35 protein-coding genes (1 of these 35 cut by a window edge) are annotated in these 41,934 nt (G+C 67.4%); 16 read left to right on the forward strand and 19 right to left on the reverse strand.

Going from position 1 to position 41,934, the window contains the following annotated elements; all coding sequences use genetic code 11:
* On the forward strand, positions 1-550 hold the 3' portion of the coding sequence (locus tag G4D86_RS02115) for a helix-turn-helix domain-containing protein (protein WP_163988814.1). It extends 233 nt beyond the left edge of the window; 550 of the gene's 783 nt are visible here — the last part of the coding sequence; the start codon falls outside the window, past its left edge; the stop codon is at positions 548-550.
* A gap of 243 nt (positions 551-793) precedes the next feature.
* On the opposite strand, the gene G4D86_RS02120 is transcribed toward G4D86_RS02115, so the two are convergent.
* Positions 794-1,222, reverse strand: a complete 429-nt coding sequence (locus G4D86_RS02120) for a 2TM domain-containing protein (protein ID WP_163988816.1) — start codon at positions 1,220-1,222, stop codon at positions 794-796.
* 161 nt (positions 1,223-1,383) lie between these two features.
* Between G4D86_RS02120 and G4D86_RS02125 the strand changes: the two genes are divergently transcribed.
* From G4D86_RS02125 to G4D86_RS02135, 3 genes are read left to right on the forward strand one after another with little or no spacing between them, the layout of a single operon-like run.
* Complete coding sequence (locus G4D86_RS02125; protein WP_163988819.1) at positions 1,384-1,833, forward strand: hypothetical protein; 450 nt, start codon at positions 1,384-1,386, stop codon at positions 1,831-1,833.
* A complete protein-coding gene (locus G4D86_RS02130; RefSeq protein ID WP_163988821.1) occupies positions 1,830-2,354 on the forward strand; it encodes a hypothetical protein in 525 nt (174 codons plus the stop codon). Before G4D86_RS02125 ends, G4D86_RS02130 begins: the two co-directional genes overlap by 4 nt.
* A gap of 16 nt (positions 2,355-2,370) precedes the next feature.
* Entirely contained in the window at positions 2,371-2,811 is a 441-nt protein-coding gene (locus G4D86_RS02135) for a hypothetical protein (RefSeq protein WP_163988823.1), read from the forward strand.
* Between the two features lie 192 nt (positions 2,812-3,003).
* Here G4D86_RS02135 and G4D86_RS02140 read toward each other — a convergent pair whose 3' ends face one another.
* The 3 genes from G4D86_RS02140 to G4D86_RS02150 form a co-directional block, all read right to left on the reverse strand.
* A complete protein-coding gene (locus tag G4D86_RS02140; RefSeq protein WP_163988825.1) occupies positions 3,004-3,429 on the reverse strand; it encodes a hypothetical protein in 426 nt (141 codons plus the stop codon).
* A 52-nt stretch (positions 3,430-3,481) separates the two neighbouring features.
* A complete protein-coding gene (locus tag G4D86_RS02145) occupies positions 3,482-3,994 on the reverse strand; it encodes a hypothetical protein (protein WP_163988827.1) in 513 nt (170 codons plus the stop codon).
* Between the two features lie 66 nt (positions 3,995-4,060).
* The gene (locus G4D86_RS02150; RefSeq protein ID WP_163988830.1) at positions 4,061-4,459 is read right to left on the reverse strand and encodes a hypothetical protein; all 399 of its coding nucleotides are present in this window, start codon (positions 4,457-4,459) and stop codon (positions 4,061-4,063) included.
* Between the two features lie 159 nt (positions 4,460-4,618).
* Here G4D86_RS02150 and G4D86_RS02155 point away from each other — a divergent pair, with 159 nt between their 5' ends.
* On the forward strand, positions 4,619-7,861 hold the full coding sequence (locus tag G4D86_RS02155; RefSeq protein WP_163988832.1) for a carboxypeptidase-like regulatory domain-containing protein: 3,243 nt from the start codon (positions 4,619-4,621) through the stop codon (positions 7,859-7,861).
* 109 nt (positions 7,862-7,970) lie between these two features.
* On the opposite strand, the gene G4D86_RS02160 is transcribed toward G4D86_RS02155, so the two are convergent.
* The 3 genes from G4D86_RS02160 to G4D86_RS02170 all read right to left on the reverse strand — a co-directional run bounded on the left by G4D86_RS02160 (position 7,971) and on the right by G4D86_RS02170 (position 10,928).
* The gene (locus G4D86_RS02160) at positions 7,971-9,401 is read right to left on the reverse strand and encodes a serine hydrolase domain-containing protein (RefSeq protein ID WP_163988834.1); all 1,431 of its coding nucleotides are present in this window, start codon (positions 9,399-9,401) and stop codon (positions 7,971-7,973) included.
* A gap of 240 nt (positions 9,402-9,641) precedes the next feature.
* Positions 9,642-10,049, reverse strand: a complete 408-nt coding sequence (locus tag G4D86_RS02165) for a hypothetical protein (protein ID WP_163988836.1) — start codon at positions 10,047-10,049, stop codon at positions 9,642-9,644.
* 285 nt (positions 10,050-10,334) lie between these two features.
* A complete protein-coding gene (locus tag G4D86_RS02170) occupies positions 10,335-10,928 on the reverse strand; it encodes a TetR/AcrR family transcriptional regulator (protein ID WP_163988838.1) in 594 nt (197 codons plus the stop codon).
* Positions 10,929-11,020: 92 nt separating this feature from the next.
* Between G4D86_RS02170 and G4D86_RS02175 the strand changes: the two genes are divergently transcribed.
* Positions 11,021-11,398: a DUF1304 domain-containing protein gene (locus G4D86_RS02175; protein ID WP_163988840.1), complete on the forward strand. Its 378-nt coding sequence runs from the start codon at positions 11,021-11,023 to the stop codon at positions 11,396-11,398.
* A gap of 17 nt (positions 11,399-11,415) precedes the next feature.
* On the opposite strand, the gene G4D86_RS02180 is transcribed toward G4D86_RS02175, so the two are convergent.
* Complete coding sequence (locus G4D86_RS02180) at positions 11,416-13,035, reverse strand: LVIVD repeat-containing protein (RefSeq protein ID WP_163988842.1); 1,620 nt, start codon at positions 13,033-13,035, stop codon at positions 11,416-11,418.
* A 355-nt stretch (positions 13,036-13,390) separates the two neighbouring features.
* Here G4D86_RS02180 and G4D86_RS02185 point away from each other — a divergent pair, with 355 nt between their 5' ends.
* The 3 genes from G4D86_RS02185 to G4D86_RS02195 all read left to right on the forward strand — a co-directional run bounded on the left by G4D86_RS02185 (position 13,391) and on the right by G4D86_RS02195 (position 15,904).
* Positions 13,391-13,804 (forward strand): hypothetical protein, encoded by a 414-nt coding sequence (locus G4D86_RS02185; protein WP_163988844.1) that lies wholly within the window; start codon positions 13,391-13,393, stop codon positions 13,802-13,804.
* Between the two features lie 213 nt (positions 13,805-14,017).
* Positions 14,018-15,163: a hypothetical protein gene (locus G4D86_RS02190; RefSeq protein ID WP_163988846.1), complete on the forward strand. Its 1,146-nt coding sequence runs from the start codon at positions 14,018-14,020 to the stop codon at positions 15,161-15,163.
* Positions 15,164-15,295: 132 nt separating this feature from the next.
* Positions 15,296-15,904 (forward strand): cysteine hydrolase family protein, encoded by a 609-nt coding sequence (locus G4D86_RS02195; RefSeq protein ID WP_163988848.1) that lies wholly within the window; start codon positions 15,296-15,298, stop codon positions 15,902-15,904.
* A 94-nt stretch (positions 15,905-15,998) separates the two neighbouring features.
* Here the strand turns inward: G4D86_RS02195 and G4D86_RS02200 are convergent, their stop codons facing one another.
* A complete protein-coding gene (locus tag G4D86_RS02200) occupies positions 15,999-17,600 on the reverse strand; it encodes an SAM-dependent methyltransferase (RefSeq protein ID WP_163988850.1) in 1,602 nt (533 codons plus the stop codon).
* A 44-nt stretch (positions 17,601-17,644) separates the two neighbouring features.
* On the opposite strand from G4D86_RS02200, the gene G4D86_RS02205 reads away from it, so the two are divergent.
* Positions 17,645-18,277 (forward strand): 2OG-Fe(II) oxygenase, encoded by a 633-nt coding sequence (locus tag G4D86_RS02205; RefSeq protein ID WP_163988852.1) that lies wholly within the window; start codon positions 17,645-17,647, stop codon positions 18,275-18,277.
* Positions 18,278-18,318: 41 nt separating this feature from the next.
* Here G4D86_RS02205 and G4D86_RS02210 read toward each other — a convergent pair whose 3' ends face one another.
* Both G4D86_RS02210 and G4D86_RS02215 read right to left on the reverse strand, forming a co-directional pair.
* On the reverse strand, positions 18,319-26,319 hold the full coding sequence (locus tag G4D86_RS02210) for a LamG-like jellyroll fold domain-containing protein (protein ID WP_163988854.1): 8,001 nt from the start codon (positions 26,317-26,319) through the stop codon (positions 18,319-18,321).
* 51 nt (positions 26,320-26,370) lie between these two features.
* Entirely contained in the window at positions 26,371-28,089 is a 1,719-nt protein-coding gene (locus G4D86_RS02215; protein WP_163988856.1) for an eCIS core domain-containing protein, read from the reverse strand.
* A gap of 183 nt (positions 28,090-28,272) precedes the next feature.
* Here G4D86_RS02215 and G4D86_RS02220 point away from each other — a divergent pair, with 183 nt between their 5' ends.
* Positions 28,273-31,386 (forward strand): tetratricopeptide repeat protein, encoded by a 3,114-nt coding sequence (locus tag G4D86_RS02220; protein ID WP_163988858.1) that lies wholly within the window; start codon positions 28,273-28,275, stop codon positions 31,384-31,386.
* 39 nt (positions 31,387-31,425) lie between these two features.
* On the opposite strand, the gene G4D86_RS02225 is transcribed toward G4D86_RS02220, so the two are convergent.
* Both G4D86_RS02225 and G4D86_RS02230 read right to left on the reverse strand, forming a co-directional pair.
* Entirely contained in the window at positions 31,426-32,055 is a 630-nt protein-coding gene (locus G4D86_RS02225) for a hypothetical protein (RefSeq protein ID WP_163988860.1), read from the reverse strand.
* The gene (locus G4D86_RS02230) at positions 32,052-32,471 is read right to left on the reverse strand and encodes a DUF4189 domain-containing protein (RefSeq protein ID WP_163988862.1); all 420 of its coding nucleotides are present in this window, start codon (positions 32,469-32,471) and stop codon (positions 32,052-32,054) included. The genes G4D86_RS02225 and G4D86_RS02230 overlap by 4 nt, the downstream gene beginning before the upstream one ends.
* A 145-nt stretch (positions 32,472-32,616) precedes the next feature.
* Here G4D86_RS02230 and G4D86_RS52530 point away from each other — a divergent pair, with 145 nt between their 5' ends.
* Together G4D86_RS52530 and G4D86_RS02240 are read left to right on the forward strand one after the other, a co-directional pair.
* A complete protein-coding gene (locus G4D86_RS52530; protein WP_163988864.1) occupies positions 32,617-32,772 on the forward strand; it encodes a hypothetical protein in 156 nt (51 codons plus the stop codon).
* 6 nt (positions 32,773-32,778) lie between these two features.
* Entirely contained in the window at positions 32,779-33,198 is a 420-nt protein-coding gene (locus tag G4D86_RS02240) for an FAD-dependent monooxygenase (protein ID WP_240359992.1), read from the forward strand.
* On the opposite strand, the gene G4D86_RS02245 is transcribed toward G4D86_RS02240, so the two are convergent.
* From G4D86_RS02245 to G4D86_RS02260, 4 genes are all read right to left on the reverse strand, one after another.
* The gene (locus G4D86_RS02245) at positions 33,168-34,475 is read right to left on the reverse strand and encodes a toll/interleukin-1 receptor domain-containing protein (RefSeq protein ID WP_163988867.1); all 1,308 of its coding nucleotides are present in this window, start codon (positions 34,473-34,475) and stop codon (positions 33,168-33,170) included. The genes G4D86_RS02240 and G4D86_RS02245 overlap by 31 nt on opposite strands.
* 110 nt (positions 34,476-34,585) lie before the next feature.
* The gene (locus G4D86_RS02250) at positions 34,586-34,879 is read right to left on the reverse strand and encodes a pirin-like C-terminal cupin domain-containing protein (RefSeq protein WP_338050582.1); all 294 of its coding nucleotides are present in this window, start codon (positions 34,877-34,879) and stop codon (positions 34,586-34,588) included.
* Between the two features lie 419 nt (positions 34,880-35,298).
* A complete protein-coding gene (locus G4D86_RS02255) occupies positions 35,299-36,750 on the reverse strand; it encodes a DUF4062 domain-containing protein (protein WP_338050583.1) in 1,452 nt (483 codons plus the stop codon).
* Between the two features lie 181 nt (positions 36,751-36,931).
* Positions 36,932-37,651, reverse strand: coding sequence for a hypothetical protein (locus G4D86_RS02260; RefSeq protein WP_163988871.1), 720 nt, complete (start codon positions 37,649-37,651; stop codon positions 36,932-36,934).
* 256 nt (positions 37,652-37,907) lie between these two features.
* Between G4D86_RS02260 and G4D86_RS02265 the strand changes: the two genes are divergently transcribed.
* From G4D86_RS02265 to G4D86_RS02275, 3 genes are all read left to right on the forward strand, one after another.
* Positions 37,908-39,257: a hypothetical protein gene (locus G4D86_RS02265; protein WP_163988873.1), complete on the forward strand. Its 1,350-nt coding sequence runs from the start codon at positions 37,908-37,910 to the stop codon at positions 39,255-39,257.
* Between the two features lie 162 nt (positions 39,258-39,419).
* Positions 39,420-39,881, forward strand: coding sequence for a carboxymuconolactone decarboxylase family protein (locus G4D86_RS02270; protein ID WP_163988876.1), 462 nt, complete (start codon positions 39,420-39,422; stop codon positions 39,879-39,881).
* Position 39,882: 1 nt separating this feature from the next.
* Positions 39,883-40,749, forward strand: a complete 867-nt coding sequence (locus G4D86_RS02275; RefSeq protein ID WP_163989375.1) for a sigma-70 family RNA polymerase sigma factor — start codon at positions 39,883-39,885, stop codon at positions 40,747-40,749.
* Between the two features lie 119 nt (positions 40,750-40,868).
* On the opposite strand, the gene G4D86_RS02280 is transcribed toward G4D86_RS02275, so the two are convergent.
* Positions 40,869-41,498: a hypothetical protein gene (locus G4D86_RS02280; protein WP_163988860.1), complete on the reverse strand. Its 630-nt coding sequence runs from the start codon at positions 41,496-41,498 to the stop codon at positions 40,869-40,871.
* On the reverse strand, positions 41,495-41,914 hold the full coding sequence (locus G4D86_RS02285) for a DUF4189 domain-containing protein (protein ID WP_163988862.1): 420 nt from the start codon (positions 41,912-41,914) through the stop codon (positions 41,495-41,497). Before G4D86_RS02285 ends, G4D86_RS02280 begins: the two co-directional genes overlap by 4 nt.
* Positions 41,915-41,934 lie beyond the last annotated feature (20 nt).

Genomic DNA, 41,934 nt, shown 5'->3' on the forward strand with positions numbered 1-41,934 from the left:
CACGGCCGTCACGCTCCCAACGCACGAAGTCGCTCAGGTCCAGGGCGAAGGCAAGGTGGTGGCAATCGCGCAGCTCGAAGCCAACGACCAGCGCGCCGCGCCGTTTCACCGCCTCATCAATGCCGCGTGCGCAGGGGTTGACCGCCTCTCGCTCGAGGTGGCCGTCGCGGAAGCTGTGAGTGCGCTTGCGGTCATCAGCAACGCGCACCCTGACTATTCGCGTCCCGTCCGACGCGCGATGGAATACATCCGCGGGCGACTCGGCGACTCGATCACGCTCGACGACCTCGCGGACTACTCAGACCTTGACAAGTTCCACCTGTGCCGCGCTTTTCGTACGCAGATTGGAATGCCGCCGCATACCTATCTGACGCATCTCCGCGTCGCACGGGCGAAGGAGTTGCTCCATCGCGGCGTGCGGGCGTCCGATGTGGCGCCCCAAGTTGGCTTCTACGATCAAGCGCAGCTGACGCACCATTTCAGGCGGCTCGTCGGAACGACGCCAGCGCGCTACGGGAAATCTCGAAGTGTTCGCCGTGCTCCGTCGTGACGGGCTCCAGCCGTCCGTGAGAGCATGTGTTGGAAAGAAGAGGGGCCCTGGGATGCGGTGCCACTGCGTCCTCAACGGCATTCCCAATCAACAAGAAGTGAGAGCATGGGTCCTGCCGGTCAATGTGCGAAACTGCTCTCGGGACCATGTGCAAAGGAATCAGGGCGCATCAACCGCGCTTCTTGTGTGTTCCGGGGCAAGCCGAGCACCGATTCCGGTGAAGCCGACGGCTGTTCGCGCGAGCTAATCCTCGTCCGTCACCTTCAGCGCGCGTTTGGCCATGCCCATCGTCACGCCCATGGTGTGGAACGCCAGGCCAATGCCCCAACCCAGCGCGGGCCAGTGCACCCACCACTCGGCCCCCGCGAAGATGTTGATGAGGGTGAGCCCGCCCATGACGATGGTGTAGCTGCAGCCGTGCGCCGCCAGCCCCAGCAATTCCTTGCGCAGCTTCTGGCGGTCCTCGTCCTTCTGGCCACGGGCCGCCAGCGCGACCTCCACCGACGCCTCGCTCAGGCCCATCTCGCGCGCCATGGAGAGCACCTCCTCGCGCGTCAGGGTCCGCTCGCGAGACTGGCTCCTGAGGGCGTGCGCGCTCGCCTCGCGGATGATGTCCGAGGCCTCCGCCTCGGTGAAGTGCGTGGGAGGCGCCTTGGGTCGTGTATCCGTCATGACCCGGAGACGTTAGTGCGTCACCCGGGCCCGCGTCGAGATGCGGCCGCCGCACCCTCCTCGCACCTTGCGCCAGATGGGGCGCCATGCGGCGCGCTCGTCGGAGGTAGACTGCTTGAGCTCCTTGAGTTCGAATCCCACGCGCTTCGAAGGACGAGTCCATGGACAGGCCCTTGCCAGTGCTACCGCCGCACCCAGCGCTGTACATCGCGGACCCTGGCGCGCTCGCAAGCTACCTGCGCGCGCGAGAGGTCCGTCATCGAGTGCGGCAGGACCGCGTCTCCATCTCGCTCGATATCGGAGAGTTCTCTGACTCCACGCTCAACGTCGATTGGCTCGTCGATCAGGTGCGGTTCAGCGCGATCGCGGCGCTCGACGTCTCCTCCGCGAACCTCGCGGAGGTCGCCCTCGCGGTCGAACGGGTGAACTCGGAGATCGGGTTTCCGGTGTGGCGGGTGCTGCCGACGCTCTCCGCGACGTTCACGGTCACCCTCGATCACGAGGGGAGGCTCTCGAGCCGAGTGCTCGAGTACGCGATCGCGCTGCTGCGCGATGCGCTCGTGCGCGATCAGCCCGTGTTCCGTGCGCAGCCCGGGGTGGTCCCACCATGATCGCGCGATCGAGCCGTGAGTGCCTGCTGTACATGCAGTTCCACCCATGTGTCTGCGGTGCGAAGAACCCGGCGGCGAGCCAGGGCGTGCACTCGACGGCGGACGGGCTCGTCGCGCGGTATGCGGGCACGTGTCCGCGCTGCGGGCACGTGCACACGTTCGAGTTCGTGCTCGATGCCGAGACACCACCCTTCGACGCCTATGGCGGTGCACGGCCGTCACAGCTCATCTGCCCGGGCCAGTTCGCGCTGCACTCCGACCAGCTCGCCGCGCGCTGGCCGGCGGATGCCGCGGCGATCCCCGTCAGCAAGCGCGGCGCCGCCCGCGAGGATTTGTCGTGGGCGATTCGCGACCTCGAGGAAGTGGCGAAGTTCTTCCGCGATGGCGCGGTCCCCGAGGATGCGTTCACCTCCGAGGCGGGGCGCGTGCTCTACCGTGCGCAGCCCGGTCGGTTCCGCAGCGCGCGCATGGGGGCGCGCATCGAGGCCTATCGCCGGCTGGTTGCAGCGCTCGGCGGTTGACGGGAGACTTGCCAATATGCCCGGGAACGATTCGAAGCAGAACGAGGACGACGCGCTCGAGCGCGCGGAGTTCGAACGCGCCGAGGAGGAGTTCGAACGCTCGCTGCGAATCAAGCCGTCGAAGCTGATGACGCCTCCGAAGCCAACACCCGTGATGAGCAAGATCATCTTTCACGGGTATCCGCTCATCTGGCTGGGTGAGGACGCGTTCGTCTTCGTCCACTTCCTCGTCGGCGAGCGAAGGCTCGACAAGCCGCTCGACGTGACGTGGACTTCTCTCGACCCGAGTGTCCTCTCGATTCGGGAGGCTGGGCGCCAGGGACAATCCGTGATGGCGAGTCTCGTCGGCGCGTCCCCCGGAATCACCAGGATCGTCGCGACGACGCAAGAAGGGCACCGCGAGGAGCTGGAAATCCGCGTCGTCGATCGCGACAGCGTCGAAATCCAGTGGTTTTGACGTCGAGAGCATGAGGTGGAGGGGGACTCTGTCCTGGAAATGAGCCCCCTGCCCCAGCGGAACCCGTCCACGGCCCTCCTCCACCCCTCTGCTCCAGCCCCCCTCAACAGGGGCCCCATGCGTCCTATGCGCTGTAGCGAGTACGCGGCGCAATCGCTGTCATGCGCGTGGGGCCCCCGCACGAGCGCTTCGTCAGTAGTTCGTGTTGAGCGAGCCGTTGGTCAACTTGAGGTATGTGCAGATGCCGTTCGCGTCCCATCGCACGTCGAAGAAGCCCCGGGAGCTCAGGGCCTGCTCCCAGAGAGACGAGACGGTGGCGTCTGGAATGCAGGTGTAGACGGTGTCGGTGGTGGCGCCCGGCACGGTGGCCCGGGCATAGAAGCTACGGTTGCCGGCCAGGTCATCACGGAATGAGGCGGAGGAGGTCGCCGCCGCGTCCTCTCGGAAGCCGATGAAGTTGCCAAAGCAGCGGCCCGAGCCATCCGTGCTCTTGGCGCAGGACACGGTCCTCAGCTGGAGGCCCGCGCTCGCGACGGAAGCGATGCCGAGGGCGGCGAGCGCCACCACCGGGGACAGCGACTTCAGGGAAAGAGACTTCAGGGAAAGGTACTTCGTCATGGTCTTCTCCTGGATGGGTTGACTTCCGACAGCAGGACTTTGGGGTGAGGCGCTACGGCAGCCCGTCGGCCTGGTCGGAAGGAATGAGTCGGTTCTGGTTGATGGCGACAACGAGCCTGCGTCGGAGTTCCTCGGCCTCGGCGCGGCCGCGGAGTTGGGAGAGCTCGTGTCGAATCTCGAGGACATCCTCCGCCGTCATGCGCCCGCTGGAGACGACCCGCTCCACCAACGAGCCCGCGCGGGCTACCGACTCGCGCTGCTCCGGGGACAGTGGTGGGGGCGGGGCGGGAGGCGCCGCTTCGCGTGAGCCCATGGCGAGCGCCCCGGACTCCTTCAGCAGGGTCGCCATCCGCTGGGCAATGGCATCCAGGTCTTCAGCGGTGGGCCGTGCGGAGCCCGAGGCCAGGGACGGAGGAATGCCCGCGGAGCGACTCCCTGAAGGACTGTCGGGGACGTGATTCATGGCCTGGACGACCCGGCGCAGCGCGGCGACCTCGGTGGAGAGTTGCTGCATGCGCAGGTCCTGGGCCTGCTGCCCCTGGCTCATCGCGAGCCAGCAAGCCATCGCGCTGCCCAGGGCTGATGTCAGGCCCAGGAACCCCATACGCAAGACATGGGCGGTCATGGCGGCTCAGAAGTGGGAGTACTGACTGCCGTTGTTCAGGAACAGCGAATAGCATTCACCCAAGGCGTTCCAGTAGATGGAGAAGTAGCCCTGGTGGTTCATGGCCTTGCTCCACTGTGCGCCCGTCACCGCGTCAGCCGTGCAGCTGAAGTACTCCGTCGTCGTGCCGGACGTGAGGGCCGCATTGAAATACAGAGCGGAAGTGCTGGTCCGGGTGAAGGATGCCTGGGTGTTGGCGCCGGAGTGATTGCGGAAGCCAAGGAGGCTGCCGTAGCACCGCCCCGAGCCATCCGCGTTCTTGTAGCAGTTCGCGGATTCCGTCTGGAAACCGGCCAGGGCCGCGGGGGTGGTCATCAGTGTCGCGAGACAGACGGCTGCCGCCCAGGTCTTCGAGGTATGACTCATGTGGGTTCCTTTTCTGGAGATGGCCAGGACCCGGGCTCCTGCCCGAATGCCTGGCTGAGAGAAGTGACGTGAAGTCCTTCGCTCGACGCAGAGACTAAGGACAGGGTCTGACTTCGCGGTATCCTGTTGCATCTGGGGCCACGAGGTCTGGAGGGCTGGATGCGCACGCGTCATGGGGTGCTCGGGCTCGTCGTCCTCGGAGCCCTCACGCTCCTGGGCCTGTGGCTGCTACGCGGCGGCGTGCAGTCCCGGTCCGATGCGCCCTCCCCGGCCCGGGCGGCCCATCCCCAGGGCTCCGCGTCCCTCCACCGTCCGTCCCCCCAGCGCACGGGTGAAGGCCCGCGCCTGCGCGGCACCGTGGTGGACCGCCTGGGTGCTCCCGTGTCTGGCGCCCGCATCTCCGCCACGTGGCCGGAGCCCGGACAGACGCTGTCGGAGCGGCCCTGTCCCAGGGACGCCTCGGACTCCGAGGACGCCCCGGGCCAGAAGCTCGCCGACTGCATGCCGCTGGCGAACGACCTCGTCCTGGAGCTCGTCGCCGCGCGCGAGGGCGAGGTCCCCATCCTCGCCGAGGCCACGACCGCCGACGACGGCACCTTCGTCCTCGAAGGACTGCCCGCGGGCCCGCTGTCGCTCTGGGTGCTGAGCGAGCACGGCGCGGACCTGCGCTCCGGCATCCCCGCGGGCACCGAGGGCGTGACGCTCATCATGGGCCGGGGCCGCGTGGTGGAGGGCACCGTCCGTGGCGAAGGCATCCCCCTGGCCGAGGTGCGGGTGACGGTGTTCGACGCCCGCAACACCCGCTTCTTCGACGCGACCACCGGCGCGGACGGCCGCTTCCGCGTCGGCCCGCTGCCGCATGGCGACCTCTACGTCTTCGCCGCCCACGAGGGCTGGCTCCCCGCGCTCGTGCCGGCCGACGAGGCGAAGGAGGTGACGCTCCACCGTCCGCGTCCACTCACCGGCCGCGTGGTCTCCGGCCGGGCCCCCGTGCCGGGCGTGGAGGTGCGCATGCGCCCCAGCGTGGACCTGCCTGGTGCCGCCTGGCGCCTGGCCATCACGGACGCGGAGGGCCGCTTCACCTTCATGTTGCCCACGGACGACGAGTACACGCTCACCGCCTCGCACGACGGACGGTACGCGCTCGCCCGTGTGGAGCCCGGCGCGTCGCCTCCCGAGGTCCTCCTGGAGCTGGGCAGCGCCCTCCACGTCGAGGGCCGCGTGTCCGACGACGCACGGCGGCCCGTGGCTGGCGCTCGCGTGGCGCTGTACCCGGAGGGGGACTCCCCCATGGGACTGGAGACCGTCACGGACACGGAGGGGCGCTACCGCCTGGGCCCCGTGGAGCCCGGCACCTGGGCCTTCGCGCTGCAGGCCGACCGGTACGTCGACCCACCGGAGAGGCTGACACGCACGCTCGCTCCCGGCATGGGCCCCCTGGACTTCACCCTCGCCCGTGCCAGCGCCATCACCGGCAACGTCACCGACGCCGAGGGACGTCCCGTGCGGGGAGTCGAGCTGTTCCTCATGCGCCCCACGTCGGACGACGACGAGCGCCAGCTGGAGACGTCGACGGACGAGGACGGCCGCTTCGTCCTGGACGCGGAGGCTCCCGGGGACTTCGTCGTCGCCGTCCGCGGCTCCGACCACCTCGACGCCACCTTCCCCGTCCGCGCGCCGTCCGAGGACGTCCACCTCACCCTGCGCTCCGGTGCCTCCGTGAAAGGGAGGGTGGTGGATGCGGACGGCCTCCCACTGGAGAACTTCCTGGTGGAGCTGCTGGCCCCCGAGCTGGACGAGGAGGTGAACCGGGACGCGTGGACCGACGCGCAGGGCCGCTTCCAGCTCCGGGGCGTGAAGCCCGGCCGCTACGTGCTGCAGGCGGCGATGGAGGACCAGGGCTTCATGCGCAGGCCCTGGCGTGAGGTGGCGCTGAGCGACGGCGAGCAGGCGGAGGTGGAGCTGCGACTGGCGCCGGAGCGCAGCCTGTCCGGTGTCGTGGTGGACGGCTCGGGCCAGCCCGTCGACGGAGCCCTCATCCGAATCCATCCTCCCGAGGAGGGAGTGCCACCATGGAAGCGGGAGGGCCGCAGGCGGATAGACGGACCACCCCGGGGCATCCTCAGCGGCCCGCACGGCCGCTTCACCGTGTGGCACCTGGCGGAGCCCGAGTACAACGTGGCCGCGTCGAAGGACGGCTACACCTTCTCCGCCGGGAGCTCGGTGGGGGGCCGGCCCGTGGAGGGCGTGGACCCGCTGCTGTCCAAGGTGGCGCCATGGCTCCGCGTCGGCCCCGACACGCTCCAGGTGCGCCTGGTGATGGAGCGACGCGCCCACGTCTCCGGCCGGCTCGTCGGCCCCGATGAAGCGCCCCTCCGCCGCTTCTACTTGAACGACCAGCTCAGGGAGGACCCCACGGGCGCCTTCACCCTGCCCCTGAAGTCAGAGGGGCCCACACGGCTTTCCTTCTATGCGGCGGGGCTGCCTCCGATGATGCTCGAGGTGGAGCCGCGCGCGGCGGGAGTGGACCTGGACCTGGGCAGCGTCCGGATGCCGGCGGCGCGCACGGTCCGAGGCCGGGTGCTCGACGCGGAGACGCGGGCCCCGGTGGAAGAAGCCCACGTCTACAGCACCACCCGGCCCGGCAATGGCTCGACGGAGCGCTTCCTGGGGGCCTCTGACATGACGGACGCGGAGGGGCTCTTCGAGCTGTCCCCCGTGGACACCTCGCACCCCTTCACCCTTCATGTCGTCGCTGAGCGCCGCTATCTGCGGCGGGAGCTCACCGTGGCCCCGGGAACGGAGACGCTGACGGTGCTGCTGACCCAGGGCGCCGCCGTGGAGGTGACGGTGACGGACCGGAAGGGCCAGCTCCTCGAGGCGAGCGTCGGGTTCAACTGTGACGTCAGCGGCTCCGTGAGCGGCACCGCCAGGGGAGGACGGCTCGTCCAGCGCGCACTGAGTCCCGGCCCGTGCACGGTGAGCGTGGAGCTGCCGAGCATGGACGACGGGAGCCACGACCGGGCCCGCTTCCTTCCCCAGCGCGTGGTGGTGCCCGTGAGCGGCCGGCTTCCTCTCACCTTCCAAGAGGCCGAGGGCGGTGCCACGGTGAAGCTGCGCGCGCCCGGCGTCAAAGGCTGGAACATCCTCCTGCATCGGGGCAGCGTGCCTCCGCCAGGGAAGGTCTCGGAGATGCTGCGCCTGATTGCCCTGGACCTGCCTTCCGTGAAGTCAGCGGACGAAGCCACCTTCCTCCATGTGCCCGAGGGCCGGGCCACTGTCCTCCTCCTGGGTGGCTCGGAGAACGGGACGCAAGTCCACGCCGAGGAGCTGGACATCCCCGCCGGAGGCACGGTGTCGCGCGAGCTCACTCCCGTGTGGCGACAGGTCAGCGCGGACTGAGCCCCTCGGCGTAGCTGCCGCGCTGCGGTGAGCTACCCGCGCACCCGTGCTTTGCTTGTCCTGGCCCCAAGCTCACGCGGTTCGCTGAGCGTTTGAGTCCGAGCCGCGATCAATTTGCTGCTTTCTCGAACTTCACGTTCTTCGCTCCCCAGTTCGAGATGCGGAAACCGGTGACGATTCCGTTTGAGCTTCGGACGAATTCGATCTGGACGGGGAATTCGATCCTGCCTGAGAACTTGTCCTTCCCCTCGTCGCTGAGGGCGATGTCGCCGTATCTGAGGTGGGAGAGGAGCAATCTTCCGCTCGCGACTTTCGCGCGGTACGCCGTGTCCAATTCGGCGTTGTAGAACCTGCCTTCGAAATCCCGCAGGCTGGCATTCGGAGCGACCGTCGGCCTGTTCGCAGCCGGCGCGGCGTTCGGGGCGGGTGCGGGCTGAAGATCTTTCAGATACATTTCGGCGATCTTCATGCTGGTGTCCGCGTTCAGGTAATGTTCGTCGTTGCTCAACGCAATGACGCTCAATCGCTGCTCAGGGAAGCGCCCGAGAAAAGATCGAAACGCGGCCGCATGCCCGCCGTGGCTGTAACGCTTGACGCCCCTCTCGTTCCAGAGGATCTGCCCTTTCGCGTGGTAGCCTGGTTTACCGTCGGAGACCGCGAAAACGACCCGCTCGCCGTTGTCGAGCAGCGACGGTTCGTCGAACCTGCGTATCAACTCGGCATCGCCGACGACCGGTTTCTCGAAATTCAGCACCCATTTCGCCATGTCCTCCACGGTGGTGTAGAGATTTGACGGGCCGTCGACCGAGTTGGTCAGGGGCATTTTCTTGTAGGTGCCGCTGACCAATTCGTAAGAGTCCGCTCGATTCCGGACGAGCTTTTCGTAGTCGTCGTAGAACTGCGTATCGCTCATCCCGAGCGGTTCGAAGATGTTCTTCTTCGTGTACGCGGCGAACGACTGCCCGCTCGTTCGCCTGACAATTTCCGCCAGCAGCGTGTAGCCGGAATTGCTGTAGAGGTACTGGCTGCCGGGCTCGAAGTTCAACTCCTTTTGCCGGCTCAACATCCTGAGGACCTGCTCCGTCGTGGTGGCGTCGGCGGACTGCCATCCGGCCAGGCTCATCACCGCGGATTGGTCTTTGACGCCGCTCGTGTGTGCGAGCAGGTGTTTTATCCTGACCGTTTTGCCGTAGGCCGGTAGTTCCGGAATGTATTTCCTGACGTCATCTTCGAGCGAGACCTTGCCTTGCTTCTCCAAAAGGTAGATCGCGAAAGCGGTGAACTGCTTTGAAACCGAGGCGATCTGAAACACCGTCGTCGTGGTGATCGGCACGTCGAGCTCGAGATTGGCCGTTCCGTAGCCTTTCTTGAAGACCATTTTCCCGTCTTTGACGACCGCCACCGCGACCCCGGGCGTCGAGGCGTTGTAGTTGGAGAATATCCGGTCGATCTCCCCGCTGACGTCCGCACCGTTCGGTTGCCCGAGAGCGGGTGAGGCGGCGATGAAAAGCAATGCAATGGAAAAGAGCGTTCCAGGCATTCGGGGTCTGGTCGGGCGAGCGGCCAGTGACGAGCCGATGTGGGCCAGCCCGGGAAGGGTCACCAGGCCGATGACGCTCAGGGACGAGACGATCTGCTTCTTGATGGGGGCCTCCGTTGTGGGTGCTGCGAGGCACTGTGCCTGTCCGCCAGCGGCCCGTGCGGCCCGTTCAGCCAGCCAGCAGCTCCGTGCAGCGAACGGGCCCTCCGCTGCGGCGAACGGGCCCTGGTCCGCGGGCCGTCAGCGAAGGTGCGGGAATCCAGTAACCGCGTCGAGGATGTCCGCCGCCGCATAGCCCGCGTACCCGATCGCCACATCGAGGAAGGCGTCGCACTCGATGCTCGGGTAGTACGTCAGGAAGGCGGTGCGCGGCTGCTCGGGGGCGTAGGGCGGTGCCTGCACGACCTCGAAGGCACCATTCGCCGTCAGTGCCTGGCTGATGGCCTGGGTCAGGTCCGAACCGAGCTGGCGCGGATACGCCCCTTGCAGCGCAGTGAACTCGGCGGACTTGGGGGAGTCGTTGGTCTTCGCCGTCAGCGCCCCATAGGGGAGGTCATTGTTCGTATGCCTCAAGATGTTCTCACGGCTCAAGATGTCCACGCGGTACAGATGCGGCGAGTTCGCCGTCACGATGGCAATCTTTCGCACGTGGGCGCTGGCTTCCTTGTTGAACGGCTGCATCTCAACCGAGTGGCCGCCTGCCAGGAACGGGGTGAAAGGCATTAGCGTGACACAGCCCGTCAAGCTCAGTACTGCGCACACGACGATGAATCGGAATGGCAATTGCGTCCCCTGGTAAAGAAGAGCAGGTCCCTTGTGGGCCCCTCGCTCGAAGTCGGCCGGTCCGGTTTGTAGAACACCTCCATGTGCTCGAACAACGCACGGCGGCGCGTGGCACCTTCGCGCGCCGCCAGTCCCGGACACAGCGATGCCCTACCCCGCCCAACCCGCCGCTTCGCTCGCCGTCGCCCTCGCCAACCGGGCGGCCGCCGCCGGATCCACCCGCGCCGTGACGAGCACGCCAATCACCGCGCCCACCAGCAACTCCACGCGGCGGGCCACCGTCTTCCGAGGCAGCGTCCCCGCCCGCGCGGCCCCCTCCAACGCCCGCGTCAGGTGTCCGTGCAACAGGGTGCGGTAGTCCTCCACGGCCTGGTGCGCGGCCTCGTCGTGCGGCGCCAGCTCCGTGGCGGTGTTGACGAGCAGGCACCCGCGCCGCGTCAGGGCCGGCGGCGCGGTCCCCATCGTCGTCGCGAGCGCTTCGAAGTAGGTCGTCACCTGCTCCAGCCCGGGCGCGCCCGTGGAGAAGACACCCAGCCGGGGCGTGATGACCTCCCGCAGGTACAGCGCGATCGCCCGTGAGAACAACCCCCGCTTGCTCTCGAACGCCTGGTACAGGCTGGAGCGGCTCAGCCCCGTCGCCGCCTCCAGGTCCGCCAGCGACGTGGCCTCGTAGCCACGGGACCAGAACACCCCCAGCGCCGCACGCACCGCCACCGTCTCGTCGAACTCACGCGTGCGAGCCACGTCACCCTCCTTGACAATTCTGAACCGAACGTTCCAATATTGATTCGGAACTGATTGGTTCAGAATAGCCGCAACTCGGGAGGGGAGTCACCATGTCGCTGTTGGCCCAGGTCTTCGCGCTCATCGCCGCCGCCATCCATGTGCTGTTCTTCGTGATGGAGAGCATCGTCTTCTCGCAGCCGAAGGTGTGGCGGCGCTTCGGGCTGAAGTCGCAGGCGGACGCGGACGTGATGCGGCCGATGGCGCTCAACCAGGGCTTCTACAACCTGTTCCTCGCGCTGGGCGTCTTCGTGGGCGTGGCGCTCACGTACACCGGAGCAGTCACCTCGGGAGTGGCGGCCGTCGTCTTCGGCTGCGCGTGCATGGTGCTGGCGGCCCTGGTGCTGGTGGCGTCCAATCGCCGCTTCTTCACCGCGAGCCTCGTCCAGGGCGCCCTGCCGCTGCTGGCGCTCCTGCTCATCGCCTTTTAGGGCCGGGCGACGGCTGTCTACGGCTCATCGAAGAGGAGCAGTCCGCGCGACGTGTCCACCACGTAGATATGTCCATCACCGGGCACGCGCATTCCAATCGCTCCGTCGTACATGCCATCCGCGCGGCCCGGGTCAGACTCGCGGAAGGTGTTGAAGTACGCCACCTCGCGGGGCCGTGTGGGGTCCGCCACGTCGAGCACGCGCACGCCCTCGTGGTAGTACGCGACGTACAGGCGCGTGCCCACGAGCACCATGTTGTGGATGGAGGTGAGGCCGCGCAGCTTGTACTCGCCCACCTTGGCGATGCCCGCGGGGTGGGTGACGTCCAGCACGCGCAGGTGCGCGCCGAGCGTCTCGCCGCCCTCGAACGCGACGGTGCGGCCATTGAAAGTGCCCACCGCGTTGGCGTGGCTGTACGAGTACCCGTAGGTGTACCGGCCCAGCAGCGTCGGCGTCGTGCCCGTGACGTCCACGGCGAGGAAGCCGTTCTCGGTGTGGTTGATGTAGAGCCGGCCGCCGTACGCGAAGGCGTCATGCGGGTAGCCCGTCCCGTTGGGATAGGCGTAGCGCATGACCAGCTGCGGCTCGAGCGGATTGGCGAGGTCGAAGATGAGCGTCTCGCGAGTCGAGGGCGCCATGGCGTACAGCCGGCTCCCCTCCACGAACACGGTGTGCACGTTGAGGGTGCCGGTGATGCCGGGCACGTTGGCCCTGCGCACGAAGGCGGGCCGGGCCGGGTCGGTGATGTCGTAGACGAGCACGCCCGAGGCGCCGCTGGCGATGTAGAGCGCGTTGTCCTTCGCCCAGACGCCATTCCAGTAGGAGTCATTGGGCCGGTCCAGGGACGCGAGCTGCACGGGATTGCGCGCGTCGCTCACGTCGAAGACGGTGAGGCCGCCGGGCTGTGTCTGGGTGGGAACGGAGACGACGTAGGCATGGCCCTTGGTGACGTACACGTCGACGGGGAGGCCGCGGTCCACGCGGGACTCGGAGATGCGCTGGAGGCCGGAGGACTCGGACTCGCCCTCGCGCCACGTCATGCGCTCGGCGCGGAAGGTGGCGCGGTAGCGCAGCTGGCCATTGCGGCACCACGACAGGCAGCCGGTGAGCGTGCGCGGCCCCGTCGCCTTGCAGCCGGCGAAGGTGAAGCGGTCCACCGTCGTGCTGCCGCGCTGCTGCTGGGACGACACGATGAACGTCCCGGTGTCCACGCGGGACAAGGAGGCCGGCTGCCCCACGACGCGCAGGGGCTGCCCGGCCGCGTCGAATTGGAAGCCGCCGCTGCCCGGGGCGATGTCCACGCCGCCCGTGTTGTTGGGGACCTCGTAGCGAAGCTCCGCGCGGTAGATGGCGCCCGCGCGCTCCAGCCCCGCGAGCGAGGCGCTGTCACAGCGCGACAGGTCGAAGGTGGGCTCGGAGCCGCACTCGGCGCCGCTGCTGGCGGACACGGAGCACTCGGCGAGGGCGCCGGGGTCCACCCACTCGCCGTCCTCCCGCAGCGGCGTCCAGGGGCCGTCGTAGGTGACGGTGTCCGGGTCGGGTTGCGGCGGCGGCACCTCCGTCGAGTCATTCGAGCAGGAGGACAGCGACGCGGCACAGGCGAGCGCGAACAGCAGTCGCGCGGCACGGACAGACATGGGTGGGGTCCTCTTCTGCCCGCCACCGTCCGGCGGGCGCACGGCGGGGAGCTTAGAGGCCTCCGGGTGCGTCGGGAAGCGACGTCCCGCCCGGGGGGGAGCTGGCGGACAGGTGCCCGCTTCCACCGCGCGTCTACGGCCCGTTGAAGCTGCGCAGGCCGCGCGAGGAGTCCACGAGGTACACGGCTCCGTCGCCAGGCACTCGGATGCCGAAGGCGCCCTGGATGCGCATGACGCAACACCGCGCTGCGACGCCTCGCCGCGTCATGCAACTGAATTGTATTTGCTCCCGGACTGGGTGTATTTATTCACACGCAGTGAGTGTCGTCGTGAGTCCACTCCTCAGGAGGACCGTATGCCCCGAAGCGCCCCGTCCCGTCTGAACCCGCTGTCCATCCTCTCGCTCCTCGCCCTCGTTGCGGCCTGTGGCCCCGCGGAGGAGCCGCTCACCTCGGACTCCCCCGAGGCGGAGTCCGCACGGGTCCTCATGCCGTCGGAGGTCTCCGGAGCCTACGCGTCAGTCGCCGCGGAGGACGAAGCAGGCGCGCTGGACGAGGCCATGAAAGGCGAGGGCTCCGAGCAGACCCTCGGCAGCCACTACTGCTGCCAGATTACGTGGTTCGAGGATCCGCAGCCGTTCCAGTGCATCGGCTACAAGACGTATAAGGCGTGGGCGGTGTCGAAGTGCGCCGCCACGTCCGCGAGCATCCCCGGGACGTACCCGACGCTCGCCTCCGGGCAGTGCAGCAGCTACGTCTTCTGCAACTAGCGCGTCGCATGGGGTGAGGGGCACCTGCACTCCACGTCCACTCCCCCGGCAGGACCTGCCAGGGGAGTCGCCGTCGTAACCGCCCCCACGGGCTTCGTACCGGACACGTCGCGAAGGCCTCAGGGACACTGGAATGGCGCGCACCCCGCCGGGGGTTTGACAGCGCGCCACTGCCCCTGGAAGGCTCCGCGCCCTTGCTTGGGGGAATGCGTGATGCTGCTGATACTCGTCCTGGCGGTCGTGGCCGCGGGTGTGGCCGTGTTCGTGATGTCTGGGAGCAAGCGCGGCACTAGCGATACGCTCTCGCTCGGCGGAAGCGCGCCCGCCATGGGGAATGCGGCGCCTCCGCCTCCCCGGCCGCTGCCTCCCGCGGATGAGCCGGACCCCGCAGTGGAGCTCGCGATAACCGCGGCCCTGCGGGACACTCGCGGCCCGGCCGTCCCCGCCGTCACCACACCGCGCCTCACCTCGCTGCACATCATCGACAACGTGCACCCGCTCTACTTCGTCGCCACGCTCGGGCGACGGATCGTCTTCGTCTTCCATCCCTACTCACCCAACCAGCTCGTGGGAGTCGAGCAACGGCTGGCTGAGGACAGGAACGATACGGCGCCGCTCTTCGACCACCTCGCTGAGCGCGCGCTCGAAGCCGGCCTGCCCGGCCTTCCGTCCCCCCGCGCCCAGGACGCCTTCCAGCCCCACACCCTGCGCACGCCCTCCATCCACATCCGCGCGCTGTTCGAAGACGGCAGGCGCTGGGCGGGCATGTACGGCGCGGAGGAGCTGATGCAGCAGGGGCTTCCGGCCGGGCTCCTGGAGCTGCTCCTGGACATGCGCGCGCTGGGCATGCAGCTGGTTCCGGACGGCATCAAGTCGCAGGGCGCCCGCCCGCCGCTGCGGCACTTCACCCTGTCGGACAAGGCCAGCCGCCCTGGCTCCGAGTTCAGCGTCCTCGTGGACCCGGACCAGATGGCCGGCATCTCCCTGCCTCCCGAGGAGAAGGGAGGAAAGGGCACGTCCTACCTGATTGCGCCCACGGACAGCCGGCAGCTGCTCCAGAAGCTGGCCGGACGGATTGATGGGCTCGTCGACCTCTACCGGCTCTTCTCCCTCACGCCCTTCCAGGGTGAGCGCACGCTCGGGGAGGAGGCACTGAAGGAGGCCGCCTTCATGGCGCGCATCGCCGTTGGCGACGGCAAGCAGTACTGGGCCACCATGCTCGACCCGGCGGACATCGCCCGGGGCGCGCTGCCGCCCCTCCTCTCCGTCTTCTCGCGGGACGTCCGCACCCTGGCCACCGCGACGGCGCAGGCCGGCGTGGCGGAGCCGCCGGAGGCGCCGTCATCCGCCGTGAAGTAGAGCGTCCCCCACCGCCGCGAGGCCTGGTGCTCCGTCGGAAGGACCAGGCCTTGCGCGACTTGACGCCTCGTCTGGCACGCGCGCAATCATCGGGTACGTCCGGAATAGCCCGGCCCATCCCCGGAGACAGTCATGTCGCTCGACCCTTCGACCACCGCCGTGCTGCTGATTGAGTACCAGAACGAGTTCGCCACCGAGGGTGGGGTGCTGCACCCGGCGGTGAAGGGCGTGATGGCGGAGACGAAGATGCTGGAGAACACCGTCGCGCTGGTGAAGGCCGCTCGGGAGAAGGGCGTGACGGTGATGCACGCGCCCATCACCTTCGCGGAGGGCTACGGCGAGCTGACCCGGCACCCCTATGGCATCCTGAAGGGCGTGGTGGACGGGAAGGCGTTCGTCAAGGGGAGCTGGGGCGCGCAAATCATCGACTCGCTCGCGCCCCAGAAGGGCGACATCGTGGTGGAGGGCAAGCGCGGCCTCGACACCTTCGCCAGCACCAACCTGGACTTCATCCTGCGCAGCAAGGGCCTCAAGACGGTGGTGATTGGCGGCTTCCTCACCAACTGCTGCGTCGAGTCCACCATGCGCAGTGCGTACGAGAACGGCTACGACGTCATCACCCTCACCGACTGCACCGCCGCCACCTCGTCCGAGGAGCACAAGAACGCGCTCAAGTACGACTTCCCGATGTTCTCGCGTCCCATGCCGGCCTCGGAAGTGATTGGCATGCTCAAGGTATAGCGCGACATCCGCTCCGCCGCGATGCGCGTGCATCGTGGCGAAGCGGCGCCGTTCCCCCGGCTGCTGGCGCGCTTTGGTTCGTGGCGCTACCGGTTCAATCGGCCACGACTTCGATCAGCGGATTGTGTTCCGCCCATGCTTCAGGCGCGGTCATGACCCGCTCGCACCACTCCCGGAGGGTCTCCGGATGCGGGTCCCCGCCCACAGGCACGGACCGCAGGCGCCGGTGCCACACGGCCACGGAAGGCACGGCCTCGCGGCGGCGGTCGCGCCAGTGCTGGATTCGCCAGCCTGCGCCCTCCAGCAACTCGCGCAGTCGCGCCGAGCTGATCATGTGCATCGTGCCGCCGAACGCCGAGCCCGGCGGTGAGCCGTCCTGACAGTTCACGCGCATCACGAGGCGGTCCGCGAACACCCGCAGGACGCGCAGCAGCCGGTCCTTGTCCCGGATGTGGCTCAGTGATTCGAGCAGGATGGCGCAGTCGAAATGGCCGGGGGGCAGGGTCCGCTCGGCATCGCCCCAGCGGACCGGCAGGCCCAGCCCGGCCACGTACCGGAACTGGGTCCGGCTGATGGTGAGACCGAGGCTCCGGCACCCAAGCCCGTGAATCCACATCGCCAGCGGCCCGCCCCAACCACACCCGACGTCATAGATGCGCCCACCCGCCGGAATGAACGGGTACAGCTCGACCACCGCGCGGCGCAGCGCTTCGTCCATCGCCGCGTCGCTCACCTCGAGCCCGGGCGTGTCGAACAACCCGGCGTGGTAGTGCATCTCCGACCCGAGCACGGTCCGCCAGGTCTTCAGGTCGCCGCCATAGAATGCATCGAGGTCGATGGGCTCCGCGCCGGCGCGAGGAAGCGGAGGCAGCCGTCGAAACACCGACTCCTCGACGTCGCGGTGGAACGCGAGGGCACCGTGCCGGACGCGGGCCTGGAGCTCGGCCTCGGTGCCCGGCCACGGGCCCTCCAGCGACGCGGCGGCGTACAGCGTCACCTGCGGAGCCCCCTCCCCCACCCGCACCGCGACGTGGCGGATGGGCAGCTCACGCCATCGCGAGTCCTCCGACGCCGGCACTCCGAGCACCCTGGCCAGGTCGAGCAGTCCCTCCAGCGTTCCCGCGTTGGGGCACCAGGGGAACGCGAGGTCGACCTGCTCCACCCGGCCGTCACTCCCCTCGCGCAGCCAGAAGCCCGAGCCCTGCTGGAGCCGCTCGTCCTGCAGCAGCCGCTCGAAGGCCGGGCGAAGCGCGTCCTGGACCAGCTGGGACGGGCGCAGTCCCGAGGGTGTCTCCGGCAGGTAGTGGAAGAAGTAGCGCGAGCGCCGGGCCTCACCGCCCGGCTGCCAACGCCAGGCGCGGTAGTCGTCGGCCAGGGTCGCCGGGTCGCGGCCGTGCAGATACAGCCGGAGCTCGGGCACGCCGCCGGTGAAGGCCACGGCGAGTCCCTGGCGGACAGGACGCACCGCCTCGCGCTGAGCGGCGCGGGCTGGCTCGGGCGCGTCCAGACGTTCCAGCACGCGCGCCATGGGCGCGAACGCCTGTGAGTCGCTTCCCGCCAGCCAGCAGCAGAAACGGCCCTCCGCATCGACCCGGCCCTGCGTCAGGCGGAGCGAGAACTCGAGGTCCACTCCATCGCGTCCGCCCAGCTCCTCTCCGAGCTGCCCGAGCAGCCACTGCGCCGTCCATGCCTGCATGCTGTTAGTGTCTCCGAATCTCCGACCCGCGCACCATGCTCCCAATGGCTGTCGATGATGGCGCAATCGCCGAGCCGGCCGCGCTCGCGCGGGCGCTGCGGCCTCGGCTGGGTGCGCACCCCGTGCCGCAAAGCGACCCGAGGACCCGCGGCCTGCTGCTGGAGTTGAGCGGAAGTCCGGACGGCCATGCGTGGCTCCGGGCCGAGCTGCCTGAGCTGGCCGGACTGTTCACACGCTTCGCTGGCGACGCGGACTCCCTCTACGTTCTCGCCGTCAATCAGACTCCGCCCACCGCGACGGACCGCTTCCTGCTCCGTCCCCACGTCGACCGTCGCTGGCTGGGAGACGGCTTCGGCTCCGCACCGCCGCGGTGGACCACCATGGTGTACCTGGACTTCCCCACCGACGCCCGTGGCGGCGAGCTGGCCGTGTTCCCTCGCGGCGCCTTCGACGCCTCCGGCCCCGTGTCGCGCGATGGCGCGCGACAGACCGTCGAGCACCATCACGGTGTCCTCGTGACGCCGCTCCCGGGCCGTGCCTGCCGCCTCTCCGGCGAATTGCCCCACGCGGTGCTCGGCTACTCCGCCGCGCCGCAAGCCACGTGGCGCCTCGCCATCGTGCTCGCCGAGTTCGCGCGCGACCCCACCGAGCCGCCACCGCGCGGCCTGCTCACCTGAGAAGCAGGTCCGCGAGATGAGCCGCGTACGGGCGCGAGGTGTCACCACTTCGTCGGATCGAGCTTGCTCGCGGCCTTGGAGAACTCACCGCCGAGGTTCTTGAAGAGCTTGTTGATCTCATCCGTGGCGTAGCCGGCGCCCTTGAGCGCGCCCGAGAGTGCGTCGGCGCCCAGGTTGTAGCCACTCTTGAGATAGTTGCCGACCTCGTTCACCCCGTACCCGGCGGCCTTGAGCGCCTTGCTGGTGGCATCGGCCGAGGTGTTCCAGCCCACCTTCAGGGCATTGCCGACCTGATCCGCGGCATAACCAACGCCCTGGAGCAGCTTCGCGGCCTCCTCCGCGCTGGTGCCGTAGGCCGACTTGAGCGCATTGCCCACCTGGTCCGCCGCATAGCCGGCGTTCTTGAGCAGTCTGGCCGCCTCGTTCGCGCTGGTGCCGTACGCGGACTTGAGGGCGCCGCCCACCTGGTCCACGGCGTAGCCCGCCCCCTTGAGCAGCTTCGCGGCCTCTTCCGCACTGGTGCCGTACGCCGACTTGAGAGCATTACCGACCTGGTCCGCCGCGTACCCGGCGCCATTGAGCAGCTTCGCCGCCGCCTCCGCGCTGGTTCCGTACGCGGACTTGAGTGCGTTTCCCACCTGGTCTGCCGCGTAGCCCGCGCCCCTGAGCAGCTTCGCCGCCGCCTCCGCGCTGGTGCCGTATGCGGACTTGAGCGCATTGCCCACCTGGTCCACCGCGTAGCCCGCCCCCTTGAGCCACCGGGTGACCTCCTCCACGCTGGTGCCGTACGCCGACTTCAGCGCATTGCCCACCTGGTCCGCCGCATAGCCGGCACCCTTGAGCAACTTCGCCGCCTCCTCCGCACTGGTGCTGTAGGCCGACTTGAGGGCGTTGCCGACCTGGTCCACCGCATAGTCGGCGCCCTTCAGCACGGCGGCGGCTTCCTGCGCCGTCGCCTTGTAGCCCTTGCTCAAGGCCGTGCCGACCTGGTCGGCGGCGTAGTTCGCTCCCTTCATCAGCTTCGCCGCCTCCTCCTTGGAGGCCTTGTACGCGGAGCTCAGCGCCTTGCCGATGGCCTCACCGGAGTCCTTCGCGAACGAGATGGCGCCGCTGCCCACGTTGCGCAGCCACGTCACCGCATCCGAGAACAGGTGCTCCAGGTACTTCTCCGGCGCGTCGACGATGCGCTGCTTGACCCAGTTGACGAGCTGCTCGAAGTCGGCCGGCGGGACGTCGAAGCTGAAGCGCACGTCGAAGCCCTTGCCGTTGACCTTGAACCTCGCCGTAAGGTCTCCCGAGAACCCCTTCTTCGAGATGAGGACGGACACGTCCAGCAGGAGGTCGACGGAGATACCGACGTTGTCCGCGACCTTCGCACCGCCGATTCGGACGAGGCCGAAGTCGACCTTCGCCGAGGCCTTGAACCCGACGGAGCCCTTGAAGCTCGGCTCGCCCTTGTCCCACGAGACGTCGAGCAGCATGTACGAGCCGAGCCACCGGCCCTCCAGCCGGAGCTGGTCGTTGGACAGGTACACGCGCGACTGCGAGAGGGTGAGGCCGAAGAGCTGGTTGCGCGTCTCGCCCTGCACGTAGAAGCGCTGCCGGCTCACCATCCCTTCGACGTTGCCCGTCACCTTGAGGGGCCAGTCCTTCGGGAAGAGGTCGAGCTGGCCGCTGAACCAGAACTGGTCATCGACGAGCTTCAAGTCCCCACGCATGGCCGTGTGGCCCGACACCGTCATCTGCGTGTGGCCCCGGAGCTGGATGGCCGCCCGGCCCTGTGTCGCGGGACTGGCCGCGAGCGCCCACGTGCCGCCACCCACCACGCCATGGAGCGCGTTCGGCCCGAGGTCCACGAGCTGCGTCCCCGCCGTGTGGTCCATGTTGTAGTACGCGACGAGCCCGGGCTCCTTCCCTGTCAGGAACAGGTTCATGTCGTCGGAGATCTGCGCTGCCGTCCGCGCCACGGACCAGTACCGCAGGTCATCGATGCCACCGCGGAACCAGGCCTGCGCGTTGGCATCGCCGCTGCTCCCCACGTTGACCGAGGCAGCCTCGGAGACGAGCTTCCCCGGCATCTTCTCCTGGGCGACCTGAACGCCGTTGACGAAGACGGTGCACGTCGTGCCGTCGTTGGTCACGGCGAGGTGGTTCCACTCGCCGAACCGGAGCGCGTTCACCGCCGTGTTGAGGACGCAGGCCCGCTCCTCCGTCGGAGAGACGCGCGCCGTGTAGCGGTGCGAGACGATGCCGTTGTTGCTCACGTAGAGCTTGGGCGCCTTCCCGCTGCCGCCCCAGATGCACTGCCACGAGCCCGCCGGGTCCTTGTCGGGGCGGACCCATGCTTCGAGGGTGTACTGGTCCGTCCTGAACTTGTCCGTCTGGGCGATGAGCGCGGAGTCGCTCGTGCCGTTGAGGATGAGGCCGTCATGGCGCAGCTTCGCGGGCTCCGCGGTGAGCTGCATCTCGATGCGACCCGGGTTGCGCTTGCACGCATCCACGAGCGTGTTGCCCGTCGCCTCGGAGAAGCGCCACAGGCTGACGAGCCCCGCCTCCGCGCCGCTGAGCCGCCGGCGCATGTTCGCCGTGAGCTCCTCGGGGGAACGGACGCTCGACCAGAGCCGGACCTCGGACATCTCGCCCGCGAAGTACGCATTGTTCTCGCCGTCCGCGGTGCGACCGAACGAGACGCGCTCCTTGTCGATGATGAGGTTGCCCCGGACGGGGCCCTCAGCCACCTTGACGCCATTCAGGAACGTCCGGGCCACCGTGCCGTCGTTGGTGATGGCGACGTGGTTCCACTGGTTCCACGCGACCAGGCCGGGCGCCGAATCGGGCGCGCCGTCGCTCACGCTGTTGGGCGTGTGGAAGCGGTGGTGGATGAAGCCCGCCCGGTTCAGATAGACGGCGTAGTTGCGGCCCCTCTTGCCGAACAGGCCCGCCCAGTCCTGCGGGTTCGGCTTCGGCTTGCACCACACCTCGACCGTGTACGTGCCGAGCCGGAGGCTCTCCGAGTCAGGCACCTCGACATAGTCGTCCTTCCCGTCGAACACGAGGCCCCGCAGCGACAGGAGCTCGGACGGGACGAAGCGGCCGTTGGCGATGGTGCCGTGATTCCTCCCGCACAGGTCCACGGCCCGCGAGCCCGTGTCCGTGTCGAAGCGGTACAGGGACACGAGGTCCTGGGTGCCCGCGTCGATGCGCTCGGACAAGGTGCCGGCAAGCTCGGTGCCGCTCCGGGCGCGCTTCCAGATGCGAATCTCGGCGAGCTCTCCCTTCCAGGGGAGGCCCCAGTTGGACACCTTGCTGACCCAGAGCGTGTCCTTGAACAGGACGAGCGCCCCGTTCACCGGCCCGCTCGCGAGCTCCTTGCCGTCGACGTACGTCTTCGCGGTGACGCCGTCGTTCGTAATCGCCACGTGCTGCCACTGGCCGAAGGTGACGGTGCCATTGGCGGTGTTCGGCGCGCCCGCGTTCCCTCCCCCGGCGTCGGTGAAGCGGTGGTGGTAGAAGCCGCTGTTCGCGTTGACGGCGAGGAAGTTGTTCCGCCAGAGCCCACTCTTGCGCGTGTCGACGCCGATGACGTCGGCCCACTCCGAGGACTGGTCCCTCGCGGTCTTCATCCACAGCTCGACGGTGTACTCGGGCAGGACGAGGCTGTCGGACGCGGGAATCTCGATGCGCGTGTCCTTCCCGTTGAAGGACAGGGCCAGCGGCGCCGGAGCGGGCTGCGGGGCGGGCGTGGCCGCCTGGAGCACCGGCGCGGCCGGGACGTCCGTGGCCAGCGGCGCATTCACCATGATGGCGCCGGAGAGCTCGAGCTCGGTGACGCCGATGCGGCCGTCGAGCTTGAAACCGGTGTTGAAGCCCATGGCGCCGGACGCGGCGAGCCCGAGGGCCGCCTCCATGCGCATGAACTTGAGGTCCGCCTCGCCGCGCACGAAGGCGACGAGCCCTTCCTCGTTCCCCGTCTGCCCCTGGCCGGAGGTGCTCGCCACCGAGGGCAGCACGGTCATGAAGTCGTCGCGGTCGCTCTCGGTGAGCTTCAGCCGCTGGAAGCCGCCCTTGCGGAACTCGGCCGGCGTGGTGAGCAGCCAGTCCGCGTCGAACTTCATGAAGGCGAAGCGGTACTCCGCGCTGCCCACGCGGTTTTCAATCGGAATCGAGCCGATGCAGTCGTTGATGGAGAACGTCTTCCCGAAGTTCATCAGCGACGCGATGTACTTCCACGCGCCGACGGTGACCGTCTTGCCCTTCGTCCCGAGCAGGCCGTTGCCGAGGTACTCGGGCGCCTGGAGGAACTCGTCGTGGAACTTGAACGCGAGGTCCACGCCTCCCGGCGGCGTGTTCGGATCCAACAGCGCCTTGCGGTCGTTGAAGAACTGGTTGAAGGCCTGGAACACGGCCATGGCCGCGGCCCCGTCGAGCTTCGGCTTCGGGAAGCCGACGTGCGCCTGAAGGCCCAGGCCTTCGATGCCCAGGTACTGGAACCCGAGCTCGTCATAGAAGACCGGCAGCGGAATGGGCAGGCCCTGCGAGACGGGGATGATGCAGAACACGTCGTCCAGGATGATGCGCCGCTGGAGCTGGTCCGACGTGGGCAGCGGGAAGCTGTCGCTGCGGGGCAGCATCAGCGACACCGCGAGCGACGGCAGGTCGAACTGGTCGATGAGCGCGTCGACCTCGCCGTAGAACAGCGAGCCCGACATGAGCGTGCCCACGGAGAACTTCCGCACCTCGATGCCGACGAGCCCGGGCATGGGCACGTAGCTCTGCACCACGGACGGGAAGAGGACGCGCACCGGCGTCTTCGGCGCCAAGAGCCCGAGGCTGATGCGGCCCGTGGGCGAGAAGCCGAACTTGAACTCGAGCTCCTCCGGGACTTCGAGCTGGAGGTACTGCTTGAACCCGTCCGGGAAGCGGTTGAGCACCTTGCCAGACGTCTTCAGCGCCGACACGATTTCGTTGGGGACGCCGCCGGCCTTCTTCAGGAACGTGACGAGCGCGTCGATCTTCAGGTCGTTGTTGTCGTCGACCAGGTCCAGCGCCTCGATGGGGATGGCGTCCGGGAAGATGTCCGCCATGCCCTTGCCGCCGCAGGCCTCCAGGAACAGCTTGAGCGGCGCGAGGGGCAGCGCGAGCGGGCGCGTCACCTTCACCCCGCCGCCCGCCTCGAAGTACTGCGTAATGCCGTCGTAGACGAACGTCGGCATCTTGAAGCGGATGGCGCCGTACTTCCCGAAGTCGACGTCGTACCAGGCCTCGTTGTTGACGACGACGGCGTTGGCCCCGGTGAACGGCGAGCTGAGCACCTGCATGGCGACGCCCGTCCCCGAGATGGTGAACCGGGTGCGGGCCAGGGTGAGCGGATTGCCCGGCTGGTAGACGCGGAACAGCTGCGCGCCGAGGTATGTGTTGAGCTCCGCCGGAAGCCCGAGCCCGGCCTCCAGCACCAGCCCGAGCTGCGGCTTGATGGAGATGCCCAGCTCGGTGAGCTGGATGACCACCTTGCCGAGGTCCTTGCCGTTGGCCCTGGGCAACGCGAAGTCGATGGGGCCGGAGACGTTCACCGCCGAGAGGCTGGCCGCCGACCTGCCGGCAACGAGCTTCGCGGTGACCTTGGTGGGGAGCATCTGGGCGAGGCCGCCGGAGATGCCGGTGAAGCCCAGGAGGGTCGTCCCCGTGAAGCTCCAGCCTGCGCTCGCGGACTCCTTGACGACGCCCACCTCGAACAGCTCGCCGCGGAAGCCGAGCCCCTCTCCCGTCGGGAAGTCGAGCTGGAACGACGTCGAGCCCGGGTTCGGCTTGAAGACGAGCGCCGCCCTGCCCTCGGCGGTGGCGCTGATGCCCAGATAGCCGCCGAGCTTGAAGAGGGAGTCGATCTCCAGCGTCGAGGCCAGGCGGAGGTCGAAGTACGTCTTCTTCTTGCCGCCCTCGAGGCTCCGGCGGTCGAGCAGGAGGTCGAACTGCTTGAACGAGTAGGACCCCACGCCCTGGAGGTCGATGAGCGTCAGCTCCGGCGAGGCCGTCGCGCGGAGCATCAGCTTCTGGATGCCCTGGATGGACTCGTAGCCCGCCTGGAGGGCGAGCACCGTGTCGAAGAGGTTCGCGCTCACGCCGCCGGAGAGCTGCCAGCTCGTGCCCGTCTGGTAGCTGAACAGGAGGTTGAACCTCCCGAGCGACAGTCCCTCGGCGACGGGCACCGGCCCCTCTCCCTGGAGGCTCAGGCTCGCGCGGAACGCGGAGACCGTGGCGCCCGGACTGCCGGAGACATCGCGCGTCAGGGAGAACTCCACGGCGGTCCGGAGCGAGCCCTCCTTGGTGAGTGGGTCCCAGTCCACCACCGCATTGCCGAGCACCGAGAACGCGCGCGTCTTCGTGTCGACGCGGAAGGCGAGCGTGTCGAAGACGATGTCGGGCACCTCCTCGGGGAGCGCCTCGCCGCCCGTGACGAGCGACCAGAACTTCTTGAGCGCGAAGCCCTGGAGGGAGCCGGAGAGGACGAGGCCCTGGTGGACCTCGCCGCTCAGGATGACGTCGGTGTCCGCCATCCGCAGGCGCGCCGAGACCAGGGCCTTCGCGCCGCCCCGGACCTTGTCGTAGTCGACGACGAGGTTGAAGCCGGCCACCTCGAAGGCCGTGGCCCCGACGGGGATGGAGAGCAGGTCCTGGAGCGTCGCGCTCAGGTACACCTTCTTCTCCCGGGGCGAGGCCTGGAGCAGGAGCTGCTGGATGGTGAGGGGCGGCAGCTCCGTCTCACCCGGCAGGAAGGACTCGATGACGTCGCCGAGCGGGAGCGTCTCTCCGGAGGGCAGGCCCGCGCCGAAGCGCCAGGTGGGGTACTCCGCGAAGGCCGCCAGGCTGAACTTCTTGAAGGCCAGCAGGCCCGTGAGCGTGGGGGTGATGCGCCGTGCGCTGCTGAAGGGCTCGGAGATGGTGAAGGTGAGGCCCACCTCCTTCAACGTCATGACGTCCGGGACGATGTCCCATTCCACCCGCGCGCCGACGCCCAGGATGAGCCTGGAGACGGCGTAGGTGACGATGTTGAAGGACACCCCGAGCTCGGTGATGGAGAGCCCTGTGTCCGTGGGGAAATCCTCGGGCAGCGTCTGCTCGAAGCCCTCGACGCCTACCGTCTGGGAGAGGCTCGCGAAGCCCGAGATGCCGAAGTCCGTGAACCGGCCGTGGATGTCGACGGTGGTCGGGATGTCGAGGACCTCGTACGCGCCAACGAGCTGGGCGGGCCGTCCGCCGAGCTCCGCGTCGATGAGCACGTAGACGCCAGGGTCCTGCGTGGCGCTGACCACCGGGTCGAGGTGGTGCGCGTGGAAGCCGGCCTTGAGGAAGAGCCGGGCCTGCTTGAGGGTGAGCGGCCCCAGGCTGTCGAAGCCGAACTCCAGCGGCGCGGAGAGCCGGACGCCGAGGAACTCCATGGGACTGGCCGTCGGGCGAAACTCCTTCAGGGGGCCGGAGAGCTGGACCGGGCTGTCGTCGCGCAGCAGGTACCGCGCGGGGAAGAGCAGGCCCATGAAATAGAGCTCGCCCGAGAAGTTGAGCCCCGGCACGAGCTGGAGGCCACGCTTCTCGTCGAGCCAGGCGCGGTTCGAGAAGAGCAGCCGGCCCGTCCCCAGGCTGAGCCGGGTGAGGAAGTGGGGCTCGGTGACCTTGTCGCCGGTGAGCTCATCCACTTCCGCGCTCACCTGCTCCGGCAGCAGGGGGAAGACGCTGGAGAAGGAGAAGCCACCGGGGAGCAGGATGTCGAGCGTGGCGAGCAGCTCCCCCTCGAGCTCCCGGGCCAGGAACGTGACCTGGACGTCCGGCATGCCGAAGACGGAGGTGGTGCCGACGAGCTGGAGGTGGTCCTCGGAGCGGGACGTCTGTGCGGTAACGGTGTCGAGCGTGAGCGCTTCCGTGCCGAACACGGACCGGAACATGGCCGTCACCTCGGCCGAGCCCGTGAAGGCCTGATCGAGGGTGATGGGAGCGCGAGGCCCCATGGGGCCGATGGCATCGAACTGCTGGAGGAGGTGGGCGAAGGACATGACACTCCCAGGAAACAGGCGGGGCAACGCGGTCGAGGCGCGGGGCTTCGGTCAGGGGAATTCGACGTCTCCGCCGTAGGGGTCGATCGCCGGATACCGGAAGGTGAAGACCTCGATGTTGGGAGGCTCGCGCTGGCTTTCCCACTCGCTGAGCAACTTCTCGACCTTCACGTCCTGCTCGGCGCTGATCTTGTCGAGTCGCTGGAGGCAGGCCTTCTCCTCCGCCAGGATTTCGTTGTCGAACTCCTGCTGGCGTGAGGCGTTCTCGGGGAGCGCCTTCTTCTTCTGGAGCGCCTCGACCTTCTGGTCGGACAACGCCCGCACCTTCTGCTTCCTCGGCATGTATGTCTTGTTGGTCGACTGCTTGATCGCCAGTCGCTTCTTCGTCTTGTCGCTGTCCTCTTGTGAAACGGTGAACGTGCCCTCGGAGGTGATGGGAAACGGGGCGACCACCATGGACGCGAGGTAGAGACTGCTGAGTCCCTCGATGGTGCCCTCCCGGATGGTCTTGGTGACCGAGTCGAGCTCGAGGATGCCGTGCTCGCCGTTGTGATTGATTGTTCCCGTGGACAGCGCCACGTGCTGATTGAACCCGAACATCAGGACGCGTCCCTTCGGAATCACCCTGTCCGCGGCGATCTTGATGGACTGGCTCTGGTCATTCACAGGCGACGGAATCCGTTTCTTCTTGGTTTGATCGATGCCGCAACCGAGCCCGTTCGCCCAGAAGAAGTAGTCCATGTTCTTGATCATGCTGGCGGCCAGGTTGATGGGATTGACCATTGCCGTCATCAGGTCGCTCTTGGCCTCCTCCTGCCGGATGCACCAGGTGATGTAGCTCTTGGGAACGAGCTGGGTCTTCACGAGCGCATAGAGGACGGCCTCCCAGCAGTTCATCACGAAGGGGTCCTCGTTCCGCGCCCCCGCGAGCCACTGGAACAGCTGGCGCTGCCGGGCCTGGTATCTGAAGTACGACGCGTTGCCCCAACGGATGACCTGCTCCTCGTCGAAGATGCGCTGCTCGAGCCGGGCCTGGAACGCCTGGTCGACGTCGTCAGGAGTGTCTGTCTCGGCCTGGGCGAGCTCCGCGGTGTAGCGGTTGTGGGCGGTCGTCCATCGCGGGCCGTGAAGGGCCGCCAGCGCCCGCATCCTGGTCACGGCCTGATAGCCGACCTCGCGAATGCGCAGCTCCTTCTTCAAGGCCGTCCAGTTCGGGAAGACGAGGTCCTCGTTGAGCATGTCGGCGAGGATGTTGTCGAAGTCGACGACGTCCGAGTCCACCAGGTAGAGCCGGGTCTTGATCTCCGTCTCGAGCGTGGCCGCGTTGTCGATCGCGAGGCCTTGCACGGTCACCTGCCGCTGGAGGACTGGAGTCGGCGGGGTCGCGACACGCAGTGGGAACGGGACAGGCACGGTGCCACCCCGGCGTGCGAGGCTCCAGGCGAGGTGGCCCATCAGGTCGGCCTCGCGCTCGAGCGCCGCCTCGTCGTTGAGCCCCACTGCGTCGAGGGTGGTCCGGGTCGCATGCACCCTGCCCTGCTTCTGTTGGACGGCATGCCACGCCTCGTGTCCGAGGGCGTCCGCGGCTCCGGGAGACAGGTGGATGTCGCTTCCGAGCACGAAGGCCCGCGCCCCGATGCGCGCCGGCCAGGGAGAGTCCGCGTAGACGCGCACGTCACCCAGGTCGTAACCGGAGAGCTGTTCGAAGACTCGCCGCAGCCGCTCCGGCAGTGGCTCGCCGCCGATACACGAAGTCGTGAGGATTTCCATGGTTGAAGTCGCCCCCGGGATGCTCATCATCCAGTGGTCGAGGACTGTAGCAACCCCCCGTTCTCGGACGTGAATCAGGGGGCGGTGCGAGCGCCGGCTCACACCGGAGGTCGCACTGGCTGCTCGCCTGCTGCCCGTGGGGTATTGTTGACCTCGGTGTCTCGACATGGAGAAGCCTGGCGAATGAGCCGTCCCGTCTTCATTTCGTACGCGCGCGGCACGAGCCGTCCCTTTGCCGAAGCGCTTCAGCGCGAGCTGGGCGTGGAGTCGTGCTTCCTGGACACCACGGACATCGCCGCGGGGGAGCGCTTCCCCGAGGTGCTTGCCGAGGGCCTCTTTGCCTCGAAGGTCGCTGTCGTCTTCGCGGACGCGGAGTACTTCCGGCGTTGGTACTGCCTCTGGGAATTGGAGACATTGCTGGCGCCCTACAGCGGAGCGCCAGGGGTCCCGGAGGCGCAACAACACGAGGTCCTCAGGCCCCTGGTCGTCACCCTGGCGCCAGGTGGTGTCTCGCCGGCGGAGCTGCAGTGGGTGCCACCGCTGCTGCGCAATGAAAACCGCGTACCCGCCGAGGCGACAGTCCAGCTGGCACAGGAGGTGCGCGCGCGGCTGGCGGAAGGTCCCCCTTCGCTGCAGGAACGATTGATTGCGGCAGGCGTCGACGCGCGCAGGCTGAACCAGCAACTCCTGGAGCGGACCCTCCTTCCGGAGCCTGCGCGGCTGGGCAGCACCGGCCCTGTCTACCCGCCAGCCAATCGCCGCAGGGCGTCGCTAGGCGTGGGCTTCAAGGGGCGGGCCGAGGACTTGTGGCGCATCAGCTTTGCCCTCTCGGCGCGCACAGGGGACGGGCACGCGGGGGCGGGATTGACTGTCGCCCTCTCGGGGCTGGGCGGTACGGGGAAGACGACGCTGGCCTGGGAGTACCTGCACCGCTTCGGCCCTCGGCACTACCCTGGAGGCACCTTCTGGGTGGACGCGGACGTGGACGACGAAGCACTGGAAGCCCAGCACCACGGCATCCTCCAATCACTACGCCCCTCGGTGCCGGACCTGACGACACTGCGCAAGGAAGGCGTGCGTGTGGCGGACGTGCTGGCCGGAGCGCTCGAGGAAGCGGCGGCGCAGGGGCACATTCTCTACGTGGTGGACAACGTGCCGGAGCCGCGGGGAGGCACTCCGCCACGGCCGCTGGAAACGTGGTGCCCCGGCCTCGGGGTGGTGTCTGCCCTGTTCACCTCCCGGTTGACGCTGAAGGGGGGCCGTGTGGTGTCGCTGCCCGTGGATGTCCTCCGCCCGGAGGCCGCCATCGCGCTGCTGCTGGATGGCATGGGAGGCGTTGACAGCAGCAATCCAGCCTGGGCGCGAGTGGTGGAATGGGTGGGGAGGCTGCCGCTGGCGCTGAGCCTTCTCAACAGCGCGCTGCTACATCAGTCGCTGACGCCGGGCGAACTCTGGGCGCTGGTGGAGAAGGGCACGACGGAGGTGCTGGAGGAACGCTTCGAGCAGGTGCGTCCGGTGCTGCCTCACGGCAGCCAGCGAGGTGTCGTGGAGGCCTTCCAGGTCTCCTACGAGAAGCTTTCTCCCGTCGCGCAACGGGCCATCTGGTTGCTGGCCCACCTGGCGCCGGAGCCGATTCCGGTCGCTCTGTTGGAGTCCTTCGGTGCCCGCCTCTTCTCGGGGGCCGTGCGCGCGGAGCTGGTGGCCCGGAGCTTTGTCTCGCCCGTGGCCACGGGCGGCAAGGGCGTGGAGTACTTCGGCCTGGTGCACCGTGTCCTGGCCGACTTCCTGCGACAGCAGCAGATGCCCGGCGATACGACGCTGCAAGAGGCGTGTGCCGGCATGAATGCCATGCTGGCAGTCGACTTCTCTGAAGCGCCTCCTCAGTGGGCGCTGATGAACGCCTGCCAGCCGCATGCTGAGCAGCTCTGGGCAAGCCTGGGAATCCCAGGCATCGAGCATGCAGATACGCTGACGGCGATGCAAAGCATCGCTGAAACATTGCGAGCCATGGGCGAATGGACCAAGGCGCGCCGCCTTCAGAGCCAGGTGCTGGAGGTCCGCCAGCGCACCCTGGGGCCCGTGCATCAGGACACCCTCGAGGCGAAGGGCAACCTGGCGCACACGCTGGGCAACATGGGGGCATCGGCCGAGGCGCGTCCGCTCAAGCTCGAAGTCCTGGAGGCCTGCGAACGGATATTGGGTGCCGACCACCCAGACACCCTGAAGGCGATGGACCAGCTCGCCGCGACGCTGGGAGCCTTTGGCGAGTGGGCCGAGGCACGGAGGTTACAAAGTCGGGTGCTGGAGGCACGCCAGCGCGCGAAGGGGGACGAGGACCGCGCGACATTGACGGCAATGCACAATCTGGCCCTCACGCTCGAGGCGATGGGGGACATGGTCGAGGCACGGCGGCTCCAGGAGCACGTACTGGAGGTTCGCTCCCGCATTTTTGAACCGGAGCACCCCGCCTTTCCGACAGCGATGAGCAATCTTGCCGCGACGCAAGAGAAGATGGGCGAGCTCCCGGAGGCCCACGAACTCCAGCGGAAGGTGCTCGAGGCTTGCCAGCGCAACCTGGGAGCAGAGCATCGGGACACGCTCGCGGCGATGAACAATCTCGCAGCGACGCTATGGGCGATGGGCCAGTACGCCGACGCCTGCCGGCTTCAAAGGCAGGTGCTGGAAATCCGCCGGCGGACTCTGGGCGCGGAGAGCCCCGATACCTTGACGGCGATGAACAATCTGGCCGTGACACTGGAGGACCTGGGGGAAGCGATTGAGGCGCGGGAGCTTCATCGCCAGGTGCTGGAAGCTCGCACGAGGACGCTGGGAGCCAGGCATCCAGCGACCCTGACGGCAATGAACAACATGGCCCTTTCGCTCGAGGCCGCGGGGGAGCGGGTCATGGCGCGACGGCTCCTGGAGCAGGCACTCGAGGTCAGCGAGAGCGTGCTGGGTGACGAGCATCCGGACACTCTTCAGGCAAGGCGCAACCTGGCGGGCATGCTCTCCGACATGCGGGAGTGGGCCGCGTCGCTGCGGCTCCAATCCCGGATGCTGAACACCTATCGCCGCGGTCTTGGCCTGGGACATCCCAAGACGTTGCAAGCATTCGAGACCTTGGCGGTAACACTGCGAGCCGCGGGTGAGCCGGTCAAGGCTCTATTCCTTCAGGAACGTGTTGTTGTCGGACTCAAGAGAGCGAGTGGCGTCGGGTACGAAGAGGTGCGGCAAGCCGAGACAAGTCTCGCTCAAACATTGGAGATGTTGCGGCATCGACAGCGACGACTTCGGTGAATGCCGGAAAATGCCCCCCGGCGAGGGGGCACGCAGTGCTCACGAAACGACCACGTTGAGCACGCGCACCACCTGCTGCCAGTCTCCGTGCACGCGCCGCTCGCCCGTGAGCTTCACCCGCACGTTGCCGCCGCCGTCGCCAGTCACTTCGAGCATCAATCGGCCGTGTCGGTCGACAGTCGTCCTCACGTTGGCGATGCCCGGCCGGTCGACCTCGACGTTGACCGCGCGCCACCGGTCGTCCTCGTGGGCGGTCCTGGAGAACTCCGGCCCGAGGAAGACGCTGAGCTGCGCCCGGCGCGCCTGCCCGCGCTCGAGCGCATAGGTCCTTGGAATCTCGCGGACGTCGGGACTCGGCGGCAGCACACGAACCGCCGCCGAGTGCTCGAAGGGCAGCGCTTCCTCGCGCAGCTCGCTGCCAACCACGATTCGCCGGTATGTCCCGCTGAACGTCACCCGCGCCTCTCCGTGGTGCCGGCCGTCGATGCACAGCCTGTTCAGGTTGGTGTCGAACCGGGCCTGGGCGACCTCGGGAGGCTCGACGCGCACCGTCGAGCTCTTGACCGCGCGGCGGACCTCGATGCAGGTCGTCTGCCCGACTTCAATCGTTCTTCGTTCCTGCGCGGCCGCCGAGCCAGCCATCAAGACGAAAAGGAGTGCCCACCTCATCGCGAACCCTCCTCTGCATTCTCCGCCGTCTCTCCGAACCGGTCATTCCAGCCGATGCGCGGCCAGCCGCAGCTCCCGGCACCGCTGCTGTTGCACTTCTGGACCGCCGACACGTACGCGTCCTCGATGCTCGACGCGCCACACGACGCTCCGAGTGCCCGCGTGTGCCCGCCCGCCTTCCGGCTGAACGAGATGGAGCCGAAGCCGGGGCCGTCGCAAGAGACGTGGACCTGGCAGGCACGCCGCGTGCGCCGCTGGCACGACTTCAGCGCGGCGCGCTCTGCTGCTTCCTGTGTCGGCTGGTTGTAGCTGTAGCCGTACGTCATGTCGTCGGCCATGGCGACCGCGCTCGCGGCCAGCGCGGGGTTCGTTGCCACCATCAGTGTCGCAATCACCAGGCTTCGTCGGGAGTTCATCGTGTCCTCTCCTCGTGTCTTGATTTCTACGCCCGAAGCCGAGGAAGGTTTTTCCGGTGATTCCTCGGGGACATTGGAGGACGCCGCATGTACTTGGGTAGGCGCCGCGCCGTCCTCGTGCCGGGCCCCCGTGGAGCGCGGCGCCATGGTGTCCCAGCCGGGAATGCTCGCGCTGCTGCACGAGCTGAGAGGCCAGCATCCCCACTATTCCGATGCGCCGCACGTGCTGCAGGATGCGCTGAAGGTGCACATGTTCGGCAAGGGGCCCGTCGTTGTCGTCCATCCCGGCACGGGCCACTAGCTGCACTTGGCGTACAGCGAGCCGGGCGGCCTCAACCGGCTGCGCAAGGATCCGCCGGAGCTGCGCCGGCGCCTGCTGTCCACGCTGCCGGAGGAGTTGCGGCCCAATGTGGAGCGCAAGCTGGACGAGCGGACCGAGTGGCAGGTGCTGAAGATCCTCGTCGACCGCGTGCGCCGCTGGCACGCGCCCGGCGTGCTCTTCCTAGGGGACGCCGTGCACACCATGTCTCCGTCGGGCGGGCAGGGGCTGAACCTCGCCGCCCGGGACACGTTCGTCGCCGCCAACCACCTGCTGGGCGCCGTGATGATGCTCACGGTCAGAAAGATGCAGGGCACAGGTGGCGCGCCGGCCGCCGAGCTGCGCTACATCACGCTGCTCGCGCAGCCCGGCTCAAGTCAGGACCTTCGGCCTCCGAGAGACCGGTGAGACCGAGATTGCCGGTGCCCCGTTCGCTCGCCGGCCCTGGAGAGCCAGTCGAGCAACCGGAAGAGGAGTTCCCGGTTGTCGGCGTGCTTCCAGAACGCACCGTGCTTCCCGACGATCTCCCAGGTCCCCAGCGCAAGAACGCAACCCCTTCCACAGAGCCCCGCGGGGGCCTCGACCCCCACTGGCAGCCAGCCGGCATTGCGATTGAGGTCAAATGATTGGCCCCCCGGCTGCGTCAGGGTGCCCTGCTCGTATTTCACGCTGTCGTGCTTCGGCCGGCAGACGATGTTGTTGCCCACGCGCAGCCACTCAGTTCCGCCAGGGTCCACCCGCAACGTCTGCACATTCGCAAGCCAGAGCTTCTTCAGATCCTCGGTCAGGAAGTGCCGCTCGGCTCTGCCAGGGGCGAAGTCCACGCGGGCTCCGTAGGGCTTCGTGGCGTCCGTGTTCTGGGGACCGACGATGTCCGTTTCTAGGTGGATGCCGAAGTGCACCGCCAGCTCACCCAGATTTCCACCGTGGTGACGGTCCCCCAGCTCGTACCCCAGCATCAGCAGCCGCCCCCCTCCGTGGACCCAGCGCACGAGGGCGGTAATCGTTCTCGGGTCCATCTGGCTGCGCCAGGGCGCGCCGAGAATGAGGCCGGACAGCTCGTGCAGTCTCGCCGAGAGGAGGTCTGCATGCCGGCGGAGGGGTTTGATCGGCCAACGGCCGCGGAGCTTCGGTGGCAGTGAATCGGGGAACTCGAAAGGCGAGCACTGGGTTCGGTCCCACTGGTCCTGCTGGTGGTTGAGGACAATGCCAATCCCGGCTGTGTGCTGGGCGGGCTGCTGCACCAGTGCCTGCAGCATCTTCCTGGGGTCGAACCTCGGGGCAGCGGGGAGCCTCAGGCTCTCGGCCATATCCCGGATCAATCCGTCGAGATCCTCATGGGCGTTGTCCGAGCCGAGATCGACCCCCTGGAACATGTTCAGCGGAAGGGGCAGGTCTTCCAGGCGCAGCCCGTCGTGGCAGATGGGAATGACACGCGCCTTCCGGCTCCAGCCCGCTCCGCTCTCGAAGTTCACCCAGGACCGGGCGACGGAGCGCGGACTGCACAGGACCAGGACCACCCTGGCCTTCCTGAGCGCATGCTCGACGGCCGCGAGCCAGGGCAGCCCCTTGGTGAGCCCGGAGCTGACGAAGACCTTGGCGCCCGGAATCGTCCGCTCAAGCTGTTCCTTGAGGTTCCTGGCAACGTGGGCTTCCTCCGCGATGTGGCTGACGAAGATGCTCATGCGCCCCTCCCGGCGTGCGCCGTGGCCTCAAGAGAGCAAGTCTCTCACGAATCCGCGCCCCGCCGGGCACCACCTGGGGGAGGCGGTGCCCGCGTGCATGTGCCGTGACTTCAGGCGGGCCGCTCGGGCCGTCCGTCCGGGTAGCGGGGGAAGCGTCCCGCGTCACAAGGGTGCACTGGCTCGTCATCCTGCCACAGCCAGCCGCCGAAGCCCGTGCGCTGGTACTCCGCGAACGTCTGGAGGCTCTCCTCCACGGACGTCATCACGAACGGGCCGTGCTGCACGACGGGCTCGTTGATGGGCCGGCCTTGCAGGAGCAGCAGCTCCGTCTCCTCGGAACCATTCACCAGCTTCGCGTCGGCACCTGCGCTGTTCGAGAACCTCAAGTCCATTACCGCTGCCATGGAGACTCTGCGCGTGAACTGCGTGAGGGGCATTACCGCGAACAAGGAGCGGCTCGATCAGCAGGTCGACTGCTTCATGCCGCTACGGGGCGCGTGGTGCGCTGGCGCTGGAGCGTTTGTCACGAGCGGAGGACGAAGGGTGTCCTGCCCTACGAGAGTGCGGATGGAAGCGTGGCGGAGCGGTCTCTCGAGAGGTACTCGGCTTGCGGGCAGTGCTGGGGCTTGACGCGGAGCGGCCGCCTCAGGGAGGGGCCTCAATGCGTCCCATACTCATACCCAGTACAGCGTTTTCACTCCCAAGGTGAATTCGTCCCGCTGGCACCTTGCCGTGTTTGCATACTCTCCCGAACGGAAGAATACGAAGTGCGGGAGAGCCACCGAACCGGGGCACGCAAAAGTATCCTGCCACCCCATCCCATCTACACGCTCTCTTGAGTTTCGCACCTCGCCTTGTAACGCTGCAGTCTGCCCTTGAGCTCCTCCCGCAGAGCAAGTGACCCTGACAACGAGTTCTCATAAAAAATTATGCGCTGAGCCAAAAAATCAAAGGGAGGGGTGGCCTGCTGTGCAATCAGCATTACTTCCTTTCCCATGACATCAGCCAAACCAATCTCATATGTAACATTTGGGTTAGCGGTCGAAAGATCCGCAACGATTACGCCCGAACCAGTTATCCCTCTCCAGATATCGTTCGGAACAAACCGGCCCTCCATATTCTTTGCGATCTGAAACTCAAGACCAACTTCAGAGCATACCTCCAAGATGATTCGCTCTACCGCTCCCGACCACTTCTCCGAATATGGCATGATGACAAAGCACTTCTTGACCTCTACAAACGCAGCAGGCGGCCCCAGAAACTCCGCTGGGAGCCCACGGCTTGGTCGAACTACCGAGGAAGCTGAGACGGCACTCGACTGACGTAACACATCCGCAACAGACTGCCGAAGAACAGATAATTCAGCACGAAGCGTCTTGAATTCCTCCATCAAACCCGCCAATTCAAATGTTTGTCGATCCGATATCTTTGGCGGAGGCGGCGCAGCAGAGATACCTTCCACTTGATGTGAGTAGCGGGAGAGCGCAATGGCAACCTTGGCTGCAAGATCCTCTTGAGTCGTAAAGAAGCCGACAATATGCTGCGCCAAGAGACGCTGGCGAAAGGCTTTTATCCGTGTGGGATCGGGATCGAGATACCCTACAGGCCAGGGGTGCTCCTCATCGAGGAGAAAACAAAATGTCGGCTTTCCCGCCTCGATACTTTTCTCATACTCGCGCTCAACCAAGCTCTTACGGCTCTCGGGTGGCACATAGCCTAGCCGCCACGCAACGAGAACGACGACAATGTCCGAAGTTTCTATTGCGTCGAAAGAAGCCTCTAGTGGAGTTTGGTCGGCCGCACCGAGATCCTCCAAGGAAACTAGCTCGAGAGCGAATCTTCGCAGCGTCGAGACGACGGCCTCTCGGTACTCCCGGAGGTCAGAATAGGTAGAACTAATGAAGACTCGCATTCGTCCAGGCATATGGTGCTGATGCTCACTAACCCAGCGTCTTTGTTGATCTTCTTTACCAGCAAGGCCCCCTTCAGCGGTATGAGCACAGCGCCTTGATTCATTCATCTTAGCCTGAAAGCTCGCTTCATTGGAAGGAACTCCCGTAGGCCTCAAGACGCATTGGAGAAACAGGAGCCGCCTTGCGAACATAGGGGCAAGCAGAAAAGGTGGCCCGGAAGTCCACGCCCTGCTGCCCTCCCGCCTGGATGGGGCCACCTGGGCCGGCGTGTGCCCAAAGGGGCTGCAACCGGCCTGGCGCACCGCCCTTGGGCACCCGTCAGCTGTGACGGACCAGGGTAATGGATCGCAGAACCCGCACATCCGCAACCTGGAGGAGGAACTACCGGACGCGGAGGCGGGTACGAAGGCTCTCGTTCAGACACAGTCCGCGAGTTCAAAACCCCAGGAGCCACACGTGGAGCATAGAACCTGGGCGAGGAGACACTGCCCGAGCTGACACCGGACCCGCTCCAGCACGTCTACGTTCCCCGCGACAGAGCTACTACCCGTTCAACCCTCCCAAGAGGATGAGCGCCAACCCGATGACGAAGAGCACGGCGCCGGCGACCGTCAGCTTGCTGCGCGGGGCGAAGACGGCCTGAGGATTTTGTACGGCAAAGCAGGACTCCAGGGTGTCATGCGTCCGCGTGAGCCACACGGTGTTCCCGGTGACCCGCCGGGTCCGACCGACCGCGTGGACGATGGTGCCCGGCGCGACGACCACCTCGCGTGCTTCCGCGCTCCAGCCATCCATGTCCGAATGAAGAGACAGACCCAGCTGCTGGCACACGGCTTCCAACTCGGGGGTCGGTGCACCGTTCGCCCGCAGCGTCACGACATCCCGCTGAGCGGCGAGCAGCAGGTTGACCGCGAGGGAGTCCAGCATCGCCGTCGCACCCGAGCCGTCGGCGATGGCGAGCCCTCCCTCGCTGTGACGGATGTGATGATGGCTCTTGTTGCTATATGAGCTCTTATTGTTGGACTCGAATATATCGACCCGCCAGATGGCCGCGGCGCGGGCGCCAGGGAGCGGGCCCACTCGACCCGAGGACACCGCCTGCCCCGTGACTCGGATGAGCTTCCCGTCGGAGGCTTCCGCAATCGGTATCAGCGGTGCCTCCGTCCACCACCGCTCGCGACGTCTCCAGACGACGGCCCCATACACACACAGGCCGCTGCCCACCACCGCGATGGCTCCAACGATCATCAGGAATGGTGACATTTCAGGAGTCATACACGGGCCGCAGGCCAGGCGCGAACCCATGGGCACGGCGAAGTCGACCCAGAGGGGTGAGACGCCGGAGCCCGCCGGGGAGTTCCAGGTGTCGTTATTTCTTTTGCATCGTCGATTGCATCTGCATCCCGATAGACCTTCGAGAAATCCCGTTCGTTGACGGTGGGCCGGCGAGGGTCTCTCGCCGGCTTCATCCAGGGGACACTTCGTGACGCTGTCGAGGAATGCTGTTTCGAGGACTCTCATGTTGGGCGCTCTGACCTTGTTCGCGGCCTGTGCCGCCGAGCCCGAGCCCACCCAGGTCATTGCCTCGCACGAGCAAGGTGCGCTGGCGCTGCTCATCGAGCGGGAAGGCGGCGAAGGGCTCTTCGTCGCGGGTGCGGCCGAGCGCTTCAAGGTCACCGCCGCCGGCGAGGTCTTCAAGTCGGTGCGCTGGAGCGCCACCGCCGGCGCCGTCGACGCCGCCGCGGAGCGCGTCACCTGGACGCTGCCCTCGAATGGGTTGGCTTCCTTGTCCGTCTCGGTCGAGACGGAGTCGGGAAGGAAGGCAGATGGCGAGTTCCACTTCAACGTGGTGCCCGCTTCGGCCACCGCCGCGAATACCGCCATCGAGGCGAGCCCGGATGTGACGGGCGGCTTCTGCGAGCTCACCTTCGACAGCGCTGGCAGGGGGCACATCGTCTACTTCAACGATACACACCGCGGCCTGTGGTACGGGCTGTGGGATGGCACGTCGTGGACGACGGAGCAGGTGGACGGCCCCGGCTTCAACAACGATGGGCAGTTCACCTACAACCCTGTCCTCACTGTCGACCCGGCGACCGGCACGCCGCACGTCGCCTACCTCAAGGGCGACGGCGATCCGGATCGCGGGGGAGAGACCCTGCGCGTCGCCTACGCCACGCGCGTCAACGGCGCCTGGGTTCGTGAGCTCGTCGACCCGGCGAACCGCAGCGACTCCGTCCGCCTGTCCATCGCGCTCCATCCCACCCAGGGCCTGCAGCCGGTCATCGTCTACAGCGACCTCTCCTCGGGCGTGCGGGTCGCGACCCGGACGGGAAGCAATGCGTGGAGCACTCCGCAGCTCGCCCCGGGCGTGGTGACGAGCGAGGCGGTCTTCGACGCGGCGGGAACGCTGTACGTGGTCAACAAGGGCGTCCTGAACGCCATCAAGGGCACGGCCGTGGAGACCTGGTCCCTGGGCGGACTCTCCGCCTCCACGGGCTGGTTCTCGCTGGCCCTGATTCCGAACCAGCACCTGCTGCTGCTGCCCAACGGGGCGACGACCAATGGCGCGTGGGTCGGCTTCTACGACGTGGCGCTCGGTACGCCCCTGGCCACCAGCACCTCGCGCACCTCCCAGGGCGACTTCGTGAACCACTCCAATGACCTGGCGTACGGTGGAGGCAAGCCCTTCTTCGCCCAGCGCCACGGGACGACGCTGGAGCTCGTCACCACGGATGCACGGGGCTTCTGGACGTTCACCCAGCTGGGCACGATTCAGGACGGAACGCGGCCCAGCATCGCCATCCGTCCCACGGACGGAACGCCGCATGTCTGCTACCAGCGGGACGGCAAGGTGACGTTCCAGTAGCGCTCACAGCGACGGGCTCCAGCCCCGGCGACGCGGCTGGAGCCCGGCCACGGTGTTCGAAGAGGGAAAATCCCTTCCGAAATGACCATGTCACATGCTGCGTGGGTGATTCGTCCCAGGGGCGGACAGGACGTCCCTGCCCCGAAAAACGGAGCCACACCCATGAAGGCCAGGATGAATCCCTTTGCCGCCGCGCCGGCCGTGATGAAGGAAATGCTCGACTTCGCAGGGAAGGTCCAGGGCAGCGGGCTCGAGGCGAGCCTGACGGAGTTGGTGAAGATCCGCGCCTCGCAGATCAACGGCTGCGCCTTCTGCATCCACATGCACGCCCTCGACGCCCGCAAGCACGGAGAAACCGAGGAGCGCATCTACCTGCTGTCTGCCTGGCGGGAGTCGCCCCTCTTCACCGACCGCGAGCGGGCGGCCCTGGGCTGGACCGAGGCCCTGACGCTCGTCTCCCAGACTCACGCGCCGGATGCGGACTATGCTGCGATGAGGGCGCACTTCAGCGAGGAGGAGAGCGTGAAACTGACCCTGCTCATCGGGATGATCAACATCTGGAACCGGATCTCCATCGGCTTCCAGTCCATCCATCCGGTGTCCCCGCGCAGTGAAGCCGCCTGAGGTGACTCCCGAGGACGCCTTCGACCCGCTCCGCCCGCGCCTGCTCCGCATCGCCTACCGGATGCTGGGCAGTGTCGCGGAGGCGGAGGACGTGGTGCAGGAGGCGTATCTGCGCTGGCACCAGACGGACCGCACCGTCGTGCGGGATGCCGAGGCCCTGCTCGTCCGCACGGTGTCGCGCCTGTGCCTCGACGTCCTGAAGTCCGCCCGCGTCCAGCGCGAGCAGTACGTGGGGACCTGGCTCCCAGAGCCCATCGTCGAAGCGGTGGAGGGTGACGACTTGACGCTGACCCTGATGATGGCCCTGGAGCGCCTGTCCCCGTTGGAGCGGGCCGCGTTCCTGCTGCATGACGTGTTCGGCATGGACTTCGACGAGGTGGCGCGGGCCATCGACCGCGACCCCGCGGCCTGCCGCCAGCTCGCCAGCCGGGCGCGGAGCCACGTGCGCGAGGCCCGGCCCCGCTTCCCGGTGTCGGAAGGCAAGGGCCGCGAGCTGGCCGCGGCGTTCTTCACCGCGTCCCGGAGCGGCGACATGCATGCGCTCCAGGCGCTGCTCGCCCAGGACGTCGTCACGTACACCGACGGCGGAGGCAAGGTGAAGGCAGCCCCCAACCCCATCTACGGCGCGGACAAGGTCCTGCGCTTCTTCAACGGGCTTCGGGAGCGCTTCGGGCTGAACGCCTCGCGGCTCGTCTACGAGGGTCCCATCGACGGACTGCCGGCCATCGTGACCGTGGAACCGGATGGCGTGTTGCAGACCACCGCGTTCGCCTTCGAGGAGGACCGCATCGTCGCCATCTACGTCACGCGCAATCCCGACAAGCTCCAGGGCATCCGTCGGTTGGTGGGCGGGGACGTCATCAGCTGAAAAGCCCGTACGCGCATACCCGCCTTCGACCTCCGCGCATCCTCCGGACATGCTCTCCGGACGTCCCCCCGCAGCTTCGTCCCGCAGCAGCGGTCCCTGGCCAGCTCGGCGCGAGGTGCTCACGAAACGACCACGTTGAGCACGCGCACCACCTGCTGCCAGTCTCCGTGCACGCGCCGCTCGCCCGTGAGCTTCACCCGCACGTTGCCGCCGCCGTCGCCAGTCACTTCGAGCATCAATCGGCCGTGTCGGTCGACAGTCGTCCTCACGTTGGCGATGCCCGGCCGGTCGACCTCGACGTTGACCGCGCGCCACCGGTCGTCCTCGTGGGCGGTCCTGGAGAACTCCGGCCCGAGGAAGACGCTGAGCTGCGCCCGGCGCGCCTGCCCGCGCTCGAGCGCATAGGTCCTTGGAATCTCGCGGACGTCGGGACTCGGCGGCAGCACACGAACCGCCGCCGAGTGCTCGAAGGGCAGCGCTTCCTCGCGCAGCTCGCTGCCAACCACGATTCGCCGGTATGTCCCGCTGAACGTCACCCGCGCCTCTCCGTGGTGCCGGCCGTCGATGCACAGCCTGTTCAGGTTGGTGTCGAACCGGGCCTGGGCGACCTCGGGAGGCTCGACGCGCACCGTCGAGCTCTTGACCGCGCGGCGGACCTCGATGCAGGTCGTCTGCCCGACTTCAATCGTTCTTCGTTCCTGCGCGGCCGCCGAGCCAGCCATCAAGACGAAAAGGAGTGCCCACCTCATCGCGAACCCTCCTCTGCATTCTCCGCCGTCTCTCCGAACCGGTCATTCCAGCCGATGCGCGGCCAGCCGCAGCTCCCGGCACCGCTGCTGTTGCACTTCTGGACCGCCGACACGTACGCGTCCTCGATGCTCGACGCGCCACACGACGCTCCGAGTGCCCGCGTGTGCCCGCCCGCCTTCCGGCTGAACGAGATGGAGCCGAAGCCGGGGCCGTCGCAAGAGACGTGGACCTGGCAGGCACGCCGCGTGCGCCGCTGGCACGACTTCAGCGCGGCGCGCTCTGCTGCTTCCTGTGTCGGCTGGTTGTAGCTGTAGCCGTACGTCATGTCGTCGGCCATGGCGACCGCGCTCGCGGCCAGCGCGGGGTTCGTTGCCACCATCAGTGTCGCAATCACCAGGCTTCGTCGGGAGTTCATCGTGTCCTCTCCTCGTGTCT

Source organism: Pyxidicoccus caerfyrddinensis (assembly GCF_010894405.1).
GTDB lineage: Bacteria > Myxococcota > Myxococcia > Myxococcales > Myxococcaceae > Myxococcus > Myxococcus caerfyrddinensis.

Coding starts and splice junctions, on each gene's coding strand:
- G4D86_RS02120 (WP_163988816.1), bottom strand. CDS start 1,222: ATGACGGATACACGACCCAAGGCGCCTCCCACGCACTTCACCGAGGCG.
- G4D86_RS02125 (WP_163988819.1), top strand. CDS start 1,384: ATGGACAGGCCCTTGCCAGTGCTACCGCCGCACCCAGCGCTGTACATC.
- G4D86_RS02130 (WP_163988821.1), top strand. CDS start 1,830: ATGATCGCGCGATCGAGCCGTGAGTGCCTGCTGTACATGCAGTTCCAC.
- G4D86_RS02135 (WP_163988823.1), top strand. CDS start 2,371: ATGCCCGGGAACGATTCGAAGCAGAACGAGGACGACGCGCTCGAGCGC.
- G4D86_RS02140 (WP_163988825.1), bottom strand. CDS start 3,429: ATGACGAAGTACCTTTCCCTGAAGTCTCTTTCCCTGAAGTCGCTGTCC.
- G4D86_RS02145 (WP_163988827.1), bottom strand. CDS start 3,994: ATGGCTTGCTGGCTCGCGATGAGCCAGGGGCAGCAGGCCCAGGACCTG.
- G4D86_RS02150 (WP_163988830.1), bottom strand. CDS start 4,459: ATGAGTCATACCTCGAAGACCTGGGCGGCAGCCGTCTGTCTCGCGACA.
- G4D86_RS02155 (WP_163988832.1), top strand. CDS start 4,619: ATGCGCACGCGTCATGGGGTGCTCGGGCTCGTCGTCCTCGGAGCCCTC.
- G4D86_RS02160 (WP_163988834.1), bottom strand. CDS start 9,401: ATGCCTGGAACGCTCTTTTCCATTGCATTGCTTTTCATCGCCGCCTCA.
- G4D86_RS02175 (WP_163988840.1), top strand. CDS start 11,021: ATGTCGCTGTTGGCCCAGGTCTTCGCGCTCATCGCCGCCGCCATCCAT.
- G4D86_RS02180 (WP_163988842.1), bottom strand. CDS start 13,035: ATGTCTGTCCGTGCCGCGCGACTGCTGTTCGCGCTCGCCTGTGCCGCG.
- G4D86_RS02185 (WP_163988844.1), top strand. CDS start 13,391: ATGCCCCGAAGCGCCCCGTCCCGTCTGAACCCGCTGTCCATCCTCTCG.
- G4D86_RS02190 (WP_163988846.1), top strand. CDS start 14,018: ATGCTGCTGATACTCGTCCTGGCGGTCGTGGCCGCGGGTGTGGCCGTG.
- G4D86_RS02195 (WP_163988848.1), top strand. CDS start 15,296: ATGTCGCTCGACCCTTCGACCACCGCCGTGCTGCTGATTGAGTACCAG.
- G4D86_RS02200 (WP_163988850.1), bottom strand. CDS start 17,600: ATGCAGGCATGGACGGCGCAGTGGCTGCTCGGGCAGCTCGGAGAGGAG.
- G4D86_RS02205 (WP_163988852.1), top strand. CDS start 17,645: ATGGCTGTCGATGATGGCGCAATCGCCGAGCCGGCCGCGCTCGCGCGG.
- G4D86_RS02210 (WP_163988854.1), bottom strand. CDS start 26,319: ATGTCCTTCGCCCACCTCCTCCAGCAGTTCGATGCCATCGGCCCCATG.
- G4D86_RS02215 (WP_163988856.1), bottom strand. CDS start 28,089: ATGGAAATCCTCACGACTTCGTGTATCGGCGGCGAGCCACTGCCGGAG.
- G4D86_RS02220 (WP_163988858.1), top strand. CDS start 28,273: ATGAGCCGTCCCGTCTTCATTTCGTACGCGCGCGGCACGAGCCGTCCC.
- G4D86_RS02225 (WP_163988860.1), bottom strand. CDS start 32,055: ATGAGGTGGGCACTCCTTTTCGTCTTGATGGCTGGCTCGGCGGCCGCG.
- G4D86_RS02230 (WP_163988862.1), bottom strand. CDS start 32,471: ATGAACTCCCGACGAAGCCTGGTGATTGCGACACTGATGGTGGCAACG.
- G4D86_RS52530 (WP_163988864.1), top strand. CDS start 32,617: ATGGTGTCCCAGCCGGGAATGCTCGCGCTGCTGCACGAGCTGAGAGGC.
- G4D86_RS02245 (WP_163988867.1), bottom strand. CDS start 34,475: ATGAGCATCTTCGTCAGCCACATCGCGGAGGAAGCCCACGTTGCCAGG.
- G4D86_RS02250 (WP_338050582.1), bottom strand. CDS start 34,879: ATGGCAGCGGTAATGGACTTGAGGTTCTCGAACAGCGCAGGTGCCGAC.
- G4D86_RS02255 (WP_338050583.1), bottom strand. CDS start 36,750: ATGTGCGGGTTCTGCGATCCATTACCCTGGTCCGTCACAGCTGACGGG.
- G4D86_RS02260 (WP_163988871.1), bottom strand. CDS start 37,651: ATGTCACCATTCCTGATGATCGTTGGAGCCATCGCGGTGGTGGGCAGC.
- G4D86_RS02265 (WP_163988873.1), top strand. CDS start 37,908: ATGTTGGGCGCTCTGACCTTGTTCGCGGCCTGTGCCGCCGAGCCCGAG.
- G4D86_RS02270 (WP_163988876.1), top strand. CDS start 39,420: ATGAAGGCCAGGATGAATCCCTTTGCCGCCGCGCCGGCCGTGATGAAG.
- G4D86_RS02280 (WP_163988860.1), bottom strand. CDS start 41,498: ATGAGGTGGGCACTCCTTTTCGTCTTGATGGCTGGCTCGGCGGCCGCG.
- G4D86_RS02285 (WP_163988862.1), bottom strand. CDS start 41,914: ATGAACTCCCGACGAAGCCTGGTGATTGCGACACTGATGGTGGCAACG.